We start from the raw sequence: 56,079 nt of genomic DNA on the forward strand, positions 1-56,079 counted from the left end.
GTGGCATTCTCGATCTTGATGCGGATGCGCCGGTGGGAACAGACCTGCGAGGCTATCTCCGCCTTGATGATCCCATTTTTACTCTGGGGCTCACCCCCAATCGCGGCGACGCGTTTTCGATTTTGGGCGTAGCCCGGGATCTAGCGGCGCGCGGTGCCGGGCGCTTTATCGCTCCCGATTTATCCAGTGCTGCCCCATGGCCCGCGCAAGCGGGCAGCGCGCAACTGGCAGATGGCTTGCCCATTCGTATTGCGGCAGATGCACATGCTGCTTGCGGCAGTTATTCGGCGTTACGGCTCGATGCCGTGCCGCAGCGCTTGCCAGATCGCTGGCGCGAACGTCTGCGTCGCGGCGGGCAGAAAAGCATTGTGCCGATCGTCGATTGGCTCAATATTTGGATGCTGGCGCTCGGGCAGCCCATGCACGCCTTCGATGCCGAGCAAATTCGTGGCGGTATCGAGGTGCGTTGGGCGCACGCAGGAGAAATACTCGATGCCCTCGATGGCCGTGATCTGACCCTGAACGAAGATATGCTGGTGATTGCCGATGCCCAGGGTCCGGTGGCCCTGGCGGGGATCATCGGCGGGCGCCGCACAGCGGTATCTACCAGCACCCGTAAGGTTCTGCTTGAGGCCGCGTATTTTTCCGCCAAAGCCCTGCAGGGCCGGGCACGACGTTTGGGCTTGCAGACCGAGGCGGCACAGCGCTATGAGCGCGGCGTTGACTTTCGTCTGGCGCTTCCTGCTGCCCTTTCCCTTGCCGCGCGCTGTGGCGTGCATTGCGTGGCCGGCGCGACAGTGCTGGGAACGCAGCCAGAATTGCCGCAAATCCGCCTGCGGCGGCAGCGCATTGCCCGCATCCTTGGCTGCGAGATCGCCGCCGAGCAAATACCATTGCTTTTGCAGGCCCTTGGCTGTGGCGTACGGGTACAGGCAGAGGATTGGCTAGTCGTCCCGCCCAGTCATCGCTACGACCTGCGTATCGAGGCCGATCTCATCGAAGAGATTGCCCGGCTCACCGGCTATGAGCAGTTGCCGTCGCGCCGCCCGCACGCCATCCTCCGCCCCCTGGCGTCGGCAGCGAGCGGGCAACGCCGTGCCCTGACGGCCTTGCTCAGCGCTCGGGGGTACAGCGAAATCATCAGCTACAGTTTTATTGCGCCGGAGGCACAAGAGCAGTTCTACCCTGGGGCAGAGACGCCGGTGCTACAAAATCCGATCTCTGCGGACATGGCGCAGATGCGTGCCGGGCTCTGGCCGGGGCTGTTGCAGGCCCTGAATTTTAATCGCAATCGGCAACAGGAGCAGCTGCGTCTTTTTGAAATGGGGCGTACCTTTGCCGACCGGCAACAGCGTCTGCACTTAGCCGCAGCGATGGTCGGCGCGGGCACGGCCGAATCGTGGCTGGGCAAGGCACGCGACAGTGACTTCTTTGATCTCAAGGGGGATGTTGAGGCCCTGCTTGGCCTCTGGCCAGAGCGCACATTCCGCTTTGCCCGCGCCACCGACCCCGCCCTGCATCCCGGTCAGAGTGCGGAGATCTTCTGGGGCGAACAGTCGGTCGGGCGACTCGGTGCTCTGCATCCGCAAATCGCGGAAGGCTATGATTTTGACGAGGCGGTCTGGGTCTTTACCTTGGACCTCGAAACATTGCTGGCTCCCGCCGGGTTGGCGCGCTTCCAGCCTTTGTCGGCCTACCCCTCAGTACGTCGCGATCTTGCCTTGTTAGTGCCCGAGAATCTGAGCGCCGGTGAGGTACTGGAAATTTTGCTTGGGGCAAATTCCCCCCTTTTGCAAGACGCCGCGGTTTTCGATCGCTATACTGGCGAAAATCTTCCTGAAGCTTGTTATGGTTTGGGAATTCGCTTGCAGTTTCAGGAACAAACGAGCACCCTCACGGAAGGACGGGTGCAGGAAGAGGTGGATCGGCTCCTGCAGGCCCTGCAAAAAGTCGCTCCCATAGTGCTGCGCAACTAGAGGTGGAAGATGGCAGTAACCAAAGCAGAAATCGTCGACATGCTCTTTTCGACCATGGGCCTCAACAAACGCGAGGCCAAGAGTGTGGTGGAGTCTTTTTTTGAAGGCATCCGCGAGACCTTGGCGCAGGGGGGGGAGGTCAAGCTTTCGGGCTTTGGCAATTTTTCCCTGCGCGAGAAGAATCCCCGTCCGGGCCGCAATCCGAAAACCGGGGTGGAAATTACCATTACCGCGCGGCGCGTGGTGACCTTTCACCCCAGTCAAAAGCTCAAGGCGCACGTAAATGGCGATGGAGCAGGGGAGTAGGTCCAAACCCGGAAAGGCCCTGGCAGCGCTGCCCGAAATCCCGGAAAAACAGTATTTTTCCATCAGCGAGGCAGCGGCGCTCTGTGGTGTCAAGGCGCATGTATTGCGCTATTGGGAGCAGGAATTTCCGCAGCTCAGCCCGCTGAAACGCCGCGGCAACCGGCGTTATTACCAAAAGCATGATCTTCTCTTGGTGCGGCAAATCCGCGCCCTCCTTTATGGTGAGGGCTTTACCATTCACGGCGCGCGCGAGCGCATTGGCCAGCATTCGCGCAGCCGTACGGAAGAGGATGGCGATCCGCAGCTGCTTCTCGATATCGAGCCGCAGGTGGAATCCCAACAAGCAGCTCCACTGCATTGGCAGCAGCGTTTACAATTTCTGCGCCGCGAACTCGAGGCGTTACGGCGCCTCTGTGTGCGCCGCGATTGACCAACGCAGCGAATCTGCGTAAGCTTTGCAACTCACGGGGCGTAGCGCAGCCTGGTAGCGCACCTGAATGGGGTTCAGGTGGTCGGAGGTTCAAATCCTCTCGCCCCGACCAATTAATCAAGGAGTTCCCCGCTTTTGTCGGAAGGGCGTTTTCTACAATCGGCCCTTTCTTCTACAATCTTCCCCAGCGGGGTGACTCGTTCTGTTTCTCTGGCACGGATATATGTCTCCGTCATTTCGCCGCTTGCGTGGCCGGCGAGCGACTGAGCGTAGTCCCGACCAGCGGCCCGTTTGGCGTCCGTCAGGGCTTTCGCGCGTATGTCATGGAAGTGAGCATCCTCGACGCCCGACCTGGCGATGATTCGGTGCCAACCGCTGTTCCAGCCGCTGACACTGTGTGGCTGGCCGTCTCTGGTACAAAACACATAGAGGGATCCGATCCGCCTCCTCAGCTTTTTTGCCCGCTCCAGAGCGGAGGCCAGGGATGGCGTCATCTCGAAGGACATGCGCTTACCGGTCTTGCCTTGACTAATGACCAGGGCGTCAGGGCGGATGTCTGACAACCTGAGCTTCATGAGGTCTCCACGTCGCATGGCGGTCAAATAGGCGATATCCATGATGCAGCGCCATTGTTCGTCGGCATGTTCCCTGAGAATGTTGAATTCCTCATCCGTGATGTAGCGGTCCCTGGGCTTTTCCTTGTTTCTACGCACCCCTTTGGCCGGATTATGATCACACCATCCCCAGCGGATAGCGAATGAAAACACGGTTGAGAACAGTGCCATTTCGCGGTTTGCGGCCACCGGCGAGGGGTGCTGGTCCAGGTATGCAGCAACATCAGAGCCACGCACCTCGTTCAAGGGCATGTGCCCGAATACGCTTCTTAACTTGCCTGATTGCCGAATGTATTCGTGTCGTGTTGATTCTGCCAGCTTTGCCAGCTCCGTCGCGATGTATTTATCGATAGCTTGCCCAACCGTGGAGCCTGATGCGTTGCGGCCCTCCATCTCTGCCCACTTGGCTACTGCCTCCGGGTAGTTATCGGCGAGCCGGATCCACTTCCTTTTGCCAGCCACCAACACAACGTAATAATAGACCGGCCCTTTCTGATGCATGCGCGGAGGAAGGTGATGATGAGATGATCTATGACGCCCCATGCCTGACCTCGTTGTTTTTGAGAAACTCCAGCTTTGGTGCACTCTTTCTTGGGGTTCCCCCCGCGCCGATCAAGTGGCGCTCCACCTCTGCCCATAAAACGACCGGCCTGCCTAACGCCGACACCTCATGCCGATAACCCCTCTCCTGCAGCCATCGGACCTGCCCCGGCTTGGTTTTCAAGCCTGTGAGATTATATAAATCTTCCGGGGTTAGAAAGGTAGTCATCGATTTTTGCCTCTTTTGATTACGCAAACGCGGCAATCTCTAAATCCAGCACACATTGCCGTGTGGACCGGTCACAGTGATACTCTTGCAACCGGGGGTTGATCCAGAGGCTTTCCGTGCGCTCGTGGTCCAGCCCGCGACTTTCCTTTTTACCCGGCCCCACATTCCGGACCGAATTGCAGAACCACGGGAAGTCGTGGCGTTGCCATCCCTGGAGTTCCAGCGCCTCGGCGTAGATCGGGTGGGCATAGCCGGAAATCGCCACATATCCGGGGCTCTGTTTCAGGCGCGACAATAACCGTAGGTGATCGTCATCGCTGTATTCAAAGGCATACCCTCCATCTTTTCTGGTCGCTTCCAGATAGGGTGGGTCGCAGTAAAATACGGCGTTTTCACTGTCATAGCGGTCGATGATCTCCATAGCATCCTCATTCTCGATCACCACATGACGCAGGCGGTCCCGGACCCGGATCAGATCGTCATCGACCTTGTTCATCATGGACCGGGCACGGTTGTCCAGGTACTTGGCCACCGCGAATCCCACGGGAGCGCGGTCCTCTTCCCTCTGGGCCATGGCCATGAACGATGCCCGTGCCAGAAAGAAGGTTCTGGCAGCCCGTTCCAGATCGGAGTCGCACTGGTAGCGGGGGTTTGCCCAGACTTCGTAGAGCGCGCGGGCGTAAGGCGTATTTTGTAGATACTCCCGCAGGGCATCACCCTGGTCCCGCAGAATGTGGAAAAAGTGCATCACATCCCCATTGCGGTCGTTCATGATCTCGATGCCCACGGGCTTCCGGGCAAACAACAGGCTCGCGCCACCGCAAAAGGGCTCGACGTAGGTCAGAAAACGGTCAGGCCGGGGAAGTAGAGGCAGAAGCTTTTCCGTCATGCGGCCTTTGCCACCGAGATAGGGGATCGGGCTTTTCACGGTACCACCTTTCTTTTCCGTCCTGGGCGCTGGTGGAAGCGCTCGCTGGGTACGATGGCCTTGGGTAGCGCCGCCAGCCAGGCTTCCACATCACTTTCCAGCCACCGGGGACCTTTGGTGCCCGGTATCCGGCGGGGCGGCGGCAGCGTTTCAGGATCACGCTTGTATACCGTCTTGGGGGATAACCCCAGCACCTGGGCAAGCTCACTTACCGTCATCAGCCGGTCCATGTTGAGCCCCTACAGCGCCATGGCCGCCTGCCAGGTGGCAGGTAACCGGATGCCGGGCGGGATGGGGGCAACAGAAGCCATCCGATTTTTCCGGGGTCGGCCCTTTCGCGCACGCGCTCTCCGCAATAGCACAAGGATTTGCGTCTCCGGGGGTCCCACGTCTCCAGGTGGAGAGTTTTCATCCAGAAAAGGCGGTGCTCCAGACGGCTCGTCCGGCGGGGCATCCACCGTCACATACCGGGGCTTCGCGGGAGGAATCCTGCCATGAAGGAGATCGGATGGCTCGATCAGGAAGGCCAGATCTTCGTCAAAAATGCAGAGACCATCGAACGCATCGACATCAGAGTCTGGGGAGGATGGATGAACCCTGGCAGCCGTCTCAATGGTATTGACGGGGACGGTGAGGTCCACGGCAGACACACATTGCGGGAGGGGTGACCATATCTCCCGCCAGGAGATGACCATCCCCTGCGGAGAGGCATACCGCAGGCGAACGGATTGTGTTTGGATCGTCGGAGCAGGATTGCTGCCCATGCCTTTATAGACAGGCATTTCCTGATTGGATACCGATACGGCAGTGGTGGCGTCGGGTGGTGTTTCTTGCCAGGCCACGAGCATCCCCTTCGGGGAGGCATACCGCAGACGAACCTGGGGTACCTTACGGATCGATTGCAGTGCGCCATCAATCAGGGTGAGGGTCCGCGCATGCTTTGCGGGGATGGCCGGGCGCAGCGCCATCAACAGGTTCAGCGCCACCTGACAGCCTGCTTTCACGCGGGCAACCAGCCTCTTGATGATGTCCATGACACGGGCACCCGTGGCGGACTTCAGTTGCTCCAGGATGGCCGGTACGCGCATGGCCAGTGTCGCAGGAGACATCCCGCTATGCTGGATCTGTTGAAGCAGGTAATCTATCCACTCCCGGAGTGTCGCCGGCAGGCGATCTTCGATTTCGTTGATGCTTTGTCCGACTTCGTCATCGTCTTCTGTTGCAAAGCCCGCCCACTCTGCTGCGTATAGAGATTCCACGGCGTCCGGATCCAGAGTATCGAGCACATCCCGGTAGTCATCCTCAGATGCGGACTCCCGTTTCATGCGCGCGTATTCGTCGCCGAAGGTGGCAACAGTCATCAGGTCTTGGCTGGCGTAACCGGTGCCGGTCATTTTTTTTGCAAAGGCCAAAAAGTCCCGATGTTTGCGGAGATAGGCATACGCAATATTTTTCAGGAAGTCCGCAAAGGTCTTTGGCCGGCCTCCCCTCCCGACGGCGGTTTCATCGTATTGCCGGGCGCAGAAATCCACCAGCCCTGCGGCGCAGTCGGCGATCAGCTCAGAATCGCGCAGCCCAGCCTTTTGCGCAATTTGGCCTGCAGTGGCATAGGCCGCCTGGTATGCTCCCCAATAGGCCATCCCCAGCTCTGCCTCTTCTCTCCTGGATCGTACGGCCTTGCGGTACAGGGTGCAAAAGCGAATGCCACTTTTGTATTCCATATCGCAGTCTTTGTCCCGGCTATACCATTCTTCGCTCAATGCCTGACTGGAATGGGGACTGTACGCAAAGTCATGGTCGTCCAGACTTATGGTATCTTCTAGTGGCTCGTGCGGCTGCAGGTTCATGAGGGCCTCCCTGGGAAAGTGCGTTGGCGGGGCGACAGTGGAAGAGGGGCAGGTCTAGCCATGCGATTCTTCCGGTGCGGCTGTTTCTGGGGGTTGGATGGGATTGGGGTCCTGTGTGGGATAGAGGCCGGTAGAGGAGGACGTGGCACCTTCTCGGTCGCCACCAGATTTGACGGGCAAGATCCCATGCCGGATAGCTGCGCCGACCAATCGGTCAGAGATTTCTTGCGGCAATTCCTCTGGCCACTGCCAAACGGCTTGGCGGCTAATGCGAAGCGCGTCGCCGACGGCTTTCATCGTGCCGCCGAAAAGTTTAATCGCGTCCTGTTTCGTTCGTATGAGGGCCATGCGTACAGTTAAGCATCCTTCACCGATAAATGTCAAGGACACTTTCCATCCTGGGCAGGATACTTTACCGCATGAATGATATTGCCGACCGCGTCAAGGAAATAAGAACCCGCCTGAATCTTAGTCAGGCGAAACTGGGGGTGCATGCGGGCGGTGTGAGCAAGTCCGCCGTCCATCAATGGGAAACGGGCGTTACCAAGCCCGCGTGGGAAGCGCTAAGCGCTCTCCACAAAAGTTTGCGGATCAATCCGGACTGGGTGATGCGTGGCGAGGGAAGCATGTTTGAGGAGCAAGCCTCAGACGGCCTCCCCTTGGGTGCGAGGGAGCTAACGCCTAAACAGCAAGCGCTGCTGGGGATCTTCGACCGTCTGACTTCCAGTCAGCAGGAAACCATCATCAGAGAGCTTGAGGATATTAAACGGAAAAACGAAGAAATAGTGGAAGAACTGACTCGCAAGACGGGCGCGACCCGTAATGGTTCTTAATTAGCAAGGCGGGCTTTCATTCGCTACCGGCCTAAGCCGCGTGTGGTGCTGGTTGCACTACGGGATGGGATTTTCGGCGCGCCTGCCAAAGGTCATAAGCTGCCTGCTGGCCAAGCCAGAGGTCCGCGCGCCCGCCCCGGTCTGGTCCCAGCCAGGACTCGATGCGCAAGGCCATCTCCGGTGAAATGGCCGCTTTCCCATGTAATACTCTTGACAAGGTCGCACGGGTGACACCCAATTGCCGTGCCGCTTCCGTCACCGTCAACCCCAAGGCAGGCAATACATCCTCCCGCAAAGTGTCCCCAGGGTGAGGGGGGTTGTGCATTCCGCTCATAACAATCTCCTAATGGTAATCCTGATAATCTACCAATATGGCATCCGTGCCATCGAAGGCAAACGTCAGCCGCCAATTGCCGTTGACCCGCACGGAAAAATGTCCATCCAAATCCCCCGATAGCGGATGCAGCCGCCACCCCGGCACATTCATGTCGCCGGGGCATTGCGCACGGTTCAGGCGCTCGATCTGGCGTCCAAGTTTGGGTGCCTGGTCAGGCTGAATACCCGCTTTGCTCCCCGTGAGAAAGAATGCTTCCAATCCCTTATGCCGGAATGTCTTGATCATGGCGTGAATTGTATAGCGTAGCGTTTCGCGGCACAAATTGGAGCGTGCAACATCACTACAGAAAGTGTGCTTGACGCATAGTAAAGCAACCTTTACTATTTCCTCATCGAAGCCGCCCATCCTGGTGCGACATCCTTGGGGGAAACCATGGCGCTCTCGGCCGTATCCAACCGTACCAATAGCAAGCCGCAAAGCTATACCACGCTGGCCGTCCAGTACCGCGACGGGCTCCACCTGAATTACCTCTTCGAACGCTCCACCAGGGTCTCCGATCTCATGGCCGCCATCCATCGGGCAGGCCGGGTTCGCAAGGTCGTTCTCTGGGATGAAATGCCCGGCGAGCGTACTCGGAAGGGGATGATGTGATGGCCGCACAACATTGGGCCGGAGTTATCTGTCGACACGACGGGCGGCTGTTACCAGTTCTGGGGTGCGATGATCGGGACGGCTTGACCTTCCCGGCGTCTGTCAAGGTAGTTGTCGCTTCTCCCATTTTTTAAGCCGCCTTTTTATCCTGCCGCTGCGGGTTCAGATCTACCGCCCCGACGGGTGTCCAATTGCGTGTGCCGCCTGACCAGCGCGCAGGATTTCTCGCCTTGGCCGCCTCATAGAGAGCATGACGTTTCGCCAGCAGCGCATGATCTTCGCCCCGGTGGCGCTGGGCCGGGGTGACGAAGCGAATGCGGCTGTGACGATGCTCATGGTTGTACCAGGCGATAAAGTCACGTACCCAGCGTCGTGCCGCGTCGAGATCAGTAAAGCCGCTCTCCGGCCACTGCGGACAGTACTTCAGCGTCCGGAACAGCGACTCTGAATAGGGGTTATCATTGCTAACACGCGGTCGACCCCGTGATGGAGTAATCCCCAGATCATAGAGTTTGGCCAGGAGGGTGGAGGATTTCATCGGGGCGCCATTGTCAGAGTGCAGGACCAAGGGTTGCCGCCAGCATTGCTCCGCCGTAAACCCTCTCTGGAGGAGCGCCGCGGCATGGTCGCCGCTCTCCTCCGTATGGACCTCCCAGGCGACCGCCTTGCGGCTGTAGAGGTCTTCAAAGAGGTAGAGATAGTAGTACTGACCACGCACCGGCGACGGCAGATACGTGATATCCCATGACCAGACGGCGTTGGCTGTGGTGGCCGTATGGGTGGTGGGTAGCTTCACCTTACGGGGCGGGTGCGCACGACCACGCCGTACCCCCATGCCCTCAGCCTTGAGGATCCGGTAGAAAGTGGACTCCGAGGCCAGATAGACCCCTTCATCGGCCAGCCGTGGCACAATCTGAGTCGGGGGCAGGTGTGCGGTATCCGGACGATGACAGGCGTCCAACACCGCTTGCACCTCCGCTTCACTCAGCTTGTTGCTGGGTGCCGGTCGTTCGACCGTCGTGCGGGCATCTGTCTTTACCACTCCCGACTCCTCTGTCCATCGCTGGACGGTGCGTAATGATAAGCCCGCTTCTGCGCAGGCCCGCGACCGGCGGGCTCCACTGTCAGAGGCTTCCTGTATCCAGGCGACATACTGTTGCCGCTCCGGGACCGGGGTTAATCTTCCCCGGCGTCGTCCCCCCAGAGGGCGTTCAATTTTTTTCGCAAGATCAACAGCGCGGCCGCTTCGGCCAACGCCTTGTCTTTGCGACGCAATTCCCGCTCCAGCTCACGAATCCGTTTCTGGTCTGCACGGGCTTGCGCACCCGCTGTCTGTTTCTGTTGGGTGGCGGTCTGCTGTCCAACGATACAAGCCTGTTTCCACGCTTTTACCTGGTCTGGATACAGCCCTTTCTCCCGACAATATGCGCTCAACTCCACCTCTGACAGCAGGGCCGTTTCCACCACCGCGGCCAACTTGGACTCGGCAGACCAGCCCTCTGTGGTCTTCTTGGTCACTGCACTCATCGCCCCACTCGCCATCGCCTGCTTACGCCAATGGTACAGCGTAACATCAGAAATCCCTTCCTGTTTGGCCAGTTCCGCCACGGATAAACTGGTAGGCGGCAACATCTTCTGCAATACAGCGGCCTTACGTTCTGCTGAGTAATGTTTCATCTCGATAATCCACTTTCCGCCCCCACCCTACGCCTGACTCCATTTCAGAGAGGCGACAACTACCCTGACACCGGGGGTTCCTGCATGTACAAGGTGCCGCCGTGGATTTTTGGGCCACGCCAGCCGAACTTGACCGGCGCGGGTACCGACTGGTTATGGCCAAACCGTTGGTGTGGAATGTGTGGGGCGCAAGTCCGCAGAGGCCGCTGGCTGGCGACCTGCTGCCGTGGCAATTTTAGCTCCATTGTGGAGCTTCATGAGCATTTTGTGGGCAAGCTAAAATTTCAGTGACACCGTCCCAAACACGGTTCTCGGCGCACCTTGCGTTCCAAAAACCGCATTCGCCGGCAAGCCGGGCACATTTATACCCGACCCAACACTCTCGCTTTCATTATATTTCCTGCCCAACAAATTGAAGATGCTAACTTTAAAGCGGGCATACTTAAGAAATGGAACGTATGAATTAAAGACTGATGTCTTGTAACCTAGCGTCAGGTCAACCAAATTATATGGATTTGTCCTTAGCGTGTTGTCTCCAGTAATAGGGTTCGCCATTCCAGCAGCGCCAACATACTGGTCGTCGATATTTGCAGAAATTGCGCCTGGGCCTAGAATATTTTTATAAGCCAATCCGACCAGGAAGCTATGTAATGGTACTCCAGATACAACATTTCCCGAGAAGCTGCCTCCAGAACTCGTTTCTAGTTTGGTATAGTATGGGTGTTGAATGTTTGCTGATGCATATACATTCAACCAGTAAATTGGTTTCCATGATAGTTGAAGGTTAACCCCTTGGTATAAGGCATTCCCCAGCTTGTACCCGGTCGGAAATAGAGCTGTGCCATTAGCATACAACCCCTTAACTATGTTGTTAACTTGATCATGGTAATAGTTGATTGACCCAAAAAGATTGTTCTTTTTATATTTAACGCCAACTTCAAAGTCCGTATTGTTGACGAGCTTAATTTTACTTGGGTCAATATAGAAAGTGTATTCATTACCATAAGACTCATTCTCCGGGTTAGCATTTGTATGGGCTGCGTAGCCATATAGATACAAATGCCTGATGGCTTCAAAGTTAATGCCGAGAGAAGGCTCAAACCCGCCAAAACTGGTATATACTCCAGAGTCAAACGTCCCATTAATATGGCCATTTAACAGAGGGGAGCCGGTTGGTGGGAGTAGGTTGGCATCGGTAGTCTGGTATGCTGCATAAGCAATTCCAGGGGTGATGCTCAGTCTATTGTTAAAAAGTTTTATATCATCCTGACCGTAAGCGAATTCTGACATTTGAGCTGTGTCGTTATTTGCTTCGTAATAAAAATTTCCAACAGATTCGTTCAGGACTGGTGCGTTATAAAGGATGTATGGATTTTTGTAATTCATGTAATATAGGTATCCGCCTATCTTTATATGATTGTTATATATTTTTGTTGTATATCTAATTCTATCTCCGATGGTATAGAATATAGGAGGATAGTACTCATCAAGATACGGTGAAGTAATACCATTATAAGTGCCGTGGCCAACATGAACTCTGTGCGAATGCTTAAACCATATCTTGTTATCAATAGAGCTTTTTTTGGAAAGATCCCAGTGCTGTTTACCGTACAGTAGCCACATGTTATCTTTGTATTGGAAATAGGATTGACCAGGTGTTTCTGTAGAGTAAAAACCACTGGTTTGTTCACTCAATAGCGGTCCTGGTACATTGTAACCATTAACCGTATATCCGGCCAGTGGTGTGAGCGGAATCGATGGTATAGCTAAGTACTTGGCTCTAGAAATATACAAACCAAGAGAGTAAGCATTCCCGGAATTGGTTATCTTGCTAACCTTTCCAAAGAAAACATCGGCTTGCGTTGGATAGTCGTATTCGAGGCCAGGGGCACGACCACTGGTGTGACCGAAACCAGCCACCACTGACCAACCATCCGCAAATAATCCAGATTTTGCTATTGCCACCTCAGTTTGTGAACCATACGATCCATAGGATGTGTCAACTTTTACGCTTGGCGTCGCCGACGGTTGTATAGGAAGAAAATTAACCGTGCCGCCAATGCTTGATTGCCAGCGATCGTCTGGATTTCCAGGACCATATGCAACCGTAACGCCATTCAAAAGCTGCGCAATAGGAACCTCGACAGAATAAAATCCGCCGTCTCCAGATAAAGGATTGCTTAGCGGGATACCATCAAAATTAACCTGAATCGAATTAAAGTGGCCATTTACCGTAGGGCCTGTGCCAACCCCGAAGCCATTAATATTTAGGCTGTTAGATCCCACACCGCTATTCGGATTTGAGCCAAGCACCAAAACTCCTGGTAGCCGGGCAGCAAGTTGAAAAGCACCGGTGTTTGGCGGCATAAACTTCAATTGACTTCTGGTTACTGCTAGTTTTGTCTGAGTGGATTTGGCAAGCTCAGAAAAATTAATTTTCTCATCTGCTTTATTTTCTGGTTTCTTGCCGTTTTTATAATTGCTTGATACTTCTCCAACATTTATTGAGTTATTGTTTTTGTTGTTCAACTTCGCTCCATAGCTAATCGGTGATTGTGCTATGCAATTTGCCGCTATTAGAGCAATAATAACAGCCTTTTGATTCATCTGTATTGCCACAAATCCTCCTTTTGGTTTGGCCATAGGTTGCGTGGTACAACAGCTAGTAAGCGCAGCGGAAAGCTGCGATTGGTGTAAAAGGGTCACTTCTTCTGATTAGGTTAAGACGGGCGCGGTATTGGCCGGGTCGGACCAGCTCTCGTTTCCATCTTCGACATGCCCGGCCAGACGCCAGCTGTGGGTGGGAGTGCTCACCTCCAGGTCATACCAGTGATGGCTTTTGGTTAGCGGCCAGGACAGGCGATGCGTCTCGCCGGGGGCGAGGTGCAGCTGGCGGCTCCCTTCGCCGTAGCTGCGGTCTTCGATACCCACCTGCAAAGGCAAACGACCGCTGTTACATAGGACCAAACTCAAGTCGCCGTTATTCTTATCGTGACTATCGACCATTAAGGTCGAGACCCCGCTGCCTGTGATTTGTCGCACGAAGCCATCGGGGCCATAGACTGTCATCGCCAAAGCTTGACCCTGAGGCAGTAGGATATCGTCCAGGAGCTGCGCACCGGCACCGATGGTGTAGTGATGGGGTAGGTGATGACTGGCGTCCCAGTATGCGGTGCAGACCACTCCGATTGGGGCCGGATTAGCAAAGGCCAATCGGACGCCCTGCCGCGTCGCCTCGAGACGCAGCCTGGTGGCGTACGCCAAGGGCCGCCGCCGTCTCAGGCCGTCTTCTTGGGGAATAATGGCTACCGATTGTTCGCTGGGTACTTCCGGTGGCGGTAAGGTGGATTCGTGGTGAACGGTCGCCACGTAGTTGGCAGTGCTTGGCAGACTTATGAGTCGTCGGTCTACCCGTTGGAAGTTAAAAGCGGACGTCAGATCACCGCAGATCGCCCGCCGCCAAGGCGTGATATTCGGCTCGCTCACGCCGAAGCGCTTTTCGATAAAGCGGATCACTGAAGTGTGATCAAAGACCTCTGAGCAGACGTAGCCGCCCTTACTCCACGGTGAGATGACAAGCATGGGTACTCGTGGTCCCAGGCCGTAGGGCAATCGGTCGAGACTATAGGCCACCGGCCAGTCTGGGTTGATGTGGTCGTGTACTTCACCAGCCGTGCTCACTGTCGATTGCCCAGGGCGCACCGGAGTTGGTGGCTGGGGGGGCGGCACGTGATCGAAGAAGCCGTCGTTTTCGTCGTAATCGATCAGGAGGGCAGTTTTGCCCCAGACGGTGGGATTTGCGGTGAGGGCATCCAGCACGCGGGCGATGTAAATCGCACCATACGCCGGCGGGTAGGAGGGATGCTCGGAATAGCCTGCGGGCGAGACGATCCAGGATACTTGTGGCAGGCGATCGTGTAAAACGTCGTCGCGTAATGTTCTTATTCCACCTTCGGTGACGGCGCGCCGATAAAGCTCTGAATTGTTCTGAGCATTTACAAAGGCTTGAAAATATAACAGAGCATTGTCGCCAAAACATCCCGTCAATGGATTTTTGTCTATTTCATGTAACTGCTCTTGGTAAACTTTCCAGGTGATTCCAGCTTTCTGCAAGCGCTCTGCATAAGTGGTCCATGTGAAGGGAGGGGTTTTGTGATAACCATTGGGACCGTTGCCTGGCCAGTAATTGGCATCATCAATCAATGGCCCACCATGTTTGCCTTCAGGATCAATGGTCCCGGTGAACAGCATACAGCGGTTTGGCTCGGTGGGCCCGGCGATGGAAGTGAAATAGTGGTCGCAAACGGTAAAGGCATCAGCTAGGGTATAATGAAAAGGGATGTCCTGGCGCTGGAAATAACCCATGGTCATGTCGGTCTTGTTCTGTGGCCAGGCGTTCATCAGACCGCCCGCAATAGCCCCATGTTGTGTGGCCCAGCTGTGATCGAGATCCTTGATGAATTGTGCCGACGTCTTCCGTGTGTTGAGGTGAAATGGCAGGATGGGGAGACTGGGATCGTGCCTCCGCGCCTGGAACCAGATCGGCTTGCCGGCCGGCAGCGTCAGGGGAAAGCGATCATTGTACCCGCGTACCCCGCTCAGATGACCGAAGTAATGGTCGAAGGAGCGATTTTCCTGCATGAAGACGACTATGTGCTCAACATCCTCCAGGCTGCCAGAGCGCTCCCTGGCTGGCAGCATCGCCGCCCGCGCCACCGAACTGCCCAAAAAGGCCGTGACAGTGGCCCCTACACCCAAGTGCTGCAAAAATTCGCGGCGCTTCATCTGCGGCTCCCTGCATCCTTGAAAGCCACTTATGCTGACAGCCAAATGTTGCATCCATGTGTCAATGCGGTGACATTTTTATGATATTTTTCATGATGTTTCACGCATTCATTGGTAATGAAAATTGATACCCGAAGCTATGCACCGTTTCCAGCCCGCTTTTGGCTCCATAGCTTTCTGGGGTCTTGTGCAGGCAATGAATCCTGACGACTTGGACATTGGGGACGAGGTACCTGTGTATGCGTCCTTTCCCTCCGACAGAAGTAAAGCCGTTGCGACAAATGCATTTTCCTGTCCCACTATCCTGAGTCGCAGTAACGCGATATTAGTGCAGATATATTGCATGAGACTGAAAGGCAGAGCGGGGCTGGTGTTATCAACGCAACACTGGCCGGGAGTCATCCGGCTGTGCGAGGGGGCTGTTACCGGTTCTGGGGGTCGACCATCAGGATGACACCCTTTGCTTGCACGTGCAGGGTACCGCCGTGGATTTTGGGGCCGCGCTGGCGGAGCTGATGCGTCGAGGGTACCGCCTGGTTATAGCCAAACCGACGGTGTGGGATGCGTGGGGCGGGGTGATGCGCGGCGGTGCCGAGGGTCGCATTGGCGATCGTGCCGGGAGTATCCAATGAAAGCTATACCAGAAAACGACGTCCGACGTTGAATCGGTTCCCTGGTCTTGCTCTGGTGGCCTACGATGGAAAGGTGCTGGCATGCATAGACATCATGTGGCATTATTCTCCTGTCGTGACATTTTAGGTGAGCCTATGGCATCAAATGACAATGAAGTCCAGATCGGCGTACAGGGAAGAATGGTCATTCCGGCTGCCCTGCGCAAGGCGTTGAATCTCACTCAAGGCGATCGATTGATTGCTCGTAAAGTCGCGGAGAGTCTGGTGCTGGAGCGTCGCGAGTCGGTGGAACGACGGCTGCGGGAACGCTTCAAACATATTCCCCAGAATATTAGTCTTTCGGACGAACTCATTGCCGAGAGGCGGACTGCTGCCGAGCAGGAAGCCGCCTTATCGTGAGCACTGTCCTAGATGCCTCGGCGTTATTGGCGTTTCTCCATGAAGAGCCGGGGGGAGATCAGGTAGCCCCGCATCTGGAAGGATCCCACGTCTCAGCCGTCAACTGGTCTGAGGTACTGCAAAAGTCCCTGCAGCGAGGCGTGAGTATCGACGATATGCTTCAGGACTTTGCCGATATTGGTGTCATTTTCGAGCCCTTTACGGTCCACCAAGCCGATCTGGCTGCCAGATTGTTCACCCATACGCGCAATCACGGATTGTCCTTGGCCGATCGGGTGTGTTTATCTCTAGCCATGGAGAAGAGGCTGCCGGTAATGACGGCGGATCGGGCTTGGGGCAGTCTGGGGCTGGCCGTCGAAATTCGGATGATACGCTAACCGTCGGCTATCGATCGCCTTGTCCGGGCGTGAACGAGGGTTCCTGCGCAACAGGATGAAAGCTATACCACAAAACCACGTCGGACGTGGAAATCTGGTATAGCTTTCTGGTCCATCAGCCGAGCCCCCACGGGCGGCGACGAAAAAAACAAAAGCTATACCAAGGCCGTGTGCCCTTTATCTTGCGTTCAGCTAATCTTCGGAAATTTCCGGAAAATCCGGAGAAACGGGCAAAAGCTATACCATAAAACCACGTCCGACGTTGAAATCTGGTATAGCTTTCTGCGGAGCGTTGTCCCCGTTATCCACGGCTCGAAGCTCACAACGGAGGGCCAACGAGCTCCGGCGGGGCACGGCAACATCGGGGCGCCAGACCCCGCTCCTGTTATAGCGCCTCTCCCCCTTCGTTGAGGATGTTCATATAGGCGTCGTACACGAATACGCGATTACGGCGCTGGCCGGTTAATTCGCGGGCGATACCCATTTCGACCAGGGCCAGCATAGCCTTGGAGGCGGTGGGGAAGCTGACGCTGGCTTGCCGGCTGATCTGGCCGAGATCGTTCAGAGGGCGCTGGCGTAGTGCTTCTAGTACACGCAAGAGATTCGCTGCCCCGCGTCCGCTGGCCTGCACTCGATGGCTATCCTGCTGGAACAGATCCACCAGACGGCGGGCGGTGTTTACCGCGCTCGTGGCCGTTAGTTCCACGCCTTCGAGAAAGAAATCAACCCAGGCTTCCCAATCGCCGTGGCGACGCACACCATCCAGCAGCTCATAGTACATATCGCGGTGCTGCTTGAAGTAGAGGCTAAGATAGAGCATGGGCTGAATCAACAGGCCACCTTCATGCAACAGCATGGCGATCAATAACCGGCCTAGGCGGCCGTTGCCATCCAGAAAGGGGTGGATGGTCTCGAACTGGACATGAGCGAGTGCCGCTTTCAGCAGTACAGGAAGGGTGGTTCCATCGTCATGGATGAAGCGCTCCAACGCCGCCATGCAGGACTCAACTTCCTGCGGCGGCGGAGGCACGAAGCGGGCATTGCCGGGCCGTGTGCCGCCGATCCAGTTCTGGGTGCGGCGGAATTCGCCGGGAGCTTTTTCCGCGCCACGCCCCCGCGCCATCAGATGGACGTGCATGTCGCGCAGCAGCCGGTTGCAAAGAGGAAAGCCTTCACGCAGTCGGTTCATGCCGAACTCCAGCGCGGCGACGTAGTTGGAGACTTCCACGACGTCGTTGAACGGCACGCCGGGGGTTTCTTCCAACTCGAATAGCAGCAAGTCAGACAGCGAGGACTGGGTGCCTTCGATCTGCGAGGAAAGCACGGCTTCGCGCCGGACATAGGCGTAGAGGAAAAGTTGTGGATCCGGGAGCAGCAGGGCGATGCTGTCAAGCCGCCCCAAGGCAAGAGTGGCCCGCTCCAGCGCCGCTTGTCGCATGCCATTCAGTTCCAGCGGCGGCAGAGGGGGCAACGGGTCTGGCACGAAGGAACGGACGCTCTCTCCCCCTGCGGTGCTGGTTTCGTAATGTCCTGTCGCCTCCCGAAACATAGCGATCCTTTAATTAGGTGTTCTGTTATTAAATAAACATGGGATTTCTTTAATAATTCGGCATTGTGGCGCAATATTTGGTTTCATGCAATGCCCGCTGCGCGGTCAGCAAGCATGTCAAGCCGCCCGCCCCATCAAAGGCAGGCACAGAATGCTATACCATAAAACGACGTCCGACGTTGAAATCTGGTATAGCTTTCTGCTCGAATTGGTGTCGCTGAGCAACCGAAGCGAGGCATACCTGGCCCTCACGCGCTGCTCAGCAACACCAATCGACAGATTTCACTCCATATCCACGTCTTCTCTCGCAGGACGATGACGGCGTGCGGGCACCGGTTCAGCCCTCGCCGCTTCCATAATCTGTTCACGGCTGGCGGTGAGACGATCCAGCGACTGGGTCCGCTTCCCGGAAGGAATATCCTCAATGGCCACGTTACGCCCGTATTTCTGAAATGCCTCACCCAGACGGTCCAGTGTGACATGCACGGCCCGGTAGGCAGCACCTTTGCCAGCGAAGCCACCGACCTGATCCATGACCAGTCCGGCGATATTCTCCCCCTTCTCTGCGCCGTCACGCTTCTGGAACAGGAGCTTGTCGTTCTCCATCTTCCAGTCGAAGAGATGCGTGTTTTCGGCCATCACCTGAAAAATGGCGTATTGGCGGGGATTGAGGTCGGTGGCAGCGGCCAGAGTGAGCGCACGAGAGAGCCGGGCGACTTCCGCAGCCCGGTCATCGTCCTCCCGCGCCACCATCTGGTATAACCTGTCCGGCGTGATGCCAGCCGCGCTCTCATTTATTTCGGACAGGGGCAGATCATGCAAGTGTCCAGGCTCTGCCCCAAAGTCTTGCGTGGTGTTCTTGCGGTACCGCACAATCGCCGCATGCAGGCCCGTCGGGTCATCGGGGGTGGTGTCCGTTTCGATCATTGCCTGCAGAAAAGCCAGTCGGGCCGCATGTTGGGCCTTGGCCTTGTTGGTCCCGGTTGCCGCTACCCCTTGCGTATGGTCGCGGAATGTCCGCTCAAAAAGCTGCAAGCTTGCTGGGTCCACGTCTGGTGTGGATACCTGAATGTTCCGGAGCTGGGCGGCGAGTCGAATGGACAATTCCGTTGCCAGCGCACGAGCCTTGTCCCGCTCGTTGGCACTTGGCGCTGCCAGTTTTTCCGCCTGATCCTCCAGCCTGACGGCCCGCTTTAACCGTGCTTTACGTTCTTCGGCACTACCTTTTGCTGCCAATTCCCACTCTGTTGCCGCGCGCGCACGGCGCAAGTCCGGTAAATGCTCATGGACGTACTGCGCTTCGGCATTCACGTCTATTTTGGCGATCAACGCAGTGCGTTTCACCAACTCCGCATGGGAGCGGAGCGCCTTTATGGCGTTATCCGGGTAGCCAGCAGCCTCCGCCTGCGCAATGATGCCATCGGCGGTATCTGGGGATGGAGCTGTAGTGGAATTTCCATTCGCGGCTGCGAGTGCTTCCAGATCTTCCAGCATATCTAATTCCTCTCTTGGATGGCATCGGCAACCAGGATTGATGCCGTTTGTTGTACGAGCCAGGCAACGGTGTGATCACGATCGCCATATTCATGCCACCAGTCCCGCATGGCATCTCCGGCACTCTCTCCGGATCCCTCGAATGCCGGCGTCAGATCCATCAACCCTCGCTGCACGACTAATGCAACGGCATCACGGTCATATGCACCCTCAGTCTGATCACTGCAGATTTGTGATACGGGGCCATCAGGGGAGGTCTCCAGAAACATTGGGATGTCCACAACCATGTCGTGAATTCGGTTCCTGAAGGCATCAGGCGTTTCCACCGGCGCCGTTTCCTGAACTACCTGTACCATGGACGAAAACAGCCGGGCCAAGGCCCTGCCTGCGAGCGTGTCAACATCTTCTTCCAACATGGCCACTCCTTGCCCCGTGTGGGCGCTATGATTCTCTGTTGGCATGGTTACGGCAAAAGATCCTTTAAAAGGTCCTGTGCCATCTCCACCAGATCCATCTGACGATGTGCCTTTTCGTCAGGGATCTGGATCAATCGCTGAAACTCCTGGTAGTCGAAACGGATCACCTTCTGATAGACCCGATGGTCAGAGTCCGTGGAGACGACCATCTTCATGGATTCCACTAATCCTCCATCGTCCCGATCTTTGCTTTCCCGATGATGGATAAAACACACGTCAAGAGACAAAAATTCCTTGTTTCTCGAAACAGTTTGTCCCTTGTCATTGACCCAGGCTGGAGAACCATGCTCCCTTATTGCCTCGATCAACTCGGAATCCCGCCGAAGATATTGACCAGCAATCGAATGTGAATCTGACATATAGATAAAAATCCAGGGCACATTCAGGAGCGTTGCACCGGTGTATAAATACCCTTTCTCAGCGCGGTATGTCTCCAGCATCTTGCGCAGCAGATTTGCAGAAAAATTGATGCCAGTCTGTTTACGAAGCAGATATACGACCCGGTCGAACTGTTCGATCAGCGTCTCCAAAATTTTCCTCGGAACTGGGCCGAGTACCTTCCTCCGAGCACTTTTCTCCCGTGGTCTGGGCTTGAAATACGGGCAATTGTCCCGTTCTTCTGGGTCAAGTTCTGCCAGATCGGGCACGGATTGTCCCGTGTGCCGCCCGAAGGGATTGTTGACCCTCGGGGGCAAGCGGTACAGCCCAATGATCTGAATGGGATTGTCGCAGGCAGGGCATATGGCATATTGCACATCCTCTCCTTTCCCGTTTTTTCGATACCAGGGTGATTTTCGCAGGGTTTGATTCTCGAAGAGTTCCCTCCCGATGTGTTGGGAGCCCGTGTCTTTCGGCCACAATTTGTAGATGTCCATTTTTATCCCCAAGCCTCAATCCAGGGTGATAGAATATCGCCTCGCTACCTGAATCCACCAGTCGCTCGGGAGTTTGGGAACCCCGCCTTCCCGTTCCGCCATTCGCAGGCATTGGAGAATCGTTGATATTTCCATGGAAAAGTCATGGTGTCGGTCGCGCAAGGCAAAGACGATCTCTTCCATCGCTTCCAATCCCTCCCGCTGCTCATCAGAAATCCATACTGCACGATTATTGAGAATCGCATCATGGTCCATAGAAATCCTCCTGCTCTTACACCTATAGCTAGCCTGTCAGGGTATAGCGCGGCGATCTGGTGATCCGCAGGCAAGCCCTCGCCTGGGCACTGCTCACGGAATGGATTTGCCCAGATGGTAATGCGTGGCCACCGCGTGCCCGATGGCCATAGCCACGCTTTCCGGCAGGAATATCTGAATGGAAGGGGCGGCCACATCCACGTCCACTATCAGATGCATCCCTGCTGCCGCGTTACGATAGGACCGCCGCGCGTTGTTGGACTGGCCGGTCATGGCGCATAAGTAACGAAATAGCAGACATCCCACGAGGATGCCCGCTGGCCGTTCAAATAACAGACGGTCGTTTTCCGGGCAATCCGGGGCCTTCGGATCGTTTGCAATCCACGGTGCATGGCGCACCACAAGCTCGTGATCTGCGGACATGCCCAGCATGTCGAGGTACTTCAGGGTGGGGCGGATGACCGTGTCGCGCAGGAAACCTGCCACCATGGCAGGGGTTTTCATGGTCCCTGGTGGAAGGGGGGGTACGTTCTCCTCCAGGAAGAGACGGGCTTCCAATGTGGCGATGGTGAACGCGGTAAGCGGCAAGACGCTTGCGGCTCGATCCTGCATACGCGAGGTGGGTAAGGTGTTTTTCAAAGGAGCATCCTCATATCGACAATGTTCCCCGGGGTATAGCCCGATCCCGTTGCAGCCTTTGATGGGTGATTCCTCGACAAGGAGGTAGGGGATAGGTGGGCAAGAGGCCTCGGCTAGCTCATACGTAGTAGAGATTTCCTATCCCCTTGTTTTTTATGCGCTCGACAAGAGCCCCTCCGTGACGCAACGGGCTTTGGCTATACCTACTTATCGAACCGTTTTTCCGAGGGGTTTTGCATGCCAGAAGCCGTCGATTTTGGGTGCCATCAGCGGCAGGTGCCGCCGCGCGTTCGCGCGTGGATGAATGGATTTGACACCTTCGCCGTCCGGGTCTACGCTGGTTTTGTCACCGGGGTTCCGGTGATCGGGTTTGGAAGCCCGGAAACAAACGGCGGACAGCCGCCCTTTCCCTTTGGGATGCGGCATTTTTTACGTCCGTGGTCTGGCTTTGCTCCTATGGGCGGGCCGGACGGGGAGCCGAAAGGCTCGCCGGTACCGTTTGGCCGGTCTTCCAACCCGTCCGGTTCCGCCCACCCTTTTGGAAGGGGGTTGGCGGTGCAACAACCGCGCAAACGGAGTATCGCTATGACCACACCTAATTCTCGGGGTGCTGCCGCGCCGTTGCAGGCGTCCACGCCCGTCGTTTTTCAATTCCACTCCCTCGAAGTCCGTACTCTGGAACGTGATGGCCAGATCTGGTTCGTCGCCAGCGATGTCGCCCAGGCTCTCGGCTATCGCGAGGCTGAGCGATTGACCCGTTGGCTCGATGATGATGAAAAGGGTACCCACATTGTGGGGACCCTTGGCGGCGATCAAACCGTCACCATCCTCTCCGAATCTGGTCTCTACCACGCCCTCTTGAAATCTCGCCGCCCGGAAGCCAAGCCCTTCCGGCGCTGGGTGACGCAGGAAGTGCTCCCGGCCATCCGCCAGCAGGGCGGGTATGTCGCGCCGCAGGCGGCGGCTTCCGCCCATCTGGTCGCTTTGCCCGGCATGAAGCTGCTCCTCACCTTCGATGCGGATGGGCGCTACCGTGCCGAGCCGGTACCGGAAGGCGCCATGGTCGTTACCGCCCAACAGATCGCCGATATCGTGGAGGCCAACGGCTATATCCTGGCGAAACCCGTCGATAAGGGGTTCAAGTTATGAGCCATGCTCCGGGGAAAAACCTGCCAGCAACCGATCGCCATTTTGCGTGGCTATACCTACTCAGAAACCCGCGCCCGGCGCGCGGTATGTCAGCTTCTATGCCAGGAAACGGGGGCACCCGGATTGCGTTTCACGGTCCGCGCAACAACTCCTGGCGCCTATTCCCTGGCCGTGCAAGGAGGTTCGTACATGTCCGCCGATCAACAGCTTCCTGATCCGCCAGTACCACAAGACATTGACAAGCCCATGGCATTGCATGGCTTCCCCTTATGTTCTGATGGCCGTCTCTATCATCTGGTGCTGGCAGAAATGGCGCTGGACGAGGTTGGAGACGGCCATGTGTAACCAGCCTATACCATTCTTTGCCGGCACATCGGATATCGAGCCGCCCATTCCGCAGGATGCGGACCTCCGTAGCGTCCGCTGGTACAAACTGGACATGGTCAGCCTGCTGAACTCGGATTTCATGCAACTGGCCTCCCCGGAAGAGTTCAAGGCCGCTTTCCTGCTATGGACCAAGAGCATCCACCAGGTCCCTGCTGGCAGCCTACCCAACGACGAGGCCATTTTGGCGAAGCTGGCCGGAGGATATGACCACCGCCGGAAACTATGGGAGCGTATCCGTGCCATGGTGCTCCATGGCTGGGACTTGTGCTCGGATGGCAGGCTGTATCACCAGGCGGTGGCCGGGACGGTCCTGGACATTCTCGCATCGGCACACGCGCCTACTGCAGTTACTGCACCGCAATCCGCACGGGATATCGCCAGGGAAAAGGCCGCAGAGCGGCAGCGCAGGTTCCGCGAGAAACAGCGCAACCTACGGACGATGGAGGCTGCTCTCGCCCGCCAAGATAGCGAAGTGGCGCCGACGCCGGCTAGTGTCTCCGTCGTAACGCCAGAGTCCTCGGTAACGTCACCAGTAACGCCCGTAACGTTACGCGTAACGCCCGTAACGTTACCTATTAAAGAAGAAGATAAAGATGAAGATAAAGAAGTAACGTTACGCGTAACGTTACCCGTAACGGAGGACGTAACGCCTCCCGTAACGTCACAAGAGCCGTTACCAGAGTCTGGGGACACGTTCTCCCCAACCCGGGAAGGCACGCTCTGCAAGCAGTTGCGGGCCCTCGGCGTTCGTGCGGCCCCGCACATGGTGGTCGTGAAGGAGATGTGCTCTCGTCATTCCGATGAACACATTATCGCGGCTGCGGAAATCGCTTTGGAGAAAAAAGGAGCAGGGATACATGTCGGCTACATCGCCGCGATGCTGAAAGATCCCGGTTCAGGGAAAAACAGAGCAAAGAGCAAGCCGCCCGCTGGCCCGCCCAATCGTCAACTGATTCCCCCCGTTGCCGTCGGCTCGTCCCATTACGCCAAATTGTAGGAGGTCACCATGTCCAGCCCGAAAAAGTTCGAAAGCAAAGCGCAGCCGCTGGTCCCGATCGGGGATTTGGCCCAGGCCCTCCTCGCCCGGTGGGGATTCGATTCGAACAATGTGGCGATTCTCCCTGCTCGACACCCTATGTACCGCGAATGCGAACGCCATGGGCGCTATCCCATCTCGATGGTGGATGATCAGGGTGTCGTCCGCTATCTCCAGCCTGTGTGCCCTGCATGCGCGGCGGAGGCGGCATCGCGCGGACTCATGGAGAGAGCGGCCATTCCCAGCCGATATGCCGAGTGCGACTTCAGCAACTATGTGGTCGATGTACCGGGACAACAAACGGCCCTCGATGTCTGCCTGGACTACGCCGAGCATTTTGCAGAGCACGCCCGCAAGGGGGCCAGTCTCATCCTTTGTGGGAATCCCGGTACCGGCAAGAACCATTTGGCGGCGGCCATCGCCCGGGCGGTGCTGGCCATGGGAAACAGCGTACTGCAGGTCACGGCCTACGACATCATCGCCCGGATCCGGGAGACCTGGCGCCGTGGCATTGGCAACGGCACGGAGCTGGAAGTCATCCGCGGCTTTGCGGAAGTGGGTCTGCTCATCATTGACGAAGTGGGCAAGACCTTTGGAAGCGACGGGGAACGGGTCCACCTGTTCGAGGTGATCGATCACCGGTACCGGAACATGAAGCCGACCATCATCCTCTCCAACGAGGATGTGGAGGGCGTGGAGCAGTACCTGGGGACCCCGGCCTTCGATCGCCTGTGTCAGAACGGCGGACTGCTGATCTTCGACTGGCAGAGCTACCGCCGGGGGAGGCCGCAATGACCTTAGAGGAAAAACGCATGACCGATTTTCGAGTAGTGGCCCTGGATGTGGACGGTGTCCTCGGAGATTTCGAGACGCACTGGCGGAAATGCGCCGAAAAAGTGCTTGGGCACGCCTTGGCCAAAGCAAACGATCTGCACAACATGGGGAGCCGGTACGGATTGGCTTGCGAGGAAGTGGATGCCGTCTGGAGGGCATTCCATGCAACGGAATGGGCCAGCCTGCCTTTGTACGAGCATGCTTTCGATCTGGTGCTTGCGCTGGAGGACCTGGGCTGCCAAGTCTGGGCGGTGACCAGCATTGATGAGCGGCATCGCGCCGCGCGGGCGGAAAGCCTCAGAGGACTGATTCCAGATGGGCGCATCGTGTGTGTAGGGCATACCGCACCCGCCAGCGCCAAGGCGACCGTGCTGCGGAATCTGGGGGCTCTTGCAGGGCGCAATCCTCTTGCAGGGCGCGAACCCGTGGCGTTCCTGGATGACCATCCCGCCAATACCAATGCCGCCCTCGGCGTGGTTAACCTGTCGGTCCTGCTGGATCGGGGGTATCAGGGGCTGGAAGCGCCGGAGTATGGGGTGACGGTTATCGACGATCCGATGGACTTCCCTGTGCTGGTGGAGCAGTTGTTACGCAGGACAAGTCTTGTCGCAGGCCAAGGGATGGCGGCATGAGCCAACTCTATGGCGTCAACCTCTGGGCGTATCGCAACAGCGCGATGCTATACCCCTTTGGAGCCGGAGAATCCGGCATCGCCTTTGATAATTTTGAACAGGAGAGTCCTCATGTCGGGTGTCAATAAAGTGATTTTACTCGGTCATCTGGGGCGCGACCCCGAGATGCGGTTCATGCCAGACGGCAAGGCAGTAGCAACATTGGCGATTGCCACGTCAGAGACCTTCAAAGACAAGAACGGAGACCGCCAGGAGCGGACCGAGTGGCATCGTGCCAGCCTGTTCGGCAAAACGGCAGAGGTCGCCGGGGAGTATCTTCGCAAGGGAAGTCAGGCGTACATCGAGGGGCGCATTCGCACCAGAAAATGGACCGACAAGGACGGTCAGGAGCGGTATTCCACGGAGATCGCGGGCGACCGGCTCCAGTTGATTGGTGGCCGCCGCGACGGGGCCGAAGGCGGCAGCCCAGCGCCACAGCATGGAGGCGGGGGCGGCGATATGGGTCCTGATGGCGGGTTTGAAGATGATGATATTCCGTTTGTCACCCGCGCCATGGTCGATGATGGTAATCGCTGGATGCGCCGGGTGGCACGGTGGATGTGATCAGTTTGTAGCGGTTGTTTTGCGGCTATTGGGCGGACTCGTCCGCCCTTTTTTAAAGCGTAAGGAGAGAGAAATGAATGTTGTATTGCATGATTTTGGCAACGGTGATGGACCTATACCGGCACGAAAACATAAAAATGGTGGCGGGTGGGTTTCAACGGAGGCAACCGTGCATCCCGATGCCCGAATAGAAAATGAAGCCATGGTCATCGGAAGAGCCAGGTTGGGTCCGCAGGCGGTCTTGCGTGACCAATCATCCATCGTTGGTGACGTGCAGATTACGGGCGAAGCCCTGCTAGAAGATCGTGCAAGTATTAAGGATCGAGTCCGCATTGACGGTGCTATCGCCATGTCAGGATCATCTACGATTGGCGAAGATGCCTGGGTGCAGAAGGACGCTATACTGACAGTTTCCAGGCAGGCAAGTATGCGTGGGGATGCAATAATCCTGAACGGTGAAACAGGACTGGATGGAATGGCGGTTGTCGCGGGCTTTTCGCGCTTGAGCGGAAATTTGTACTTCTCTGACGCGATTACCGTGAATGCAGAATTGGATGATAATCCGCGCATGATCATAAAAGGTATGCATTTGCTGGACTTCATTTTAGATGAGTACGGAGTTATCTGGTTTTGTGTAGAAGGAAGACCGATTCGATTTGACTTAAAAGCAGGAGAATACGACGATAATCTGAAAGCTCTGTCTAACATAACACATCTTGAGAAATTGAAAAAATTAAGAAGTTTTCTCCAATCAAAGATCTCTCATTAAAGTTTCTATGGTTACGCCGGGCTTTTCTTTGCTGCTCCATGCAAGCGTAACATTTTTTTGTTTAAGGATGGAGATAAATTTCCCTACGGTATCTTTATCTGCTTCAATAAAAATGTATAACTTGCGAAGTGTTTGTTCGCGCGGGTGTTTATCTGGCGGCAGCAACCTTGGTCCAATCAAATGGGTTTTTTCTGCGTCATCAACGATTTTGTATTTCCTGTTTACAACGGGGAAGTTTTCGCGCAGCGTCTTTCTGAAGTGGCCAAAATCTATGTGGTCCGGTATTGCATTATTGATCTCCTGAAAAAATTTTCTTAAATCAAACGGCTGTCTCCCGCCCCCTTGAATTTCAAGCTCATCTCTTACCGCCTTATCGATGTCGTCGTCTGTATAAATGTTAAAAACGCCGTTTTTATGCGAGCCGTACAATTTTCTTTCTAAAAGCTGCTTTGATCTTCTCAGGTAAAGGAAGAGAATATCTTTTGAATTTTCTCCTGCTTCAGTTTTCTGTTCAAAAAACATCATAAACACAAAGAGCCCATTTTGAAATGGCACTTCAAAAGCAATGGTTCCTCGATTGTGCTCCATTGCATCATTATAAATTGGTCCAAGTCTTGAAAGATTTATCGGAACACCCATGCAGACCACCATTTGCCAATCCCTCACCAAACATGAAAGTACAACCACAAAGGAAGGAACGCAAGATAAAGGGCTCACGGCTTTGGTATAGCTTTCTGTTGCCGTGCCGTGAGCCCTTGTCGTCCACCCCATGCGCCTTCCCGATGAACCATCCCCGCAATGGCACAGGCGGCGCGCCTCCTTTGTGCCGTAGCTCACGCTCCGTCACATCCATTGCCAGGGCTTCTGCTGTTGCCCCCCTGCCGATCGCCTTTCTCTCTCGCTATACCCAGGCGGATTTCCACACAACAGGAGAATGCCTGGATGAAAAAGCAGCTACTTTTGGGCGCGATTGCCTTTGGTCTCAGCCCTTTTGCGATGGCTGGGAGTGTCGGCATTGATTATGACAATGTGGGCATCGACGCCGGTCCCGTCAGTTCTTCACCGTGGTCCGGCACGCTTTCGGTAGGCACCACGGGTATCAGCGTCGGCGCGGCGTACCAGGAATCGCCGCACTGGTCCACGTCTGCGAGCATGGGCGGTTTTTACATCGACCCGACATTAAGCGCAGGTGGAGAAACCTATGGCATGGGTATCCGTCTGCTGTCCGGCATGCTGACGGAAAACTGGCGGCCCTGGGCGGGCAGCGGGTTCTTCCTGAGCACAGGGCTGCTGTTCAATGGCAACCGCCTGTCCCTGCGACCCCGGACTGTCACCGGAAATTACGCATTCGCGACGCCTGCGACGGCAACGTTCCATCCGGTGGATCCTTTTCTCGGGCTGGGCTGGGACCATCCGTTTGCTGGTGGCCGGTGGACCTTTCACGCGCTCGTCGGCGCAGCGTGGCAAGGGCGCACTGCCATCGACGTGCAAATGGGAACTGATCCCTACGCGCTGCAGGCGCATCAGAGTGAGAAAACCAGTTTGCAGACGGCTTTGGGATGGCGCTGGTTGCCGGTCATGCAGATCGGCGTGCGCTATCACTTCTGAAGGAGAAGAACGTGAAAAAACGTATTCTGTTTCTCGCCATCATGGGTGCGACGCTGTCTTTTCCCCAGATGGCATCCGCCATTGTGGCGTACACGCCAAACAACTCGGTGGCGGTCGGCAACAACACCAGCGCGGTGGGTAATAATGATGTGGCCATCGGCGGTGACACCAATGCCAACGGATCGAACAATGTTGTCATTAACGGCTCGATCCCGTATTCGTCCGCTACACTGAACGAGGAAGGGACGACGGCACAGAGCACATCCAATGTCGGCGGCAGTGGCGCGTCTGGTTCTTCTGGCTCATCGGGCACGGCTGTCAACGAGAATGAGTCGGCAACGGCGTATGGAAGCGGTGCCACCGTATATCAGTCGGGGTCTGCTCCTTACTCGCCAGGAACCGCCATCGGCAGTAATGCCACCACTAATGGAACGGTCGCCATCGGCTTCGGGTCACGGTCCGGCAGCACTGATGCTGGCACCGGTTCCAATGTACCAACGGACAACACGGTCATCAACGGTACAGCTTCCTCTTCTTCGTCCAGCAATCCGGCTTCCGGAAACGTGGCGATCGGGAACGAAAGTTATGCGTCTGGCAACCAGAACATTGCCGAAGGCGAGAATGCCTATGCCGTCGGCGACGGGAGCATTGCGATGGGACCGGACGCCACCGCAGGATCGGGCGCGGCCAGCGACCCATCCACCGCCGTAGGCACGGGCGCCACCGCAACGGGGACGGACTCGGAAGCATACGGCTATAACGCCACCGCGACCGGGGTCAACTCGGAAGCCCTGGGTACGAACGCCAGCACGGACCAGAGCAATTCCGTGGCGCTGGGCAGTGGCAGTACCGCCAATTCCGCACCCACGGCAACGGGAAGTGTCACCATTCGCGGAACCTCTTATGCGGTGGCCGGGGCGAATCCTGCAGGCACGGTCAGTGTCGGTTCTTCCGGGGCGAATGGCAGAACCGCCGAAACGCGCACGATTACCAACGTGGCAGCGGGACAGGTTTCCGCCACCAGCACCGATGCGGTCAACGGATCGGAACTGTATGCCACCAATCAGGCCATCGACAATCTGCAGACCACGCAGAGCAGTATCGGGGTGTTGCACTACACCACGCCCAACGGGTCCGCCAGCGCGACGCCAACGGGTACGGCGAGTGCCGGAACGGCATCGACGGGTCCGGTAACGATTTCCAACGTGGGTAATGGCACGATTGCCCAGGGCAGCACCACAGCGGCCAATGGCAACGATGTCTGGGCAGCCGAGCAACAGGCAAAACAGGAATTTTCCCTGACCTGTCATCGCCTGGGTAACGGCTCCGGCGACATTATCTGCGGGCGGGACGCCTCCGTGAATGGTCAAAACGCCATGGCCCAGGGGACGGACAGCGCGGCCAATGGGAATGAGGCAACTGCCTATGGCGCGGGCAGTCAGGCCATCGGAAATGATGCCGTCGCCGTGGGGCCGGACGCCACCGCACGCGGATACTCCACAACCGCCGTAGGCGATCATGCCCAGGCGCTGGCTCCCAACAGCACCGCCCTGGGGCAGGACGCGGTGGCCAACGGCAACGGTTCGGTAGCCTTGGGGTATGGCTCCGTCGCCAACCGCCCGGATGCAGTCTCGGTCGGCAATGCGGCTACAGGCATGGATCGTCAGATTACGAATGTTGCACCGGCCACACAGCCACACGACGCCGTAAACCTGCAACAGATGGATGATGCGCTGAAAGGTATTGGCAACGATGCGCAAGCGATTGCGGATAAAGTGGGTTCCGTGGATGCCTCGCTGGCGGCATCTTCGGCGGAAGCGGCGGCGGGCAAACACAAAAACACGATTGCCGGAGCTACGGCGGAGTACAACGGTCAGGCCAGCTTTGCATTTGCGTACCAGCATCGTTGGGAGAGCCATTGGGCGGGACTGATCACCGTGGGCAGCAATGGTCAGGCATCCAATACCACTGTTGCGGGTGCGGCAAGTTATAGCTGGTAAGTGCAGATCGCGGGATGCACCCAGCCAAGGGTTGCGCCCGGCGATGGGGCTGGGCGATCGCAACGACCCCCAGCTATACCCAGGTACAAGCCATCAGGAGCATTTATCATGACCACCGTCATCATTGCCGAGAAGCCGTCCATGGCCCGCGCGATCCGCGAGGGCTTAGGCCCCAGGGCCAGTCAATATGAAATCACCAATGCTTTTGGGCATATTCTTGAGCAGGTCGGGCCGGACGAGTACCTGCCGGATTCCGTGCCACGGACGGGCAAAGGAAAAAAGGTCTGGCGGATGGAAGATCTGCCGATCCTGCCCAGCCAGTGGATCAAGCATCCCAAGCGGGAGGCTGCAGCACAGCTCAAAAAAATTGGTCAGCTATTGAAGTCCGCCGGTGCCGTCATCAATGCGGGCGACCCCGACCGTGAGGGGCAACTGCTGATCGACGAAATTCTGGAGCACTACCACTACCGGGGCCGCATCCAGCGGGTGTGGCTGAAAGCACTAGACCGTGAGAACGTCCAGAAAGCATTTGCTGCGCTGGAGAGCAATGAGAAGTATCGCCCGCTGAAAGATGCTGCTGAGGCCCGCAGCCAGTCCGATTGGCTGGTGGGTATGAATCTTACACGGGCGGTAACCGTCCAGTCGGGAGATCTCTTCTCGGTTGGCCGAGTCCAGACACCGACGCTGGCTCTGGTGGTGCAACGGGATCTGACGATCGAGAACTTTCGGCCTACGGACTATTATGAGGTCATAGCGCAATGCCAGCACCGCAACGGCGCCTTTCTGGCAAAGTGGGAGCCCCGAGGCACGGACGGACCGGGTTTTGACCCGGATGGCCGTCTGATCGACCGCAGACTGGCAGACGCCGTCGCGGCCAAGGCTACTGGCCAGGGTCGAGTGACCAGTTTTGAGGCGAAGGAACAGAAACAGTCCGCACCCTTGCCATTTAGCCTGTCCGCGCTGCAAAAGGTAGCGTCCAGTCGTTTTGGAATGTCGGCGCAGCAGGTTCTCGATACCTGCCAGGCCCTCTACGAAAAAAAGATCACCACCTACCCCCGCACGGACTGCCGCTATCTGCCCGAGGAACAACTGGCAGACGCCCCGAAGATTCTCCAGGCGCTACCCATACCGGAGTCCGTCCGTGGTCTGATGAACTTTCAGCAGAAACACGCGGCCTGGAATAACAAAAAGATCACGGCACACAACGCCATCATCCCCACGGGAGAACGTCCATCCGGGCTTTCAGAAGCCGAATCCAGACTCTTTGAGATCATCTGGAAATCCTATGTGGCCCTGTTCCTGCCGGAATACCGGTACAAGGCCCTCTCTGCACTTGTGGAGATCGGTGGAGAGACCTGGAAGGCCACTGGCCGACAGGACCTCGATCCAGGCTGGAAACGGCTCTATGGCAACGGGGCGATTTCCGAAGGCGAGGAGGGCGAGGAAGAGGAGACGGCTGCTCCTCTGCCGACGATGAGCCAGGGTGATCCAGTGCAGGGCATGGGTGGTCAGGTCCAGGCAAAGCAAACGAAGCCACCGGCGCGCTTTACAGACGGTTCGTTGATTGATGCCATGAGCAACATTCACAAGTTTGTCACCGATCCGGAAGCCCGTGCCAAACTCAAGGAAACGTCCGGGCTGGGTACGGAGGCGACGCGGGCCAGCGTTATCGAAACGCTGTTGAAGCGGGATTATCTGCTGAAAAAGGGTAAGCAGTTGATCTCGACGGCTAAGGGCCGTGCGCTGATCGCCTATCTGGAGAAACGGGGGCTGGGCGAGTTTGCGGATCCAGTCACCACGGCGCGCTGGGAAGATCTGCTCTCGGCTGTGGCCGAGGGCCGGATACCGGCGGACAAGTTTCTGTCTGCTGTGGTGGACAGTGTCAAGACAGCGACCGCCGCCATGAAGGCAGGAGGTACCGGGATTGCGAGTACCGGAAAGACCAGTCGAAACGGCAAGGGACGCGGAAAGGTGGAAAAGTCCCTGTCCTGCCCGATCTGCAAGGGCGAGGCTACGGTCCGGCGTCTGGAATCCAAAAACAAAAAGGGGGTGTATTTCTGGTCCTGCTCGAATCGGGAGGCTCACCCGTTGCTGGCGGATGATAAAGGCAAACCTGGCAAACCCTTCGGAGCCAGAGCGTGACCGGCCTGCTCATTCTCGCGCGGCCTCATGTGTCGCTGCTGGACGGGCCGCGTCTCGCCTGGTGGCTGACTCACCATGCCGGTATCCAGGGCGCGACTTTCCCGGTGGATCCCGCTTATGCCCGGCATACGGCCTGGTCCCGCTTGCTGGGCCTTTACGGGCGTGTCGCGGGCGGGCACCGGATGGTTGCCCTGGACACGGAGTCCCCTTTCGGTCTGCGTTCGCTGGCGAAGGCACTGAAGCATGGGCAGACCGTCGTGTTGTTTCCCCAGGGGACCGGGCTGCAGTTTGGTCCGGACCGCCCTGACCGTCCGGGGCTGCAGTGGCTCCTGGACCGGACCTATCCCCGGATAGAGTCAGTCAGGATGGGGCATCCCATTTTCGTCGAGCGAAGCACGGAGGAAATGTGCCATGCGTAGGATGTCGAATCTCGCTTTCAATCAGGACTTCCCTGTCGCGTCGGGGAGGAGCGGCCTCAAGGCGGAAAGCCCGGTCGTTCTTGGCCGGGACCTGGAGAATCCTTTCGACGTGGACGCCGTAGGCGTCTGGCTGGAGGACATTCCGGGCATCCCCCTGGGGTGGTTGTATCGCAAGGACAGCAACCGGCCCGTGGTGCTCCAGGCTTTGGATCGGGGGGCAACGATTCAGGGTCGGATCGTCTTGCGTCCCAGTTCTGTCACCCGGCAGCAACGGCAGAAGGCCGTGCTCTTCTGGCTCTGAGGTTTGGATGCAGAAAAAAGCGCTGGCGATTCTCAACAACCCCGCCCGGTCTCTACCGTTGCTGTTCACCGTTTACGGCATGGACACGGACGAACAGATCTCTGACTGGCTGGCAGCGAGTCTCGGCGATGACGCGGAAATGCTGGTTAAAAAGCTGTTGGTGGAAGGCTTTTATCATTCGCGGGAGCGGGACCTGATGGACTACGCGCGTCGCCGCATTTTGGAGGAATATCCGGATGTCTGCGACTAAACCATCAGGCCCACCGCAGTCTATCCCGCCGCGTGCATTGCGGTCGGATGTGCCTGGCGGAACGATGTGGGTTCCCCGTTGGAAGTGGGTGGGACGGCTTTTCGGCCGTGAGGTACGGCTTCCGCCGACTGTCTGTGTGACGAAAGCCACGCCCAATGCGGAAACCGTTTCGCCGGACATGGTCGGTATGGCTTTGCCGAAAGTGGAACCCACGGCAGTGAGCCCGTCTGTGGATGTTAACCCCAAGAAAAGGCCAGAGTCCTTTGGAGAGTGGGCCAAACCGTTGTTAGCCATTCTGGGCGTGTTGGCGGTGATCTGGGGTCTGGGAGTGTCCTTTGGCTATGTGTTGGCGAAGGAAGGAACTCCCTCCTGGATGTCTGACGGCAGTGTCGGCGGTGTGGTGGGCGCGTTCCTCATGGCCCCCTCTGGTGCCTTGTTGTTATTGCTGGCAGCGCTGGGCTGCTTTGTTCAGGCAGTGGATGACGAGGAGCCCCGGCGTATTTGGCAAGTGGCTGGCTGGGGACTGATCGCTCTGTTTCTGCTCGTACTGTATAGCGGGTTTTTGCGATGAGCGAGAAGCGCTCCGAAACCTCGGTATCGGGCAAGTCTTTCGTTCGTGGGCGCACGATTGAGGACGAAGAGCGTCATGGTCGTCCGCAGGCCGCGCGGGTCGTGCGCCGGATTACGGCGGAAAGACGGTCCGTTTCCGGGTCCCGTGGTGCGGGCTCCGCTGCCCACGCTCTTTTTGGGCGTAAACCGATCAAGCCTGCACCGCAAGGAGCTCCGGACAAGGTGGCTGCCCGCAGGGTGACGGTGAAGGTGAATTATGCGCCGGCCCGCAAGCAGGGCCAGTGGGCGGCACATGGGAGCTATCTGGAGCGGGAGGGCGCCCAGAAGGAAGATGAGCGGGGGCAGGGATTTGATGCCAAAAATGAGGAAGTCTCTCTTGCCTCACGCCTAAACGAGTGGCAGATGGCGGGTGATCCCCGCCTGTTCAAGGTCGTTCTGTCTCCCGAGGATGGCGACCGTCTGGCGATCCGCGAGTACACCCGAGAATACATGGCCCGGCTGGCCCCCCATCTGAGTGAACACTCGGAGCGGATAGAGTGGGCGGCCATCGAGCATTACAACACGGGGCATCCCCATGTCCATCTACTGATCCGTGGCAACAACAATCTGCAGATCGCGCCGGAGATGATCCGGATGGGAATGCGGGATCTGGCCTCCGGTCTGGTGACGGAGCGCCTGGGCTACCGCTCGCCGGAGGAAATCCGGCGCGCTCGGGAAAAACAGGTGGATGCCCGCAAACTTACGTCCCTGGATCGGGAGATCGAGCGGATGGCAAAGCCGTTGGGGGAGGGTAGGTCTTTTCTGGCGGAACGGGTAGCAAAGCCCCAAGACCGGGGCTATGCCGATCAGCGATTACGGATGCAGCGCCTGGAATCGCTGGAGCGGTTGGGGCTTGCGGAAAAGATGGGCTCGTCCACCTGGGTACTGGATGCTGGCTGGACCAAGGGACTACGCGAGCTGGAAGTGCTACAGACTCGGTCGAAGATGGTGTCCCAGGCTCGCGCTTTGATGACGGATCCGCGTTGCCCGCCCCAGGTCACGAAAATCCGGCCGGGTGAGCGCCTGGTGGGCCGGGTATTGGGTACCGGACTGGATGAGAAATTTGACCGCAGTTACGTCCTGATCGAGGGTACGGATTACCGGGCGCATATCGTGTATCAGAATGCGGGAATCGAAAAAGCCCGCGCTGCCCAAAACCTGCAATTGCGGCATCTGGTCGCCATCGAAGGTAAGGCGTTCGCGAAGGATGGCAAGACCATCGCCTATACCCGCGTAGAAGATTATGGGCTGGTGATTCCGGACAAGCCCGCGCCTGTCCCAATCCCCGACAAGGCCCTCGACGACGCCCTTGATGCCGATCAGCAGCCAGCCAAGGAGGCCAGCACGGGTTTTCAGCGGTATTGGCACGAGCAGCTACTGGAACGGGCGCGTCGCCGGGCGCAGGAAAAGCAACGGGAAGAGCAGAAAAAGCAGGAAGCCGACAGGCAGGCGCGAGAAGCAGTACCGGAACGTCCCGACAGGTCTGGCATCAGGCCCAAGAAATCGGGTCCGGGCCTGGATGATGTGGATCTGGAATAACACCGGGGTACCGATCCCCTTTTGGGCTGGCTATACCAAGACAGTCAATCCATCTGAGAGGACTTCATGCCTACGGTATATGGACAGGTAAAGCTGGTTGGTCAGTATGCGGAGCGCATCGAGACGGAAGCTGCTGAAAAGCGCGTCTCGAAGGCCGCGTTGTTGTCCGAGTATGCCTTGCGCGGGATCGAGGCCGCGGATTCGGGCAAAGACAGTGAATGGGCGAGTCTGGAACGCCGCCTCTCGGCGACGTTACTCGCGACGCGCGGGGAAGTGGAAGCCGTACAGGCGGGGCTGGATACCCTGACGGCCATGTTCGATCTCTTTGTGAAACTCATGCTCCTGCATTTGCCGGAACCACTACTGGATGAGGCTGAGGCGCTCCAGTCATCGGCCTTGACCCGCTATGAGCGGTTTCTGAAGCAGGTGGCAGGCAGTGGTTTTGATGGAGACCGTCCCCAGGCGTTGCGGAAAATCGCCAGATTACTGGAGGTGCGTGTCCATGGCGGGGATGACGATGAGTAATCCTGTGGCCGGCATCCACTCCATTGACAAAGCCAGGGCGGAATCCCACTCCCGGCTGGTTGAACAGATGCGCCGGATTCTGGGGGAGACGATTTGCGCGGTGTTTGAGGACCCACAAGCAGTCGAAATCATGCTCAATGACGATGGCCGGGTGTTGGTCGAACGACATGGGGAAGGCATCACGGAGTTGACCCGGATGCCCCCTCAGAAGGCGCTGAACTTCCTGGCGCTCATGGCGGATTACCGCCAAACGGTGGTCGGGCGAGAGCGCCCCATCGTAGAGGGGGCCATGCCGCCGGAGTTCCGGCGCTCCCGCTTTGCGGGGTGCATCCCGTCCCTGACGCCCATGCCTACTTTTTCCATCCGGTTGCCTACAACCAAGATTTTTTCGCTGGACGACTATGAGCGAGTCGGGATTCTCACATCCGAGCAAAAAGCGCGACTGGTGGCAGCCATTGAGCAACGCAGGAACATTCTGGTGAGTGGTGGTACGGGCTCGGGCAAGACGACTCTGCTCAATGCCCTGTCTGATCATATCGCCACGATCTCCGGGCTGGATCAGCGCGTTGTCATCATCGAAGACACGCGCGAGGTCGTCTGTCAGGCACCCAACACGGTACAGATGCTGACGGATCTGGACGCGGGTATCGACATGACCCGACTCCTGAAACTCACGTTGCGGTACCGCCCTGACCGCATTCTGGTCGGCGAGGTTCGGGACGGTGCGGCGCTCGCGCTCCTGAAAGCCTGGAACACCGGCCATCCAGGTGGTCTGGCAACCCTGCACGCCAACAGTCCGGAAGCAGCGCTCATTCGCCTCGACCAGCTTTGCCAGGAGGCCGGTGTGCCTTCACAACGGGACCTGATTCAGGAAGCGGTGAATGTGGTGGTGCAGATTGCCCGTGATGCCTCCCATCCGGCTGGTCGCCGCATTACGGCGATCTGGGAGGGAGGCGAGCGATGAAACCGTACCGCCTGGAACCCATCGTGGATTTGCGCACAGGCATTGTCATCGGGCACGAACTCCTGGCCGGGGCGCAGGTCTGCCCACACTGGAATGAATGCGAGTGGCGGGACTGGTACGTCTTTCTGGCAGAGGAAATTCCGAAGTTGCTGGAAGCGACGGATGGGGGACTTTTTGTGAATGTGGATGGGGATCAGGTTCTGGACGAACAGATTTACCGGTCCTTATGTTCCATGCGGGATCATGCCTGTCGAATCGTTGTGGAGTGGACTGAACACCACTTCCATGAGGAAAACCTGGTGACCATTCTGGCGAAGTTCAATTTTTTGAAAGGACTGGGGTTCTCTCTGGCAATAGACGACGTGGGCGCTGGAGTGGATGGACTGGGAAGAGCCGAAGCGGTGAAAGCCAGCTTCTGCAAGATCGATGGCCCCTATTTTCAGGCCATCCGTAACCGGGGTCCGGAGTATCTGAACGATCTTTGCCAACCTCTCTCGTATGGAAATTCCCGCATCATCGTGGAATGGATCGAGACGGAGGCCGATTACCGTCTGGCCCTGGCTGCCGGGGCGCATCTGGGGCAAGGATATTTTTGGCGTGTATAGCCTTACACGGCTTTGACCGGAGGAAATGATCATGTGGTATGCCGTAACATCCAAGCCTTTGGCCATGGTGCTTTCGGGCGCGCTACTGGCAAATATGACGGTGGCGGGGACAGGATTTTTTGCTACCGCACCCGTTTTGCACGTGGCAACCGATCCCACAGTGACGTTAAAGCTGCCGCAGCCAGTCGCCGTGCAGTCGCAGCCTAAACAGCCTAAATGCGCCCCGCAAGGTTTTCCGGCTGCCTTTTATCAGCCTGTCTCGCTGCCTTCGCGGTTTCGATACTCCGAGCGCGGAGCCTTGACGTATCTGGCCCATGCGCTGCACATCCATGTGCAGTTCACCGGCCCGGATTACGCCATGATTGGCGAGCACATTCCTTACAATCATCCTGCACCGGCCACCAAGTTGCTGTTGCGAATCCTCAATATCCCCTACATCCAGGGAACATTCGTGCTCATGGGAGACCGGATGCTCATCGTTCACAACACGCCGATGGACGATAAAGGTGCGGCACATCCATAGCGGTCCTGGGAGGAGGGATGGTTTCGTGCGGCGATTCCCTACCCCGGAAATGGGCTACCGATCGCCTTTTCGCCTGGCTATACCCCATTAGCCGATCTGGCTGGAGCGTGTCGGAATGGTCCTGTTCGCGCGCTTCTGGATTCTGGGACCAACCTTCTTGCAAGAGGAACAACGTATGAATCAGGGTATCGCAAAGCAGCACAAGGGTGGTTCGGCTCTCCGCCGCAACTGGCAGGTTCTGGCGGGTATGGGCCTGACGCTTCTGGGCACCACTGTCGCCATGGCCGCCAGTGGTGGCCCTTTCGGGAGCATCAGCAATTTCATTCAGACGAACTTCATGCCTGCCATCGGATCTATCGGTGTCGCCGGTGGCATTGGTTACGGCGCCATCCACGCCTTCAAACATGATTATGGCAAAGCGGCAGTGGGTATTGGGACTGCTGCGGGCGGCGGTTTCATCATTTCACAGTACGGCTGGTTCGGGCAGCAGGCGGGCATTTCGGCTGCGGTCATTGGCCAGCACGCAGGGCTCATTGCCACGCTGGCTCACGGCCTGGGCCTCTGAGGAGCAAGCACGCAAAGGAGGACGACGATGGACGGCACGCGGCAGGTACGGTTGTACCAAAGTCTCGTCCGTCCCCATCTCGTGATGGGGGCGGAGCGCACGGCGACGATGTACAACGCCGTGTTTGCGATGGTGGTGTATTTCCTCACCATGTCCATTCCAGGAATCATCGTGGCGGTGTCGTTGTTCATTCTGGTGCAGGCAGTCCTGATGCGCCTGGCAAAATCAGATGCGCAGATGATCGGCCTGGTGCAACGCGCCCGAAAGTACCAGACCTTTTACGGAGACGCGGCCACCCTGGACGCGAAGTACCGGGAGATTCCCCAGTCGCAAACCACGGCACCCACGACCAAACTGCTTTCCATGCTGAGTCGCAAAGGAACGAAACATGCTTAACGTCAAGGAGTTCCGCAGCCAGGATCTGGCACTGCCCGATCTGCTCAACCCTGCCATTCTGGTGGGGGAAATCTCGGTACTGGGCAAGCCCTGCGCGGTATTGCTGAACAAGGACGGCTCTTTTCTGTCCAGTCTGCGCTTTTCCGGCCCCGATCTGGAAAGCCTGTCGTATGCTGCGACCAACCGGGTATCCGCCATTTTTAATGCCGCACTGATTCGACTCGGCGCGGGCTGGGCGATCCACGACAGTGCCATCCGGGTTCCGGCGGATGGTTACATCGACGAAGATCGTCTGTTTTTTTCTGACCCTGTATCCGCCCTGATCGACGCCGAGCGACGTTTGCAGTTTGAGAAGGAGGGTATGCATTTTCTGTCCCGCTATTATCTGGATTTTACCTGGCAGACACCGCCGGAATCCGAGGTAACTGCAGGCCAAATGTTTGTCGAATCCAAAAAGGATATTCAGCGGGATACTTTTGACATCCTGCTCAAGAAATTCGAGGATTCCCTGGCGTCTGTCACCGGTCTGCTGCAACAGCGGTTCCTGTTGATGCCGCTGGATGCCAGAGGGGTGCTCACCCACTACCACGAGTGCCTGACAGGCCGGACCCACGGGGTCAACCCTCCGGAAATCCCCGCCTATCTGGACGTGCTCCTGGGCCATCATGATTTCGTGGGTGGGCTGGAGCCGTCTCTGGACGGCGAGCACCTGGAGGTCGTGACGGTTACGGGCTACCCGGACCGTACCCGTCCGGAAATGCTGGAAGCCTTGCACAACCTGCCTTTCCCACTCCGGTATACCACCCGGTTTATTCTCCAGGACCAGATGGAATCCAAAAAATTGGTGGAGAAGTACCGGGAGAAATGGTCCAGCTCCAAGTTCAGTTTGCGCCAGTACCTGTCCGCCGCGATGGACAAGGGACATATTGACCAAAGCAAGGCAGACCAGTTCAAGGCGGGCATGGAGCAGGAGACGGTGCTGGCGGACGCCGACATATCCAGTGGCGTGGTGCGACTGGGCTATTTCACGACTACCGTCGTCCTGCGTGGAGCCGATGCCAAGGTGCTGGAAGATCGTGCCCGCATCGTGATGAACCTTTTGGGCAACGCCAATTTCATCGCCAAACGCGAGACCGTGAATGTGGTGGAGGCCTTCCTAGGCAGTCTGCCCGGACATACTTGGGAAAACGTGCGCCGACCCATCCTCAGCAGCCTGAATTTCGTCGATCTTGCGCCCAAGACCTCCGTATGGGCGGGAGATGCGGACTGTCCCAGTCCCCTTATGAAGCAGGACGGCATAAGGGCGGCGTGCCTGACCTATGCCAAGACTTCCGGCAGTACGCCGTTCCGCTTCAATCTGCATGTGTCGGACGTGGGACATAGCATCATTCTGGGGCCTACGGGTGCGGGCAAATCCAGCGTGCTCGGACTGCTGGCCGCGCAGTGGCTCCGCTATCGCGAGGCCCGTGTCATCGCTTTTGACAAGGGCCGTTCGCTTTTTGCTCTGACCGGGGCCGTAGGCGGACAACATTATGATCTGGGGGGCGAGCACAGCCGCCTGACCGTTGCTCCGCTGGTCCATTCGGACGAGCCGAGGGAACGGGTATTTGCGGAAGAATGGCTGGAAAGTCTGGCCGTCCTGCAAGGAGTGGTCGTAACAGCCAAAGAGCGGACGATCATCCACCAGGCCATCGAGGGCCTGTCCCAGGAGCAGGGACGGTCCATTACCGATGCGGTTTCCCTCCTGCAGGACGAGCGCCTGAAGCAGGCGATCGGTGTGTATACCGGAACAGGAAAATACGCCGACCTGTTGGATGCCCGCGAAGATGGACTGGATCTGTCGAGCCGCTTCCTCACCTTCGAGATGGACAGCTTGCCTCAGGGGGATTCGGCCAAGGGGATTGTCGTGCCGGTCCTTCTGTATCTTTTTCATCGCATCGAAACCCTGCTGGACGGTCGTCCCACGCTGATCGTGCTGGATGAAGCCTGGACTCTGCTGGATAACCCGCTTTTTCTCGCCAAGATCCGGGAGTGGCTCAAGGTTCTGCGCAAAAAGAATGCGGCGGTGATTTTCGCCACCCAGTCCTTGGCGGACCTGATCGGTAGTCCGTTGCTGCCGGTGTTGCAGGAGAGTTGTCCGACCAAAATTTTTCTGCCGAACGTGGAGGCCGGTTCCGCGTCTCTGCTTCCCATGTACACGGCCTTCGGGTTGGCGGATAAGCAGATCGAGATTTTGCAGACCGCGACACCCAAGCAGGATTACTACATCAGCAGCCCTCTGGGGCAGCGCCTGGTCTCTTTTGCCATGGGGCCGGTGGCGTTGGCGTTTTGCGCCATCTCGGATCCCCGCGACGTGAAGCGGGTAGCCGAGTTGCGGGACCAGCATGGGCCGACCTGGCCCGTCCAGTGGCTGCAGGAGCGGCTGCCAGAGAATGTCCGGGGGAGCTGGGTGGATTATTTGAACGACCTATACCAGACGTTACACTTGGCAAGGTTTTGACCTCAAAAAAATGAGGGGCCTGCCGATCCCCTTTCCCGTTGGCTATACCCTCCCAGAATCTTCATTTCTGGGAGGGAACCCGCCGTGAAACAAACCCCGTTGGTGAAACGCAGTATTGTTGTTGTAATGCTGACTCTAGTCCCGTTGGCCCCACTGCCCGCCCTGGCCAGCGGGGAAATTGCGGGTGCTACGTTTCCTGAGCAAATCGTGCAAGAGATCACCGCCACTTCACAGCTTGCCAGGCAGGCGCAGGAGGTGGAAACGCAGATCGAGCAGTACCAGAATATGGTACAAAACATGGTCAACATCCCGTCCTCGCTGATGGGCCAGATGCAGGGGTCGTTTGATCAGCTCATTAATCTGGCGAATCAGGCGCAGTCCTTGTCCACGCAGGCCCAAAACATCGCCAGCCAGTCCCAGAATCTGAATACCAACGCTGCCAGCAGTTCGGAAATGGAAAATTACATCCAGAACTATCAGCAGATCAGCCAGAATCTCTCCAGCAGCATCGACAATGCCCTGCAGCAGGCAAACCTGAATCCCTCGAACTATGCGACGGTCGCCCAGGCGCAGCAGGCGGTGTCACAAGCGTTACAGAATCCGGGGAGTCGGAACGCCTTGCTCCAGGCAGGCGCCGAAGTTGGGCAGTCGGAATTGACCCAGTTGGCGCAATTGCAGCAGACCGTCTCCGCGCAGACGAGTTTGCAGGCGTCCATTGCGAAAACGCATCTGGCGGCGCAGAACGCCCAGAATGAGGCCACGCAGCAGCTCAACAACGATTTGAACGGCACTGGTCAAGCCGTTACCTACGGCAATCCGAGTTTCGGGTGGCTGAACTGACGAGACAATCCGCGCTATGGGTAACGGGGGCTGGATGGCCCGGTCCCCTTTTTCCGGGAGATTTTTTATGAAGAAGCATTTTGTAGTGGTCGGCTTGTTGACCTTGGCGTTGGCAGGATGTGGGCACAGACCGGTCTATACCCAGGCGTACTATGCCAAGCATCCAAAAGCGGAGGAGAAGGCGCAGGCGTACTGCCAGGATCACAAGAAGGTGTCACGCTACCGAGAGGCCAACTGTCAGGCAGCCGACAATGCCGAGCTGATTTATGGCACCGGCAAAAAGCCGACTAAACCAGTTACCTATGGCAGGCCGAACTTTGGCTGGCTGAACTGAGGAGAAAAATCCGATGCGTGCCAGACTGTCTGTCCTTCTGCCGGTTTTGCTCGGGCTGATGCTACTGGGATTTGCTATTCCCGCGGATGCGGCGACCGGAACCGTCTCCCCCTTTGTTACTGCATTCAGCAATGTGGTAACGAGCTGGTACACGACCATTCTGTCCGTTTCCGAGGATATCTTCTATGCGCTTTTTGGCATCGACTTTGTCTATCTCGTGGCGCAATGGCTAATCGGTGGGAAGGATGTTCATGAGATTTTCACGTCATTCCTCAAGAAGCTCATGACCATCGGATTTTTTTACACGGTGCTGCTGAACAGTCAGGAACTGCTGAAATGGGTATATCAGGGGTTCCAGAATACCGGTGAACAGGCGGGAGGAACGCAGAGTGTTACGGTTACGTCCATATTCAATACCCTGATGCAGGTTTGGACGGCTCTGCTCCAAGGGCCACATGCAGCGCAAAGCCACGGATGGCTTTACGACGTTACGCATATAGGCACGGCGGCCTTGAGCGATGTGCTGGGAATCATGCTGGGCGGTATCACGGCGCTCATTGTTTTGCTCATCGTGGTTTATGTCGTTATCGAGTTCTTTGCGGTCAAGATGGAAGCGCTGCTGGTGGGATCCGTGGGTGCTTTGATGCTGGGTTTTTCTGGCAGCCGCTGGACGGTCCAGTATGCCGAGGGATTCTTCAAGTACGCGGTGTCGGTAGGGGTGCGGCTATTGGTGCTGACCCTATGGCTCGGATTTGTTCAGACCCAGCTTGGGAACAGCGTTACCACCATTCTCGATATTGCCTCGCAGAATGGAACAAGCACAGTCGGACTGTTTGAAGGGTACGGCGAAATCCTGATTTTCTTTCTGCTGCTTGGATGGCTGACCAAAAAGCTGCCTGGCATTGCTAGTAGCGTTCTGACCGGTTCTTCCACTCTTTCCGGCGGCGACCTGGTCGCGGCAGGTGCTGCCGCAGCCGCCGTAGGTGTGGCCGCTGTTGCGACGGGCGGCGCGGCCCTTGCTGCGGGTGCCGGGTCGGGAGCGGCGGGCGCCATGACGGGTGCCCAGGCGGCGGCGATGGACGCAGGAGCAAGTGGCGCAGCGGGGTCCATGAGTGGGGCCGCCAGTGGTGCGGCAGGCGCAACGGGTGATATGGGAGGCGCTGGCGGCGCCATGCCTGGCGCTGCGGACGCCGCTACCGCCAATGCGGTGCAGGCACCTCCGCCACCGCCCAGGGGTGGATCAGGCGCGGGATCGGGTGAAGCATCCAATGCGGTGCAGGCACCCAATGCTCAAGCTGGGAATGGACAGGAGAAGAAAGGGGGGGTTGCCGGGACGATGGAAACGTTCCGTGAGCACCACAAAAATTTCACGGATTTGCATAAAGCGGCAGAAACGATGCTATCACCTGGAGAGGCTGACACCAGCGGCGTGCAGGCCCAGGGCGGCGGCCTGAAGCATAGCGAATGAGTTTGACGAGACAATCCGCGCTAAGGGTAAGGGGCCGGTGGTCCCGTTGATTTGGAGGTCGTGTGATGAAGAAAGCTATCGTGTGGTTCTTTGTGGTGGGATACTGCCTGTTGCCGGTCTGGCTGAAGATTCCGGTGATCGGCGAGTATCTGGCCGTGTTCTTCGTGTTCTTCCCTGTGTTGTTTTTTGCCGTGGTGTATGTGCCGTTTATATACCTTCCGAACAGCACCTATGAGCCGTCCAGTTTCAAACAACACTGTGATGCCCGCGACAAGGAACACGCTGAACGGCAGAAAGCCGAACGTCGTCGAGTAGAAGCCTTGGCGAGGTCGGATTGGCGCTTTGATCATGGGCGAATGTATCACAGTCGGGATCATTGGGACTGATACCCCAAGCGGAAAACCTTGCGCATGGTAAGGACATTCCTTACCATATAGGCGTAACAGTCTCGCGAGGTTTTTCAATGATTACGAGCAAGTTGACCAGCAAGGCACAAACCACCATCCCTCAGTCGGTTCGATTGGCATTGCACGTCCAGGAGGGTGATGAAATCGCCTACCATATTGAAGACGGTCGGGTGATCTTGACAAAGGCGAAGTCCAGGATGGATGAGGATCCCTTCGCGGTCTTCTCGGAATGGGATAGTGACGCGGACAGGCAAGCGTATGGGCAACTGTAAAGCCTGGGACGTGGTGAAGGTGCCTTTTCCTTACACGAACCGCCCGGTGCAACAGTATCGCCCTGCCTTGGTCATTGCGACCATCGATGGCAGCGACTCGCCACATCTGCTGTGGGTGCTCATGATCACCAGTGCGGAAAACCGGGGATGGGCTGGCGATGTCAGTATTTCCGATCTCGATAGCGCAGGATTGCCGGTACCATCCGTGGTACGCACGGTAAAGATCGCGACGATCGATCAGGATATGGCGGAGACGCTTGGGCATTTGTCCTTGCCAGATCGCCAGCAGGTCGCGGACATGGTTCGCAAACACCTTGTTGTGGCTGGGATGTAAGAATACCTACGGAGGACATTTGAAGCATGCTGTATATCGAACCACATGCTGGACCTGCTCCTATCATTCAGATCATCCGGCAGGCCAAACGGGAAATCGACGTTGGTGTCTATTACCTCTCGGACCGCCCCATTCTGAATGTCCTGCGGGCTGCACGGAAGCGGGGCGTGGACGTGCGCGTCATCATCGAAGGCAAGCCCTATGGCATGAAGCCGTGGCAGGTGAAAAAGGAAGAGCGGGCGATTCAGGCGACGGGGGCAACATTGCATCTGGCGCCATACCGCTTCACCAGCCCTTTGCAGGGTGCAAGCCACGGCGACCAGTACGCCTTTTACCACGCCAAATACCTTTGCAACGGGCACGAGTGCGAGATTGGCACGGCCAACTTCGACTGGTCGGCCTTTCATCGTAACCGGGAGTATTTGTATGTCACGAAGAATTCTGCCGTGGTCCAGGCGGCGCACGCTGTTTTTGTGGCAGACTGGAACAATCAGCGAGCGTCAGCCTTTGCGCACCGTGTGCTGGTTTTGTCGCCTGGCACTTCAGCGGTGCAACTGCTGCAAGTGATCAACCAACCTGGGCCGATTGATGTGGAGAGCGAAGAATTGGGACCGTACCGCCTCATCCTGGATGCCTTGGCGACCAAAGGCCGTGATTTGCGCATGATTCTGCCGTCTAGTATCAGCGAAAAAGACAAGCAGGACGTGCAATACCTGCGTGCTCATGGCTGTCAGATTCGGTTGATGCCGAAAAAACCTTTGTACATGCACGCAAAGATGATTGCGGGGAGTCGTCTTGCGTTCATTGGTTCTGAGAATTTCACCCAAACCAGCTTGCAGGCCAACCGGGAAATGGGATTGATACTCAACGGGACCGACATTGGTAAGCTACAAGGACGGTTTGATCGAGATTGGGGAAGGTCTTCTCCAACGAGCGGCTGACTAACGTCTAGCTCTCTTTTCACGGGTAATAAAGTTTGCTCTTGACTGAGAAACAGCCGAAACTAATTCGATTGACCGTTACCGACCCATATGCGACATTCGCGTGGATTCAGAAATAAGGACTCGAAACTATTTGCTATCATACGCGACGCATCCACAGATCTCCCGTAACCAAAAAGTAATATATTCTAATCTAGCTCTGGCGAAAACCGATTTGTTTGGTTTATTCAGGAAAGAAACATGGAGCGGCCGCATTAAGTTCTTCTGCAATTCGACCAAGATCTGGATTTATTTCAGTAGTACGCTGAGAAATTACAACCCCGTGGAGCTGGGCTCGCATTTCGTCCCAGCGCTCGCGAAGCACTTGCCAGTTGTGCTCGTCGTAGGTTCCACGAAAGATCACCGGGCGAATTTCGATCCTCGGGACATCCTGGTTTTGTTCATGAACTTCGGGTTTATATTGATCAAGCATTTCCTCCCATAGGCTGCCTATCCTGTCAACACGACCAATCTGCTGCTCGACCACGCCGGGATTCCACTCCGGATGCAGCAATACAACCGTGCGGCATGCCTTGTGCAGATTGAGTCCTTCTCGGCCAACCAGTGATTGTGCGACCAGTACCTTGGGATTTGCATGCTTTCGATTAAAGGCTAATCGCAAAAAACGACGCGTTACGGGTTTGGTTTCCCCATACATCAATCGGGCGTAGTCTCCCTCGGGGTTCGAGAATTCCTCGTCGAGTCGTTCCCGGAAAAGTTGTTCCAAGTTACTCTCGCCAACCGTTTCCTCTTCGCCGCGGCCCATCACGGCGACCACCAGCTCGGCAAAGGCATGAGCGTAATCGGCTGCATTTGCATGCTCAAACGAGTCGCCCATCAGCTCGTGTAGGGCACGCGCCACAAGGATCAAAACACTATCTTCTGCTGTGTTGGAAGATTCTGCACTTATGAAGGCATCAAATAGCGCTCCGACATGCTGTGCTGGCGGGTTTTGCTTGAAGCCCAGCGCGATGTTTTCAATGAGGCGCTCCCGCAGTTGGCGACGCCGGTTTTCGAGCGTTTTATACTGCTTGTCAAGTGCTTGGTCGAGTGCGTTCCGATCCAGAAATTCAGTCCCCCGCAATTGGCAGTGTGCGACTTGGATGGCCGGCCAATCGTGATCCTGCACCTTGGATTGTGGCCAAGGTTTCTTGGCATCGAGGCAGCGCAGCATCTCCCTGGCATTGAGCAGTCGTACGAGAGCCCACATCGGGCGGGTGAAACGCCCGAACACCAGCACCTTCTCACCGCGCTGGCACACGGCCTCGATCTCACGTACTGCAGCGATAATGGCCGGATGGTCGTAGAGTGCCGCATCTTCTTCGGTTTTCTCGAACGGTCTGACCAAGACATCGCGCCACCATTGGCCGCGTTGTTCGCGCTTTTCATCAGGCTTCTCCGTTGCTAGGCACTTGCCTTCGGCTTGCATGTCGGATTGCTGGACTACGCAATCTTCTTCGCGCTGTCGGCGGTCATCGCTTTCATCTTCTTTCACCTGGTCGATCAGCGCGGCGATGCCGTGGCCATTCCCTAAGGTTAGGCGCAGGCGCTGGGCAATTGGGTCATCCGTATGTCGGCAGACGAATGACAGAGCTTCCGCCGCACACACGGCTTGCTTCCATTGCGGCTTCAAGTGCGTCGCTTCGATCGCGATCTCCCGCTCCTGCCGGTAAGCGTGGTTGCTTTCACCAGACAATTTTCGAAACTGCTGGATGGCCTTCTCCTGCCGCTTGTCGCGGCGCAGAAGAAACGGTTGCAACGCTGTCTCGAACGCACTGGCCGCTTGCTTGTAAACAGTGCGCGCTGCTTCATCATGCGGGCGCAGCCGGACCGCGCTGACGGCATCCTTGTAGGCATCAATGGCCTTTTTCGCGATATTACAAGTGTTCTGATCGAGTTGCAGCCGTTCCAGCATCTGAGTCCATTGCGAGGCGTCGAGTTCCACGGGCGTTGCGGTAAGCCCTAGGCGGCGCGCATCCTTTGCATGTAACACGACCTTATCCAGTGACCTGTTGAGCATGCTCTCCGTCCCTCGGCTTTTGTGCGCCTCGTCGATGATGATGAGGTCGAAAACTCCCAACCCCAATCCGACCGCATGTTCGAGCGAGGGGCGAAGGTTTGAGTTGCTGCTGTATTCAGCAGCAACGAGTGCGCCAGGCCAAGGTGTGTTTTTAACCAGTGATTGGAGAAGGGTCCGGGCAGCGTGGTTTTCTGTTATTTCGTTGATGATGCTCTGCGCCGCGTTGCAGACCCATTCACCGCCCAGGTTGCGGTAGTTGCGGAAGCCACGCGGAAAACGTTCTTCTTGGCACTTCCTCCATTGCGCGTAGAGTTGAGGAAGCAAAGCCCAGCGCCAAGGGTCGCTGTTCTCACCGAGTCGCCAATTCGTGAAGGCATGGGAGATTACAATCGTCGGCTCGTTGAACCATGGTTTGGGATCACCCGGGTTTTCCCAAGCCTTGAGGTATTGCCAAAGGCTGCGCAGCAAGGGCGGCGCATTGATGATGCCCACCTGTCGCAACTCTTCCCCCCACTGGAAACCCAGTCCTGGCGGCACCAGAATGGCCACCCTGCCTCCAGCCTCCATGACGGCGCGTGCAGCGCTTGCCGCGATGCGCGTCTTCCCCATGCCGACCTCATCGGCGACAATCACGCCATTTTTTGGTAAGCGCTTGGCAATCGCTTTAAGACTCGCCCTCTGGCCTTCATTGAGCTTGATCGCACTGCTATTCGCCAATTGACGCAAGGATTCGGCGACGCACTCCCAACCACGAAACGATGCATTCATAGCGACCCTCCCAACTTGCCGCGATCTGCAACCCGCCAGCTTTCCCCGATCCTGCGCAGGGTGTCTTCGTATCGTTTCCCCTCTTCCGTTGCGCTGCTTTCGGCAAAGGCTGGACGGAATGGGGGCTGGACTAGCGCGTGGAGCGGATTGAGAACGAGAGTTTCCCGGAAAAAAGCTACTGGTACACTGTCCTTGGCTTGCGTCAGCGTTTGCTCAAGTCGCGCGCACCAAAGGGGCCAGTCACGCACATCGAGAGCAGTCTGCCTCGCGGCGATGTTTTCGATGAACTCCATCATCTGGCGGATCGGCGAGCTTGCATGAGCCGCTACGGTCGTTGCTCCTGCGCCATTGCCTTTCGTGGGGCGGTCCTCGTCGCCTTCGCTCACTGCCTCCCGATCCTCTTCGGGCGGCAGTGGGAAGTCGGCCAGTTGCCACCATGCTTCGTCGATGTCCATGGGACGCAAGGGTGTGGCTGCGATGCGCCCAAAGGCATCGACTACGGGAATTTGTGCCGTGCGGGTCGCTCCCTCGGATTGCCACCGAATGGTGACCTGGCGCGGCTGACTCCCGCACCATCGAAAACCGCCCTGAGTCCTCTCACAGGGATTATCGCTCATGTCCAGCACATCGACCGCGCATGATGGATCGGGCGCCACGTCGGTTTGCAGCTCGGTCCCTTTACCGCCTTCATGCCAAAGCAGCCACGCAATAGGCGGGGCGAGATAGATCGCCTCACCCGGCACGAATTCACCGCCGACTTGCAGTTGGTCGGCGGCCTCTAATTTATTTTCGAACTGGATGGGCAGCAGGTTGGTGACCACGTACGGCTCACTATCGTCTCCGGCGGGTATCCAATACAACCGCTTCGGCGCGAACACGACCCCCGCTTCGAGATTGCCTCCATGAGGGTCCATTTGCTTGGCAAATCCAGCAGGGGTCAGATTGCCTGAGCCCAGATAAATCCATGGGCTGCTGCAGTTGTTGGAACCTTCTTTACAATTTGCGCTGAACAGAAACTTCGCATGCAGACTGCGCTGGGCGTTATCGCCAAAGATCGAGTCAGGCACCGCTGCGGGTCGGATGGTAAACCCCGCTTTACACAACGCCGCATGTCCTGCTGCAACGCCCTGACAGGCTTGCGGATTGACGAATAGATCAATTTCTGGCCATTTAGTTAGCAACTTTTCATTGATCAATGCATCCCGGATTTGCAATGGAGTATTGGGTGCCGAATGCGTAGCACCGCTACCCTCGTAAAACCCCGAGCCCATGGAGAGGTAATTGCGTCGCACGTTACCGTAAGCGGCAACTTTTTTGGGAAGTTGCTCCAACAACGACGCATTGCGGTTGTCGAAGAAGCGTTGGTTGCCAGGTGCGGGCTTTTTGCACGTTTCGAGCCACAGCTCCACTTCCTGCCGCACTGTCTTACCCCTTTCGTTGGCATTGAACAGCCGTACATCGAAATAGTCTTGTAGCCACGTTAGTAAATTCCACGCAGCGGCAATGTCCGCACAGTCTTGATCTTGTTTAGCAAGCGTTTCGCTGTCCACCTCGATGCGCCAGATGAGATCAAGGCTTTCTTCGAGTGTTTGCCACGTCCAGTTGCCCGTCGAAACCAGCAAGCGCATCCGCCATCGGCCCGGGCTTACCTGGTGCCGGTAACCTAGGAGTGCGACCTTGGCGTGCAGCAACCGGAACGGTTTGTCATTCAGACGCTTCAAGGGCAGATGGGCGACCCCTGGCGCAGCCAGAAAGGAAATAGATGGGTTGATTGGATCGAGCATTACCGCTAGCGCGACGAAACCCTGAGCTTCCCGTTGGTTTTTGGAGAGCCGGGTGAAACGCTCGGCGGCATCGTTCAGAAACTGGGCATCACCCGAGTAGCCACAAACCCAGCCAAACGCGCCAACATAGTCATCCGGGGCGTCAAAGTGCTGCGCCAACGAAGGCCGAGTTTTCAAGGGGTTGCTCCTGCTCGTGCCTCATTTCCTTCTGGCTTAGTCTTCAGCCAAGCGTCGAGCTCTCCGTTGATATCGAGGTTGAACAGGTAGAGATTACGAACGCGATACGAAATGCCGTCGGGCAGCGATAGATTACCTGCTAGAAAGCTTTCCTCATCTGCGTCATCTTCACCGGGCTGTACTAGGCGGCCGCGAAAGACAGGACCAGGCTTGATGTCATCCCCGACCAAGCGCAGCACTTGGCTATCCCGCTTCACCAAAGCTCGCAGCAGGGAAGAGGAATCATCTTGGGTGCATTCGCTGCAGAAGGCTTGGGCCTCCGGGTTGCGATATTTGAGAGCAAGGTACGCGCTGGCAGCAGCCTTGAGCTTGTCGATGTCTCTTTTCAAGGTGTCGGGCAATCCTTTCTGTAAAGACAAGCAGGGGATGCCGCTCTGGTTGCCAAGATGGGCTTCCACGGCGTCGATAATATCCAACGCGGTCTTGCGAGCCACAAAGAATACTGCTCCTGCACGTAGGTCGCTCCAATGTTGCTTGGCAATTTGATTTGGGCGGTTCTGCCATGTGGGTTCCGTTGCAAGGTTGTTACGCAGGCTTTCCACCCAGGCAAGGGCATTGCGGCGTCGTTCCCTGTATTCTGGTGATTCTTGGCCACCTTGCAACAGCCGCTCGCGGAGTAGCGATTTTGCGTCCTCGGACAAGGGCGTGAGAGGCGAAAGAGCATTCCCGAGCGTTTCCGTAGCGACCCGCGAATCCCCTTGGACCCATTTGACCAAGTGGTTGAGTACAGTTCCGTTATAGGGGCGAAACTCCCTTGTGGCAGCTTGAACAAATGCTTGCCCCGAATCGGAACAGGAAAACGCATTGAACAGACTGCTGTCCGTCCGCACAAAACCCAGCGCAGGCAGTGCCTGGCCGACTGCCATACGCATCGGTTGGACCACATAAAAATTACGTTGTCGAACCTTTTTAAAGGACCAGTCGGTTTTCCCTTGTAGCTTGATGCGCCCGCGCAGGCGCAGCTCTCTTTGCCAGCCGTTACTCTCGAACGCATGCCGACAGGCCAGCGCTTCGATGGCATTGGCCGCCTCGATATTTGTAACGCGAAATCCTTCGTTACGGGCTTGTTCCGCCACGGCGATACCCAGCGTGGTCAATAGCAGCTGCTTGCCGTACCACACGCCGGCCAAGCCGGGGACGGCCAGATTATTGAAGGCCCGCACCGTAGACCCCAGCCCCAGCGTGCGATTACGGCGGGTTCGCGGCAGAGATTCCGGGCCAAGCAAACCCCATTCCATATCCATAGATGTCTCCACAGCAATTTAGAAACTGTTCACAAATTACTAAGAAATCGGTTTGCTTTTATAATTCTCGCGTTATTGATAACCGCATCGTTGGTAAGCGGCGTACGCGGTGAAGTTCCTGTGTAGATTCCAAACCACAACAAACCTTCGGGGTGCGCCAAAAAAGCTGGTGCACCAGAAAGGCCGGGGGCACCCTGAATGGAAATGACGCAGTGATTCTCCGTTTCAACAGATATTAATCCTGCGATACCATCGTTGACTTTACGAAGTATACCGTTATCGTCTGGCTCGTAATCAAGAAATGATATCAAAGCTGGATCTAGGACGCTTATATTATCCTGCAACATATCTTTCTCAAAATCCAAGGCAGGACCTTCATAATTGGCAATCGGAATTGCCATTATGTCGTGAAAATCATCAATGATCATATTGGAATATCTGTCTTGACGGATCTCTATCAGCAATTCAGCATTGCTTGTGACGCGACCTGGACAGCTTTTGGCTACCTCTGGGTGGACACCCGTCCAAACGCTTAGACCTTCATCTCTTTGGTCAATGGCATGACCAACTGTACACATGAAAACCCGATTCTTCGACTGAATCATTGTGCCAAAAATAGGTGACATCAAGACACCATCTCTTTGAAAGTAAATCTGCACAATATATTTCGCAACATCCTTCGCCTTGATTGCCACTAAGAGATCCTCAATCCTGATTGTATCGCTATCACTAGAAACCTATTTTACGAAATTTGTCCCTGCTTTTGTCTCGAAATATCTTTTCTAGATATCCCATCACGACAGACCTATATGCAAAAGGCCGAAATCGATGCCTCCTTACCAAAACCGCAACATCCCCAGGTGCAAGCCCTTCCATTCTCTTAGCTGCCTCTCGGATAGCAACCTGCTCCTCATCGGTCCCATTGTCTACTCCCATTGTCTTCAGGGTAGCCGCAATCAACTGAACACGTTGGTCCAAGGTCAACGGCCGGAACTCCACCTGAAGGTCGAATCGCCGCAGGACAGCAGGATCGAGCCCCTCCTTTCGATTGGTCGCGCAGATCATGACACCAGGATGCTGCTCCATGCGCTGGAGCAATTCATTCACCTGAGTGACTTCCCAGTGTCTATCGGCATTGGCCCGATTCTGTAGTATGCTATCCACTTCATCAAGAAACAGAATGCTGTCTTGATCCGTTTCCGCGAACATCTGAGCAATCTTTTGCTCGGTCTCACCCACCAGGGGGCCGAGGATGTCCGCAGCGGTGTACATCTTCAGTGGTCGATCCAGATGCTCAGCCAGGTATCGGGCAAAGGCGGTCTTGCCGGTCCCGGGCACACCGTAAAAGAGCATCCGGATTTCGCCGTGCTGCTCCACCCCCCGAACGATTTCCTGCAAGTCATGGTCGGCGTTGATGTAGCTCAGGTTGTAATGCTCCGGCAGCTTGTTGCTCTGCTTCGCCACCTTCCGACCATTGCGCAGCATCTGGTCCAGGACGTTGGCGTTTTCTTGAGGGTCCTGGGTATGTACCAGCTCCAAAACCCTTGCCGCGCGCTCAATGTAGCCAGGGACCAGGTGCGGGTCACGGGCCGCAGTATCAATCCACTCGGGCGTGACCGGTAGCTTCCCTAGGTGACGGGCAAAGATCCGCCGTCGCACCGCCTTGGGGGGCGCTTCCAGCTCCATTTCCCAAGTAAAACGTCGGCGATAGGCGGGGTCCACCCCATCAATGGCGTTGGCAATCCAGATGGCCGGGAGAGGGTTTTCCTCCAGCAGGCGATTGGTCCAAGCCTTATTTCGGGTTTCTTGCTTGCCACCCAAGAAGCTCCAGAGGGAGGGGGAGGGAAAGACGTCCTCAATCTCGTCAAAGAGGGCCAGGGTCCGTTTCTGGCGCTGCAGGGTCTTCTGCATCACTGCGTAGGCACCGAGGCGGTCAGGGCCGGAAAGGGGATCCCCATCCTCGTCGGTGATTTTGACCTCATGGAGTTCACAACCCAGTTCCGCCGCCAATACCCGCGCCAGTTCGGTTTTTCCTGTGCCAGGGGCACCGTAGAGCAGGACATTGACACCAACGCGACCGGTCTTGACCGATTGGCGGAGAATATTCTGCAACAGAGACAAATCGGCCCCCAGGTGGGAAAAGTCTGCCAGAGTCAGGGTTGCCGCCGGGGGCTTGCCGTAAAAGGTGCGAAACAGGTCTTCGGGCTTTCGGTGCCTCTGTAAGAGCAGATTCGTCAGGTGTTCGGGCAATGTAATGGCATAGTCGCCCCGGCACTTCACAAGGCGGGCGCTAGGCAAGGCGGCGCTCGGCGCTAATGCCACTCGGACATCTTGCCGGGATTTTCCCAACATGAAGGCGATCAGGTTTTCCAGTTGGGGGGCGGGTATGTCGCAGAGATAGGAAAAGAGACCGTCCAAAATGGAATACTGTTGGACCAGAGCGCCCAAGCCAAGGATCGCCTTCTCTACATCCCGGAGCTTTAGGCGTTCACCCAACCACTCGATGTTAATGGCTAGAGGCCCGTAGATGGCCGGGTGTGCAGGTATTGCATCCAAGCGTTGCAGGAGAGCTTTCTTGATTCGTTTTTTCTTGAAATCGCCCAGGGGGCCTATGGGCATCTCCAGCAGGTCCCCCAGTGCCTCACTGAGAAAGAAAAATAGTCGCCCTGGATTCTTGTCTTGGCTCAGGAAGTAGAAAGCCCGCACCGCAAGGAAGGAAACCAAGGCCGCGTAGGGGTCACCGCTACGCGCCTTACCATTCCAAGGCTGGACTAGGCCGCCGATGCTGGCTTGCGATGCTTTCATGGGTATGCTCCGTGGACGTATGAGACTATAATAGCTCAACTATGCGTCATTTTTTGACGTTTAAAAACATCAGAAAAGACAACCATCTAGGAGACGCAACCCTCATGGCGGACACGTTTTTGCGGCGTTCGAAGATAATTGAGCTACTTTCCGAGAAGGCTGGTAGAAAAATCAGTGTGTTAGAGATACAAAAAAGACTTAAATCTGCCGGTATCGAGGCGACCGTGCGGACCTTACAGCGTGATTTTATTGCGCTTTCTGCCGATGGACGAATCCGCGCCGATGGAAAAAAACCGCAGGGGTGGCTGTGGGTGGCGAACGAAAGTTGGCCGGATGCTCTGCGCCCTAATTTGCATACCGCTCTTGCGTTATATCTAACTC

61 protein-coding genes and 1 tRNA gene (2 of these 62 only partly in view) are annotated in these 56,079 nt (G+C 56.8%); 38 read left to right on the forward strand and 24 right to left on the reverse strand.

Annotation, left to right across the window (positions count from 1 at the left end; genetic code table 11):
• From pheT to AB4090_RS02215, 4 genes are all read left to right on the forward strand, one after another.
• A protein-coding gene (gene pheT, locus AB4090_RS02200) for a phenylalanine--tRNA ligase subunit beta (RefSeq protein ID WP_369572217.1) crosses the window boundary here: on the forward strand, positions 1-1,976 show its 3' portion. The gene continues 391 nt to the left of window position 1, outside the view; only the last 1,976 of its 2,367 coding nucleotides appear in the window; the start codon falls outside the window, past its left edge; it ends in the stop codon at positions 1,974-1,976.
• Positions 1,977-1,985: 9 nt separating this feature from the next.
• Positions 1,986-2,282 carry an integration host factor subunit alpha gene (locus AB4090_RS02205; protein WP_369572218.1) on the forward strand — a complete coding sequence of 99 codons (297 nt, stop codon included), beginning with the start codon at positions 1,986-1,988 and terminating at the stop codon, positions 2,280-2,282.
• The gene (locus AB4090_RS02210) at positions 2,266-2,712 is read left to right on the forward strand and encodes a MerR family transcriptional regulator (RefSeq protein ID WP_369572362.1); all 447 of its coding nucleotides are present in this window, start codon (positions 2,266-2,268) and stop codon (positions 2,710-2,712) included. Before AB4090_RS02205 ends, AB4090_RS02210 begins: the two co-directional genes overlap by 17 nt.
• A gap of 35 nt (positions 2,713-2,747) precedes the next feature.
• Positions 2,748-2,824, forward strand: a tRNA-Pro gene (locus AB4090_RS02215).
• Between the two features lies 1 nt (position 2,825).
• On the opposite strand, the gene AB4090_RS02220 is transcribed toward AB4090_RS02215, so the two are convergent.
• From AB4090_RS02220 to AB4090_RS02245, 6 genes are read right to left on the reverse strand one after another with little or no spacing between them, the layout of a single operon-like run.
• A complete protein-coding gene (locus AB4090_RS02220) occupies positions 2,826-3,827 on the reverse strand; it encodes a tyrosine-type recombinase/integrase (RefSeq protein WP_369572219.1) in 1,002 nt (333 codons plus the stop codon).
• Between the two features lie 28 nt (positions 3,828-3,855).
• Positions 3,856-4,095 carry a DUF4224 domain-containing protein gene (locus AB4090_RS02225; protein WP_369572220.1) on the reverse strand — a complete coding sequence of 80 codons (240 nt, stop codon included), beginning with the start codon at positions 4,093-4,095 and terminating at the stop codon, positions 3,856-3,858.
• 19 nt (positions 4,096-4,114) lie between these two features.
• A complete protein-coding gene (locus AB4090_RS02230; RefSeq protein WP_369572221.1) occupies positions 4,115-5,023 on the reverse strand; it encodes a DNA adenine methylase in 909 nt (302 codons plus the stop codon).
• On the reverse strand, positions 5,020-5,253 hold the full coding sequence (locus AB4090_RS02235) for a helix-turn-helix transcriptional regulator (protein ID WP_369572222.1): 234 nt from the start codon (positions 5,251-5,253) through the stop codon (positions 5,020-5,022). Before AB4090_RS02235 ends, AB4090_RS02230 begins: the two co-directional genes overlap by 4 nt.
• 9 nt (positions 5,254-5,262) lie before the next feature.
• Entirely contained in the window at positions 5,263-6,870 is a 1,608-nt protein-coding gene (locus tag AB4090_RS02240) for a hypothetical protein (protein ID WP_369572223.1), read from the reverse strand.
• 54 nt (positions 6,871-6,924) lie between these two features.
• Positions 6,925-7,167, reverse strand: coding sequence for a hypothetical protein (locus tag AB4090_RS02245; RefSeq protein ID WP_369572224.1), 243 nt, complete (start codon positions 7,165-7,167; stop codon positions 6,925-6,927).
• Positions 7,168-7,289: 122 nt separating this feature from the next.
• Between AB4090_RS02245 and AB4090_RS02250 the strand changes: the two genes are divergently transcribed.
• On the forward strand, positions 7,290-7,703 hold the full coding sequence (locus AB4090_RS02250) for a helix-turn-helix domain-containing protein (protein WP_369572225.1): 414 nt from the start codon (positions 7,290-7,292) through the stop codon (positions 7,701-7,703).
• Between the two features lie 31 nt (positions 7,704-7,734).
• Here AB4090_RS02250 and AB4090_RS02255 read toward each other — a convergent pair whose 3' ends face one another.
• Positions 7,735-8,037, reverse strand: a complete 303-nt coding sequence (locus AB4090_RS02255; RefSeq protein ID WP_369572226.1) for a HigA family addiction module antitoxin — start codon at positions 8,035-8,037, stop codon at positions 7,735-7,737.
• Positions 8,038-8,046: 9 nt separating this feature from the next.
• Positions 8,047-8,325, reverse strand: a complete 279-nt coding sequence (locus AB4090_RS02260) for a type II toxin-antitoxin system RelE/ParE family toxin (protein WP_369572227.1) — start codon at positions 8,323-8,325, stop codon at positions 8,047-8,049.
• 147 nt (positions 8,326-8,472) lie between these two features.
• On the opposite strand from AB4090_RS02260, the gene AB4090_RS02265 reads away from it, so the two are divergent.
• Entirely contained in the window at positions 8,473-8,691 is a 219-nt protein-coding gene (locus AB4090_RS02265) for a hypothetical protein (protein ID WP_369572228.1), read from the forward strand.
• 130 nt (positions 8,692-8,821) lie between these two features.
• Here AB4090_RS02265 and AB4090_RS02270 read toward each other — a convergent pair.
• The 4 genes from AB4090_RS02270 to AB4090_RS02285 all read right to left on the reverse strand — a co-directional run bounded on the left by AB4090_RS02270 (position 8,822) and on the right by AB4090_RS02285 (position 15,782).
• Positions 8,822-10,368 (reverse strand): IS3 family transposase gene (locus AB4090_RS02270; protein ID WP_369572229.1). Its coding sequence is split into 2 segments (ribosomal slippage): positions 8,822-9,906 and positions 9,906-10,368, totalling 1,548 coding nucleotides; the frame shifts between segments, so codons are not numbered across the junction.
• Between the two features lie 276 nt (positions 10,369-10,644).
• Complete coding sequence (locus tag AB4090_RS02275) at positions 10,645-13,011, reverse strand: TonB-dependent receptor (protein WP_369572230.1); 2,367 nt, start codon at positions 13,009-13,011, stop codon at positions 10,645-10,647.
• 72 nt (positions 13,012-13,083) lie between these two features.
• Positions 13,084-15,153: a phosphocholine-specific phospholipase C gene (locus tag AB4090_RS02280; protein ID WP_369572231.1), complete on the reverse strand. Its 2,070-nt coding sequence runs from the start codon at positions 15,151-15,153 to the stop codon at positions 13,084-13,086.
• 422 nt (positions 15,154-15,575) lie between these two features.
• Positions 15,576-15,782, reverse strand: coding sequence for a hypothetical protein (locus AB4090_RS02285; protein ID WP_369572232.1), 207 nt, complete (start codon positions 15,780-15,782; stop codon positions 15,576-15,578).
• Between the two features lie 138 nt (positions 15,783-15,920).
• On the opposite strand from AB4090_RS02285, the gene AB4090_RS02290 reads away from it, so the two are divergent.
• Together AB4090_RS02290 and AB4090_RS02295 are read left to right on the forward strand one after the other, a co-directional pair.
• Positions 15,921-16,184, forward strand: a complete 264-nt coding sequence (locus AB4090_RS02290; RefSeq protein ID WP_369572233.1) for an AbrB/MazE/SpoVT family DNA-binding domain-containing protein — start codon at positions 15,921-15,923, stop codon at positions 16,182-16,184.
• Positions 16,181-16,561, forward strand: coding sequence for a PIN domain-containing protein (locus AB4090_RS02295; protein ID WP_369572234.1), 381 nt, complete (start codon positions 16,181-16,183; stop codon positions 16,559-16,561). The genes AB4090_RS02290 and AB4090_RS02295 overlap by 4 nt, the downstream gene beginning before the upstream one ends.
• 385 nt (positions 16,562-16,946) lie before the next feature.
• Here the strand turns inward: AB4090_RS02295 and AB4090_RS02300 are convergent, their stop codons facing one another.
• The 6 genes from AB4090_RS02300 to AB4090_RS02325 form a co-directional block, all read right to left on the reverse strand.
• Positions 16,947-18,110, reverse strand: a complete 1,164-nt coding sequence (locus AB4090_RS02300) for a Fic family protein (RefSeq protein ID WP_369572235.1) — start codon at positions 18,108-18,110, stop codon at positions 16,947-16,949.
• 282 nt (positions 18,111-18,392) lie between these two features.
• The gene (locus AB4090_RS02305; RefSeq protein ID WP_369572236.1) at positions 18,393-19,604 is read right to left on the reverse strand and encodes a hypothetical protein; all 1,212 of its coding nucleotides are present in this window, start codon (positions 19,602-19,604) and stop codon (positions 18,393-18,395) included.
• A 2-nt stretch (positions 19,605-19,606) separates the two neighbouring features.
• Complete coding sequence (locus tag AB4090_RS02310; protein WP_369572237.1) at positions 19,607-20,065, reverse strand: hypothetical protein; 459 nt, start codon at positions 20,063-20,065, stop codon at positions 19,607-19,609.
• Between the two features lie 2 nt (positions 20,066-20,067).
• Complete coding sequence (locus AB4090_RS02315) at positions 20,068-20,727, reverse strand: hypothetical protein (protein WP_369572238.1); 660 nt, start codon at positions 20,725-20,727, stop codon at positions 20,068-20,070.
• Positions 20,728-20,970: 243 nt separating this feature from the next.
• A complete protein-coding gene (locus tag AB4090_RS02320) occupies positions 20,971-21,210 on the reverse strand; it encodes a hypothetical protein (RefSeq protein WP_369572239.1) in 240 nt (79 codons plus the stop codon).
• Between the two features lie 93 nt (positions 21,211-21,303).
• A complete protein-coding gene (locus tag AB4090_RS02325) occupies positions 21,304-21,849 on the reverse strand; it encodes a hypothetical protein (RefSeq protein ID WP_369572240.1) in 546 nt (181 codons plus the stop codon).
• A 585-nt stretch (positions 21,850-22,434) separates the two neighbouring features.
• Between AB4090_RS02325 and AB4090_RS02330 the strand changes: the two genes are divergently transcribed.
• The 7 genes from AB4090_RS02330 to AB4090_RS02360 all read left to right on the forward strand — a co-directional run bounded on the left by AB4090_RS02330 (position 22,435) and on the right by AB4090_RS02360 (position 27,259).
• Entirely contained in the window at positions 22,435-22,998 is a 564-nt protein-coding gene (locus tag AB4090_RS02330; protein WP_369572241.1) for a Bro-N domain-containing protein, read from the forward strand.
• Positions 22,999-23,187: 189 nt separating this feature from the next.
• Positions 23,188-23,343, forward strand: a complete 156-nt coding sequence (locus AB4090_RS02335) for a hypothetical protein (protein WP_369572242.1) — start codon at positions 23,188-23,190, stop codon at positions 23,341-23,343.
• Entirely contained in the window at positions 23,336-24,382 is a 1,047-nt protein-coding gene (locus AB4090_RS02340) for a DUF1376 domain-containing protein (RefSeq protein WP_369572243.1), read from the forward strand. The genes AB4090_RS02335 and AB4090_RS02340 overlap by 8 nt, the downstream gene beginning before the upstream one ends.
• Before the next feature lie 9 nt (positions 24,383-24,391).
• Positions 24,392-25,216, forward strand: a complete 825-nt coding sequence (locus tag AB4090_RS02345) for an ATP-binding protein (RefSeq protein ID WP_369572244.1) — start codon at positions 24,392-24,394, stop codon at positions 25,214-25,216.
• On the forward strand, positions 25,213-25,887 hold the full coding sequence (locus AB4090_RS02350; protein WP_369572245.1) for a hypothetical protein: 675 nt from the start codon (positions 25,213-25,215) through the stop codon (positions 25,885-25,887). The genes AB4090_RS02345 and AB4090_RS02350 overlap by 4 nt, the downstream gene beginning before the upstream one ends.
• Before the next feature lie 111 nt (positions 25,888-25,998).
• Positions 25,999-26,490, forward strand: a complete 492-nt coding sequence (gene ssb, locus AB4090_RS02355; protein ID WP_369572246.1) for a single-stranded DNA-binding protein — start codon at positions 25,999-26,001, stop codon at positions 26,488-26,490.
• Between the two features lie 73 nt (positions 26,491-26,563).
• Positions 26,564-27,259 (forward strand): hypothetical protein, encoded by a 696-nt coding sequence (locus AB4090_RS02360; RefSeq protein WP_369572247.1) that lies wholly within the window; start codon positions 26,564-26,566, stop codon positions 27,257-27,259.
• On the opposite strand, the gene AB4090_RS02365 is transcribed toward AB4090_RS02360, so the two are convergent.
• Positions 27,242-28,096 carry a hypothetical protein gene (locus AB4090_RS02365; RefSeq protein ID WP_369572248.1) on the reverse strand — a complete coding sequence of 285 codons (855 nt, stop codon included), beginning with the start codon at positions 28,094-28,096 and terminating at the stop codon, positions 27,242-27,244. The two genes, AB4090_RS02360 and AB4090_RS02365, sit on opposite strands and share 18 nt — an antisense overlap.
• Positions 28,097-28,201: 105 nt before the next feature.
• Between AB4090_RS02365 and AB4090_RS02370 the strand changes: the two genes are divergently transcribed.
• From AB4090_RS02370 to AB4090_RS02475, 22 genes are all read left to right on the forward strand, one after another.
• Positions 28,202-28,867 carry a hypothetical protein gene (locus AB4090_RS02370; RefSeq protein WP_369572249.1) on the forward strand — a complete coding sequence of 222 codons (666 nt, stop codon included), beginning with the start codon at positions 28,202-28,204 and terminating at the stop codon, positions 28,865-28,867.
• Positions 28,868-28,878: 11 nt separating this feature from the next.
• Entirely contained in the window at positions 28,879-30,867 is a 1,989-nt protein-coding gene (locus AB4090_RS02375; protein ID WP_369572250.1) for a YadA family autotransporter adhesin, read from the forward strand.
• 108 nt (positions 30,868-30,975) lie between these two features.
• Complete coding sequence (locus tag AB4090_RS02380) at positions 30,976-33,009, forward strand: DNA topoisomerase 3 (protein ID WP_369572251.1); 2,034 nt, start codon at positions 30,976-30,978, stop codon at positions 33,007-33,009.
• Positions 33,006-33,428: a 1-acyl-sn-glycerol-3-phosphate acyltransferase gene (locus tag AB4090_RS02385; protein WP_369572252.1), complete on the forward strand. Its 423-nt coding sequence runs from the start codon at positions 33,006-33,008 to the stop codon at positions 33,426-33,428. Before AB4090_RS02380 ends, AB4090_RS02385 begins: the two co-directional genes overlap by 4 nt.
• Positions 33,421-33,729, forward strand: coding sequence for a hypothetical protein (locus AB4090_RS02390; RefSeq protein WP_369572253.1), 309 nt, complete (start codon positions 33,421-33,423; stop codon positions 33,727-33,729). The genes AB4090_RS02385 and AB4090_RS02390 overlap by 8 nt, the downstream gene beginning before the upstream one ends.
• Positions 33,730-33,736: 7 nt before the next feature.
• Positions 33,737-33,979 carry a hypothetical protein gene (locus tag AB4090_RS02395; protein WP_369572254.1) on the forward strand — a complete coding sequence of 81 codons (243 nt, stop codon included), beginning with the start codon at positions 33,737-33,739 and terminating at the stop codon, positions 33,977-33,979.
• 136 nt (positions 33,980-34,115) lie between these two features.
• On the forward strand, positions 34,116-34,550 hold the full coding sequence (locus AB4090_RS02400; protein WP_369572255.1) for a hypothetical protein: 435 nt from the start codon (positions 34,116-34,118) through the stop codon (positions 34,548-34,550).
• Positions 34,547-36,127, forward strand: coding sequence for a DUF3363 domain-containing protein (locus tag AB4090_RS02405; RefSeq protein ID WP_369572256.1), 1,581 nt, complete (start codon positions 34,547-34,549; stop codon positions 36,125-36,127). The genes AB4090_RS02400 and AB4090_RS02405 overlap by 4 nt, the downstream gene beginning before the upstream one ends.
• A 66-nt stretch (positions 36,128-36,193) precedes the next feature.
• Positions 36,194-36,652 carry a hypothetical protein gene (locus AB4090_RS02410; RefSeq protein ID WP_369572257.1) on the forward strand — a complete coding sequence of 153 codons (459 nt, stop codon included), beginning with the start codon at positions 36,194-36,196 and terminating at the stop codon, positions 36,650-36,652.
• Positions 36,630-37,616: a P-type conjugative transfer ATPase TrbB gene (gene trbB / locus AB4090_RS02415; protein ID WP_369572258.1), complete on the forward strand. Its 987-nt coding sequence runs from the start codon at positions 36,630-36,632 to the stop codon at positions 37,614-37,616. Before AB4090_RS02410 ends, trbB begins: the two co-directional genes overlap by 23 nt.
• Positions 37,613-38,221, forward strand: coding sequence for an EAL domain-containing protein (locus AB4090_RS02420; protein WP_369572259.1), 609 nt, complete (start codon positions 37,613-37,615; stop codon positions 38,219-38,221). Before trbB ends, AB4090_RS02420 begins: the two co-directional genes overlap by 4 nt.
• A 31-nt stretch (positions 38,222-38,252) precedes the next feature.
• A complete protein-coding gene (locus AB4090_RS02425) occupies positions 38,253-38,744 on the forward strand; it encodes a hypothetical protein (RefSeq protein WP_369572260.1) in 492 nt (163 codons plus the stop codon).
• Between the two features lie 175 nt (positions 38,745-38,919).
• On the forward strand, positions 38,920-39,309 hold the full coding sequence (locus AB4090_RS02430; RefSeq protein WP_369572261.1) for a hypothetical protein: 390 nt from the start codon (positions 38,920-38,922) through the stop codon (positions 39,307-39,309).
• A gap of 27 nt (positions 39,310-39,336) precedes the next feature.
• Positions 39,337-39,705: a VirB3 family type IV secretion system protein gene (locus AB4090_RS02435; protein ID WP_369572262.1), complete on the forward strand. Its 369-nt coding sequence runs from the start codon at positions 39,337-39,339 to the stop codon at positions 39,703-39,705.
• Complete coding sequence (locus tag AB4090_RS02440) at positions 39,698-42,205, forward strand: conjugal transfer protein TrbE (RefSeq protein WP_369572263.1); 2,508 nt, start codon at positions 39,698-39,700, stop codon at positions 42,203-42,205. The genes AB4090_RS02435 and AB4090_RS02440 overlap by 8 nt, the downstream gene beginning before the upstream one ends.
• 84 nt (positions 42,206-42,289) lie before the next feature.
• On the forward strand, positions 42,290-43,045 hold the full coding sequence (locus tag AB4090_RS02445) for a conjugal transfer protein TrbJ (protein WP_369572264.1): 756 nt from the start codon (positions 42,290-42,292) through the stop codon (positions 43,043-43,045).
• A 67-nt stretch (positions 43,046-43,112) separates the two neighbouring features.
• The gene (locus AB4090_RS02450; protein ID WP_369572265.1) at positions 43,113-43,379 is read left to right on the forward strand and encodes an EexN family lipoprotein; all 267 of its coding nucleotides are present in this window, start codon (positions 43,113-43,115) and stop codon (positions 43,377-43,379) included.
• 13 nt (positions 43,380-43,392) lie between these two features.
• Positions 43,393-44,847, forward strand: coding sequence for a P-type conjugative transfer protein TrbL (gene trbL, locus AB4090_RS02455; RefSeq protein WP_369572266.1), 1,455 nt, complete (start codon positions 43,393-43,395; stop codon positions 44,845-44,847).
• Between the two features lie 65 nt (positions 44,848-44,912).
• Entirely contained in the window at positions 44,913-45,233 is a 321-nt protein-coding gene (locus tag AB4090_RS02460) for a hypothetical protein (protein ID WP_369572267.1), read from the forward strand.
• Positions 45,234-45,310: 77 nt separating this feature from the next.
• Entirely contained in the window at positions 45,311-45,526 is a 216-nt protein-coding gene (locus AB4090_RS02465; protein WP_369572268.1) for an AbrB/MazE/SpoVT family DNA-binding domain-containing protein, read from the forward strand.
• A complete protein-coding gene (locus AB4090_RS02470) occupies positions 45,513-45,860 on the forward strand; it encodes a type II toxin-antitoxin system PemK/MazF family toxin (RefSeq protein WP_369572269.1) in 348 nt (115 codons plus the stop codon). The genes AB4090_RS02465 and AB4090_RS02470 overlap by 14 nt, the downstream gene beginning before the upstream one ends.
• A gap of 26 nt (positions 45,861-45,886) precedes the next feature.
• Positions 45,887-46,801, forward strand: a complete 915-nt coding sequence (locus AB4090_RS02475) for a phospholipase D-like domain-containing protein (RefSeq protein ID WP_369572270.1) — start codon at positions 45,887-45,889, stop codon at positions 46,799-46,801.
• A 223-nt stretch (positions 46,802-47,024) separates the two neighbouring features.
• On the opposite strand, the gene AB4090_RS02480 is transcribed toward AB4090_RS02475, so the two are convergent.
• The 5 genes from AB4090_RS02480 to AB4090_RS02500 are packed head-to-tail and all read right to left on the reverse strand — an operon-like array spanning position 47,025 to position 55,698.
• Positions 47,025-49,628, reverse strand: coding sequence for a DEAD/DEAH box helicase family protein (locus tag AB4090_RS02480; RefSeq protein WP_369572271.1), 2,604 nt, complete (start codon positions 49,626-49,628; stop codon positions 47,025-47,027).
• Positions 49,625-51,589, reverse strand: coding sequence for a hypothetical protein (locus AB4090_RS02485; RefSeq protein ID WP_369572272.1), 1,965 nt, complete (start codon positions 51,587-51,589; stop codon positions 49,625-49,627). The genes AB4090_RS02480 and AB4090_RS02485 overlap by 4 nt, the downstream gene beginning before the upstream one ends.
• Positions 51,586-52,893 (reverse strand): hypothetical protein, encoded by a 1,308-nt coding sequence (locus tag AB4090_RS02490; RefSeq protein ID WP_369572273.1) that lies wholly within the window; start codon positions 52,891-52,893, stop codon positions 51,586-51,588. The genes AB4090_RS02485 and AB4090_RS02490 overlap by 4 nt, the downstream gene beginning before the upstream one ends.
• Positions 52,894-52,922: 29 nt before the next feature.
• The gene (locus AB4090_RS02495; protein WP_369572274.1) at positions 52,923-53,588 is read right to left on the reverse strand and encodes a hypothetical protein; all 666 of its coding nucleotides are present in this window, start codon (positions 53,586-53,588) and stop codon (positions 52,923-52,925) included.
• A gap of 34 nt (positions 53,589-53,622) precedes the next feature.
• A complete protein-coding gene (locus tag AB4090_RS02500; protein WP_369572275.1) occupies positions 53,623-55,698 on the reverse strand; it encodes an AAA family ATPase in 2,076 nt (691 codons plus the stop codon).
• Positions 55,699-55,802: 104 nt separating this feature from the next.
• Between AB4090_RS02500 and AB4090_RS02505 the strand changes: the two genes are divergently transcribed.
• Positions 55,803-56,079: the 5' portion of a helix-turn-helix transcriptional regulator gene (locus AB4090_RS02505; RefSeq protein ID WP_369572276.1), read on the forward strand. The gene runs 809 nt beyond the window's last position; the window shows 277 of its 1,086 coding nt (coding positions 1-277); its start codon is at positions 55,803-55,805; its stop codon lies off the right edge, out of view.

The sequence above is a fragment of the Acidithiobacillus sp. IBUN Pt1247-S3 genome, from assembly GCF_041146875.1.
Classification (GTDB): Bacteria; Pseudomonadota; Gammaproteobacteria; order Acidithiobacillales; family Acidithiobacillaceae; genus Igneacidithiobacillus.

Bases quoted from the DNA above. Each gene is read 5' to 3' on its own strand.
- AB4090_RS02480 (WP_369572271.1), bottom strand. From the start codon at position 49,628: ATGAATGCATCGTTTCGTGGTTGGGAGTGCGTCGCCGAATCCTTGCGT.
- AB4090_RS02335 (WP_369572242.1), top strand. From the start codon at position 23,188: ATGTCCGCCGATCAACAGCTTCCTGATCCGCCAGTACCACAAGACATT.
- AB4090_RS02310 (WP_369572237.1), bottom strand. From the start codon at position 20,065: ATGCCAACAGAGAATCATAGCGCCCACACGGGGCAAGGAGTGGCCATG.
- trbB (WP_369572258.1), top strand. From the start codon at position 36,630: ATGGCGGGGATGACGATGAGTAATCCTGTGGCCGGCATCCACTCCATT.
- trbL (WP_369572266.1), top strand. From the start codon at position 43,393: ATGCGTGCCAGACTGTCTGTCCTTCTGCCGGTTTTGCTCGGGCTGATG.
- AB4090_RS02490 (WP_369572273.1), bottom strand. From the start codon at position 52,893: ATGGATATGGAATGGGGTTTGCTTGGCCCGGAATCTCTGCCGCGAACC.
- AB4090_RS02300 (WP_369572235.1), bottom strand. From the start codon at position 18,110: ATGTTTCGGGAGGCGACAGGACATTACGAAACCAGCACCGCAGGGGGA.
- AB4090_RS02305 (WP_369572236.1), bottom strand. From the start codon at position 19,604: ATGCTGGAAGATCTGGAAGCACTCGCAGCCGCGAATGGAAATTCCACT.
- AB4090_RS02240 (WP_369572223.1), bottom strand. From the start codon at position 6,870: ATGAACCTGCAGCCGCACGAGCCACTAGAAGATACCATAAGTCTGGAC.
- AB4090_RS02370 (WP_369572249.1), top strand. From the start codon at position 28,202: ATGAAAAAGCAGCTACTTTTGGGCGCGATTGCCTTTGGTCTCAGCCCT.
- AB4090_RS02460 (WP_369572267.1), top strand. From the start codon at position 44,913: ATGAAGAAAGCTATCGTGTGGTTCTTTGTGGTGGGATACTGCCTGTTG.
- AB4090_RS02410 (WP_369572257.1), top strand. From the start codon at position 36,194: ATGCCTACGGTATATGGACAGGTAAAGCTGGTTGGTCAGTATGCGGAG.
- AB4090_RS02470 (WP_369572269.1), top strand. From the start codon at position 45,513: ATGGGCAACTGTAAAGCCTGGGACGTGGTGAAGGTGCCTTTTCCTTAC.
- AB4090_RS02430 (WP_369572261.1), top strand. From the start codon at position 38,920: ATGAATCAGGGTATCGCAAAGCAGCACAAGGGTGGTTCGGCTCTCCGC.
- AB4090_RS02220 (WP_369572219.1), bottom strand. From the start codon at position 3,827: ATGCATCAGAAAGGGCCGGTCTATTATTACGTTGTGTTGGTGGCTGGC.
- AB4090_RS02290 (WP_369572233.1), top strand. From the start codon at position 15,921: ATGGCATCAAATGACAATGAAGTCCAGATCGGCGTACAGGGAAGAATG.
- AB4090_RS02320 (WP_369572239.1), bottom strand. From the start codon at position 21,210: ATGGACCATGATGCGATTCTCAATAATCGTGCAGTATGGATTTCTGAT.
- AB4090_RS02235 (WP_369572222.1), bottom strand. From the start codon at position 5,253: ATGGACCGGCTGATGACGGTAAGTGAGCTTGCCCAGGTGCTGGGGTTA.
- AB4090_RS02280 (WP_369572231.1), bottom strand. From the start codon at position 15,153: ATGAAGCGCCGCGAATTTTTGCAGCACTTGGGTGTAGGGGCCACTGTC.
- AB4090_RS02380 (WP_369572251.1), top strand. From the start codon at position 30,976: ATGACCACCGTCATCATTGCCGAGAAGCCGTCCATGGCCCGCGCGATC.
- AB4090_RS02250 (WP_369572225.1), top strand. From the start codon at position 7,290: ATGAATGATATTGCCGACCGCGTCAAGGAAATAAGAACCCGCCTGAAT.
- AB4090_RS02225 (WP_369572220.1), bottom strand. From the start codon at position 4,095: ATGACTACCTTTCTAACCCCGGAAGATTTATATAATCTCACAGGCTTG.
- AB4090_RS02245 (WP_369572224.1), bottom strand. From the start codon at position 7,167: ATGAAAGCCGTCGGCGACGCGCTTCGCATTAGCCGCCAAGCCGTTTGG.
- AB4090_RS02360 (WP_369572247.1), top strand. From the start codon at position 26,564: ATGAATGTTGTATTGCATGATTTTGGCAACGGTGATGGACCTATACCG.
- AB4090_RS02465 (WP_369572268.1), top strand. From the start codon at position 45,311: ATGATTACGAGCAAGTTGACCAGCAAGGCACAAACCACCATCCCTCAG.
- ssb (WP_369572246.1), top strand. From the start codon at position 25,999: ATGTCGGGTGTCAATAAAGTGATTTTACTCGGTCATCTGGGGCGCGAC.
- AB4090_RS02390 (WP_369572253.1), top strand. From the start codon at position 33,421: ATGCGTAGGATGTCGAATCTCGCTTTCAATCAGGACTTCCCTGTCGCG.
- AB4090_RS02420 (WP_369572259.1), top strand. From the start codon at position 37,613: ATGAAACCGTACCGCCTGGAACCCATCGTGGATTTGCGCACAGGCATT.
- AB4090_RS02475 (WP_369572270.1), top strand. From the start codon at position 45,887: ATGCTGTATATCGAACCACATGCTGGACCTGCTCCTATCATTCAGATC.
- AB4090_RS02205 (WP_369572218.1), top strand. From the start codon at position 1,986: ATGGCAGTAACCAAAGCAGAAATCGTCGACATGCTCTTTTCGACCATG.
- AB4090_RS02435 (WP_369572262.1), top strand. From the start codon at position 39,337: ATGGACGGCACGCGGCAGGTACGGTTGTACCAAAGTCTCGTCCGTCCC.
- AB4090_RS02210 (WP_369572362.1), top strand. From the start codon at position 2,266: ATGGAGCAGGGGAGTAGGTCCAAACCCGGAAAGGCCCTGGCAGCGCTG.
- AB4090_RS02330 (WP_369572241.1), top strand. From the start codon at position 22,435: ATGACCACACCTAATTCTCGGGGTGCTGCCGCGCCGTTGCAGGCGTCC.
- AB4090_RS02500 (WP_369572275.1), bottom strand. From the start codon at position 55,698: ATGAAAGCATCGCAAGCCAGCATCGGCGGCCTAGTCCAGCCTTGGAAT.
- AB4090_RS02395 (WP_369572254.1), top strand. From the start codon at position 33,737: ATGCAGAAAAAAGCGCTGGCGATTCTCAACAACCCCGCCCGGTCTCTA.
- AB4090_RS02405 (WP_369572256.1), top strand. From the start codon at position 34,547: ATGAGCGAGAAGCGCTCCGAAACCTCGGTATCGGGCAAGTCTTTCGTT.
- AB4090_RS02265 (WP_369572228.1), top strand. From the start codon at position 8,473: ATGGCGCTCTCGGCCGTATCCAACCGTACCAATAGCAAGCCGCAAAGC.
- AB4090_RS02440 (WP_369572263.1), top strand. From the start codon at position 39,698: ATGCTTAACGTCAAGGAGTTCCGCAGCCAGGATCTGGCACTGCCCGAT.
- AB4090_RS02450 (WP_369572265.1), top strand. From the start codon at position 43,113: ATGAAGAAGCATTTTGTAGTGGTCGGCTTGTTGACCTTGGCGTTGGCA.
- AB4090_RS02260 (WP_369572227.1), bottom strand. From the start codon at position 8,325: ATGATCAAGACATTCCGGCATAAGGGATTGGAAGCATTCTTTCTCACG.
- AB4090_RS02255 (WP_369572226.1), bottom strand. From the start codon at position 8,037: ATGAGCGGAATGCACAACCCCCCTCACCCTGGGGACACTTTGCGGGAG.
- AB4090_RS02340 (WP_369572243.1), top strand. From the start codon at position 23,336: ATGTGTAACCAGCCTATACCATTCTTTGCCGGCACATCGGATATCGAG.
- AB4090_RS02345 (WP_369572244.1), top strand. From the start codon at position 24,392: ATGTCCAGCCCGAAAAAGTTCGAAAGCAAAGCGCAGCCGCTGGTCCCG.
- AB4090_RS02275 (WP_369572230.1), bottom strand. From the start codon at position 13,011: ATGGCCAAACCAAAAGGAGGATTTGTGGCAATACAGATGAATCAAAAG.
- AB4090_RS02425 (WP_369572260.1), top strand. From the start codon at position 38,253: ATGTGGTATGCCGTAACATCCAAGCCTTTGGCCATGGTGCTTTCGGGC.
- AB4090_RS02350 (WP_369572245.1), top strand. From the start codon at position 25,213: ATGACCTTAGAGGAAAAACGCATGACCGATTTTCGAGTAGTGGCCCTG.